Genomic DNA, 57,671 nt, shown 5'->3' with positions numbered 1-57,671 from the left:
CTTGGCCGACCTCGTCATTGAAGACGACCTTATCAAACTCAGGCACCATTTGGCCGGGGCCAAAGCTGCCGAGGTCGCCGCCTTGGCGGCTGGAGGGGCAGCTGGAGTGCTCTTTGGCGACTTCAGCAAAGTCGCGGCCGTTTTCGATCTCTTTCTTGAGTGCTAGGCACTGCTCTTCGCTGCTGACTAGAATGTGGCGGGCGCTGGCTTGTGTCATAAGTTGCTCCTGACTAAGTAGGTTCTGAGAATCATTCGGGGCGGTAGTTTATCACGGCTTACCCAGGGCTCCGCTATAACGCAACGCTTCACCGACACTGGCCAAGGCGCGTTCGTGAGCGCTTACCGCCGCTGGCCCGCGTGCACAGCTAACGATCACCCACGGCCCTTGGGTGGTTGTCTCAACGTTGGCACGCTTGGCAATACCGGCATCGCAACTGCGCCGCTGCTGAGTGCCGGTTTTATGGGCAAAGTTTATGCCTTCCCCCAGGCCCGCTTTAAGACGCCGCTTGCCAGAACTGGTTCGCTGCATCACCGCTAACAGCGTTTGCCGCTGCTCGGCGCTTAAGTCATCTGTGCCGCCGTGCAGGCTAGCTAGAAGGTCGCCAAAAGCGCGTAAGGTGCCCACGTTTCCGCCGGTGGCTTCGTAGGCATCAAACGCCTGGTCGTAATCGGGCTGGGTAAAGGATTCTGTGCGAACGCCTAGCGCGCGGGCCAACGCCTGGGCACGCTGGCTTACCGCATGCTGGCGCAGAGCGATAAAATCCATTCCGCCAAGCGCGCGCGCATCCGGGTGGAGCTCGCCGTAAACCCCTTGGCGAACGCCGACCAACGTTGTGATAGGGCCGAGCTCATCGGGGTTGCCACCACTTTCGGCGATCATCGCACGGGCGCGTTCGTTAACCTCCGCCAGCCCCACTCGGTCAATCAGCATATCAGTGGCGGTGTTGTCGCTGACGGTAATCATCTGCTCCAGCAAGTAACGAATAGAGATAGGCGTGCCGGGATCATGCCAGTTGGTGGGGCCCGCGCCATCGACAAAGTCACTTTGGGCAAGCGTTAGCCGCTCATCCAGCGTCAGCGTGCCCGCCTGTCGTTCGGCCAGCACCTGTGCTGCCACCGGTATTTTAATCAGCGAGGCTAAATACCAAGGGGCATCGGCACGCCAAGAAAATACTTCACCACTGAGGAGGTTTTGTACATAAACGCCGAGTTCGCCCTCAAACACACCTTCGATAGCCTTCAAGCGAGAGGTTAAATCACCCTGCCAGGCGCTCTTTTTATCGACTTCATAATACCAATTAGTCTCGTATCCATCGGCATGCACGGGTAGCGCAATCAGCAGCACTACGGCCACTAGCCCGCATTGAATCCAGTGTCGCAAATCGTAAGCTCCAGAAGTATTTATCGCGGTTAACGGTGATTCGCCATCCAGCGGGTCACCCAAATCCACGCCGCGGCGCCAAGTATCAACAGCCCGCCCACGCCCAGTGCCTGTGGATAGCTATACATCCCCTCGCCTTCCCACAAAAAGCGCAGCACCAAGAAGATCATCACAATATGGAAAATAAACGCTTTAAGGGCATCTGAACCGACCATCGTCAGCGGCAAAAGTGCCTTGGCAGCTTTGGCGCCCCCGGCTAACGCTAGGGCTAACAGCACTAGCGCACCGCCTAAGCTAAACAGCATAAACTCAAGCCCTGGCGGATGCTTACCGACATTGTTGGCAACGGCGAGCATCGCCGCGTGCACATCGCCGTTGGCAAAAGCCAACGCGTAAAATCCTGCCACCATTAGCGCGCCCGCCCCTAGCAATGTGAGCACTAAGCGACGGCGAGTGGTCGGCTCAAAATAGCAGCGAAGTAGCGCTTCCCCGATAAGAAGCCCGATTAAAATCATCGGGGCACGGCTAATCTGCCCCCAGGTGTAGTGGTCTTCGTGATCAACCAGCAGCGCTTTCAGAATATCGTTGCCACCAAACGTAAGGCTTTGCAGCCAAATAGTGAGTGCTGTTAACGCACCAATCGTAGCTAGGCGGCTCCACAGCGGCGCCCGCGCCCATAGCGGCAGCATCAGCGGTACCCATAACAGCGCGATAGCGTAGAAACCCAAGATTTCGACCCAAATGGCAAAACGGCCATACAGCAAAGCATCGACGATCTCGCTGGGCGAGTAGAACGGCAGCATCTCAATGACAAGGAGTGCTTTATACCAGAACCACACCTCTACAGCGCGCAGCCATAGCTTTAACCGACGCTTAGGCCAGTCATCGCTTTGAGTGTGGGAAAGAAACGCCACCGCCAGGGCAATGCCAAATACCACAATAAACAGCGAAGAGGAGAATTTAGTCAGCAAATGAATCGGCACCATGCCCCAATCAGGCACATTGCGAATACCCACTAACCCACTGACCGAGTGGCTAATAATCATCAAGCCGATGGCGATACCACGGGCAAGGTCAATCGCTGCTATACGGCCATCAGCCTTGGGCAGTTGGGGCTTTTCTGTCCACTTTAGGGGCGTCCATTTCAGCGGCATTGAGTCATCCTTGTGGGTACCGTAGTCAATGGTTAAGCATAAAGGTGCTTAACACTTTAGCGTGAAATTATATCGTCCGCTTTGGTTGATAGTGTTAACGGCCACACACAAAGATGCCCCGCAGTTGGCGGGGCATCTGTTGGCTCATCCATGAGTCCGAGAAAAGTTAGTCCTTAAAAAGTTGCAATTACCACCCGGAATCATCCTCCTCTTCATCGGTGGCGGGTACTTCTTGCTCCTCTTCCTCTTCTTCATAAGTGAATTCTTGCTCTTCCTCTTCGTACTCAGTACCTACATCCGAACCTTTATCTTGCTCAGTGTCGTAGCTGTTGTAGGTGCCTTGATCATCCTGCGTCGTTTCTTCCTGCGGGGTCGGTTCGTACTCGTCGCTGCTATCCACTTGCGCAAAAGCAAGTGGGCTGGCCATCAGGCCAAATGATACACCTAGGATGCCAAGTTTCTTGAGAGATTCCGTCTTCATCATGATACTGCTCCTATCAAACGTTGCTACTTAAACATCTGTGCGAGCATCGCACTGGGTTTAACATGTAAGAGCGACAGGTCGTCCTTCCTGTTACGCTCTCAACCCATCCACTGCAGCCACCATGCCACCTCATAGCATCAGTAAATAAAAACCATTATTAAACAACTTCTTATATGTTTAAAACAGAAACTAACCTTTTGATTTTATTAATAAAAACTAGCCTTATACTGTTTAAAATAGGCACATGATCCCCGATTGATCAGGCAATCGGGGCAATATAACGACTTACTCATAAGCCATTTCTTCAAGCTCTTTCCCGCACGTCTCTTTGACGAAGTAGATAACAAAGAAGACAGGGGCAATGGCACTGATCGCATAGAAGGCGTAAGCACCAATCGCGCAGCCCAGCAGCATCAACGCCACATTGATACCAGTGCCTGCGCTATCGGAGTTAAAAGAGGCCTATAGGCTACTAAGTCGTTTGATAGCTAAACTGACACGTCATTGAGGTTGCCTGGTCAGAGGCCAGTTCAACTAACCCCTGGGTTAAAGGTGAGACGCTATGGTGGGCATCCACCACATGGCTTACGGGCTCGAAACAGAAAAAATCCGCTTGCTCATGGGGAGAGAAAACCAGATAACGGAACATGGTGGGTACAGTAGTGAGCTCAAGTTCCACACCGCGAGCTGGCCATTCTATTCGTGCTTGGCCTTTCCAACCGGTAAAGAGGTTGTCGATTAAGCGTTCGGGTAGCTCTTTCCCATTACTGAAGTTCCAGGTGGACTCCGGTGTCAGGCGGTGCCATTCACGTGGCAGTTGCGCTTTATCAACCTCCCAAACGCCTTCCGCTAGCGCTGTAATCCGAGTATCGCCAGTGCGGGGAAACCAAGGATGGAGGCCCAAGCCATAAGGTGCAGGTTGGTCGCCTAAATGCGTCACGCTAAGGGCTACTTCCAACCGGCGATCTATCAGGCAATAGCTCAACTCAGCGTGGTAATCAAAAGGAGGCTGTTCATTAGAACGCAGTTCAAGCTGCAGTGTGTGCGCACTTTGTGATACGACCTGCCAAGAACGCTGCCAGCCATCGCCATGAATGGGCAACGGCTCATTCTCAAGGTTTTTCACAAGGGGATAATATTGCCCACGCCACTCAAAGCCACCCTTCGCAATCCGGTTTGACCACGGTATCAATGGGTACATCGCCAGTTGATTCGGATCTCGTTCATCAATGCTACCTGGGCGCATAAGCGCCACGACTCCTGCCTGCGTCAATGCATCAAAACGTACTACTGAGCCTCCCACTTCCGGGTTTACTACTAAGCGCAGCTGGGCATTTTCTAGGGTGATCGTCGTCATTTTTTACTGCTCCTAGACAATACTCTCGCGACTTTGTGGACGCTTTTGTACCACGTCATCAGGCAGCCGCTTTCCAGCGGCATCAAACGCATGGAGCTGGGCCTGCTGGGGAGTGATAAACAGTGTATCGCCATGGCTAAGATCGACATCGCCAGAGAGGCGGACGGTGAGCGGGCCCGTCTGCTCGCTATCCACATAGGCGAAAGCGTCAGCGCCCAGCTTCTCGATGAATCGCACACGCCCTTTCCACTCGCCCTGCTCGCGGCTCACCTCTAGATGCTCGGGCCGAATACCAAGGGTGGTGGCGCCATAGGCCGCCGCTAGCGGCCCTTCGATCAAGTTCATTTTCGGCGAACCAATAAAGCCAGCGACAAACAGTGTTTCAGGGCGCTGGTAAAGCGCCATGGGCTTGCCCATTTGCTCTATCTTCCCGGCGTTCATCACCACAATGCAGTCGGCTAGGGTCATCGCCTCGACCTGATCGTGGGTGACATACACCATGGTGGTTTCGAGCCGTTGATGCAGCTCAGCCAGTTCGACCCGCATGCGATTACGTAACGAGGCATCCAGGTTGGAGAGCGGCTCGTCGAACAGAAACACGCCGGGGCTGCGCACAATGGCACGACCAATGGCTACCCGCTGGCGCTGCCCGCCGGAGAGCTCAGCAGGTTTACGCTCGAGCAGATCCTCAAGGTTGAGCAAGCGCGCGGCCTCGGCCACTTTGGCTTCCCGTTCTTTGCTGGGCACTTTTGCCAGCCGCATGCCGAAGTCGATATTGCGAGCGACCGTCATGTGCGGGTAAAGCGCGTAGGACTGGAAAACCATGGCAATGTCCCGGTCACTTGGCTCGGCAGTGGTAACGTCTTCGCCGCCGATAGTGATCGTGCCCTGAGTCACGGTCTCCAGACCCGCAATCATGCGCAGCAAGGTGGATTTTCCGCAGCCAGAAGGCCCAACCAGCACGGTGAAAGAGCCATCCTCGATATGCAGATTTAAATCAGGGATTACCGTGGTTTTGCCATGAAACGTCTTTTCGATGTCGCGTAGTGTTACTTCAGCCATGAGCTTATCTCGTCTCTTAAAGAGGGGCGCGGCGATAGCAAAACGCCTGGAAATCGGCGGGGGTGCCGCGTCCACTAATGTCGTGGGCGGCCATGCCTAGAAAATTGCCGGTGAAATAGCCGTGGGCACGACCGCTGCCTTCGTCGGAAAGCAGGCCAGCATCTAAGGCAGGCCCAATCGATTGCCAGGGCTGATCTCCCTGGGCATAGCGAAAGCACAGCTCGCGGGCATGGATATCCAGCCCAAGTCGAATCGTGGCATCAGGCTCAATGCGGATGCCTTCCTCGGCGATACTCAAGTTGCCGTTTGGCCAATCATCCAGGCAACTGATAATGCTGAGCACCTTGTCGCCTGCATCGTTCAAGGTCACCGCTAAATAGTGGAACTTGAAGCGGTTGTAGTAGGCAATAAGCCCGGCAAACTGCTGAATATCCTCGGGTTCAAAGGTGAGTGTCGTTTCGGCACTGCAGTGGATGCTGTCCTGGCGGCGCGCCACTAACGCCTGCTCAAACCAGGAACCTACCGATTCGCGACCAAAAAGACGTAAGTAGCCGGGCCGTTCGGTGAGCGAAAATAGCCGTTCCGGATAGGGGGTACGCAGCCACTGAAACGCACCGGGCAGCGTGTCTGTTTCAAAATCGTAGTGCTCCTCCTGCGCAGGGGGCTTTTGTGTAACGCCACTCACGGCGACCTTTAACGCCGGGGTATTGCCTCCATTGGCGAGCCGTAGCCAGCCATCTTCACCCCACTCCACGCGCTGAATAGCGGTCTCGCGCCCCATCGGCGATAGCCGGGTGCCTGGCAGGGGCCTGCTGCATAAATGCACCAAGTAAGTGTCACCTTCAGGGGAGTCGACCAGATCTGCATGGCCAGACCGCTGTAGCGGGTTTTCAGGATCATCTCGACTCGTCAGCAGGGGATTGTTGGGATGTACCTCGTAAGGGCCTGTCAGCGTTTTTGAACGCGCCATGGTCACCGCATGCTGGTAACCCGTGCCGCCCTCGGCCACCAAGAGGTGGTACCAACCATCACGCCAATAGAGATGCGATCCTTCTGTGAGCTTCAGTTCGGTACCGGCGAAAATATTGGTGATGTCCCCCACCAAGCGGCATTGCTCAGGATCATACTGTTGCAGCACTATTCCGCCGAAACGATCCCGCCCTTCGCGCTGGCGATAATCCCACTGCAGGTTGATCAACCACTTTCGACCATCGGTATCGTGAAACAGTGAAGGGTCAAAACCACTTGAATTCAGGTAGACCGGATCGCTCCAGGGCCCCTCGATACGCGGCGCTGTCACCACGTAATTATGTCCATCCTTGAAGTTCCCCTCATAACGCTTCATGTCGGTATAGACCAGCCAGAACAGCCCGTCAGCATAGCTCAAACAGGGCGCCCAGATGCCGCATGAGTCTGGATTGCCGCGCATATCCAGCTGGCTGGCACGGTTCAAAGGCCGCGTCACCAGCTCCCAGTTAGCCAAATCGCGGGAGTGATGAATCTGAACGCCTGGGTACCACTCAAAGGTCGACGTGGCCAAGTAGTAGTCGTCGCCTACCCGACAAATAGAGGGGTCAGGATTGAACCCGGCCAGAATCGGGTTATGAATAACATCGCTCATTATGGATCCTCCTTTATCCCTTAACCGAGCCGCCGGTCAGGCCAGCCACGATGTACTTCTGGGCGGCGAGAAAGAAAATAACCGCCGGAATGATGGTCAAGGTCACGAAGGCTAGAATCATGTTCCACTGGGTAAGGTACTCCCCTTGAAACTGCATCATGCCCAGTGGCCAGGTATAGATAGAGCGGTCGTTGAGCACCACTAACGGCAGTAGGAAGTTGTTCCAGCTCTGCACAAACACAAACACGCCCACGGTGGCCAGAATGGGGGTCGAGAGCGGCAGCGTGAACGACCAGAAGAAGCGTAAATAGCTACACCCATCCACATAGGCCGCTTCAAACAGCTCTTTGGGCAGTTGGTCGAAGAAAGCCTTAAACAGCAGGATGGCTAGCGACAAACCAAACGCTGTCTGGGGCAAGATCACCGCCCAATAGGTATCCAGCAGGCCCAAATCCCGCACCTTGATAAACAGCGGCAGAATGGCCGCCGCAAAGGGAAACATCAGGCCGAGCAGCAGATAGGAGAGGATCATCTTGGCGCCGAAGAAGCGGATCTGCGAAAACACATAAGCCGCTGCGGCCCCCACCACGAGGGTTAAAAACACCGTCATTAACGAGATGAAGAAAGAGTTACCCAAATAGCGCCAGAAATTGCCGTCCAGCAGGATGCCGATGTAATTGCCGGCATCCCAGCTGTCAGGCAGCCACAGCGGATTGGTACGCAGCTCTGAATTGCCCTTGAAGCCCCCGAAAAAAGCCGCTAACAGCGGGCCAATAACAATACTTGCCACCACAATCAGGATGATCACGCGCAGCGTGTTACGGGTAGTGATACTTTTCATGCCTTACTCCCCTTGCCGGTGGTGCGTTGGTAGAAGAAGGCAATGCCGATAGCGAGCACAAACAGCACTACCGCGGCAGCGCTACCAAAGCCAATATTGAGCCGCGAGAGACCGAAGCTGTACAGGTAGGTAACGATGGTATGAGTCGAGTTAGACGGGCCACCGTTGGTCATCGGGATGATAATGTCGAAGATCTGTAGCGAACCGATAATGGCAAAGAAACCACTCACTACGATGGCATGTTTAATCAACGGGATTTGTACAAAGAGCGCCACTTGGCGGGGTTTAGCCCCTTCAAGCTTGGCGGCTTCAACCAGATCCTTGGGCACGCCCTGCAGGGCGGCAATGTAGATCATCATATGGAAGCCAAAGTACTTCCAAACGATCACGGTCATAATCGCCGGAAACGCCCACTGGTGATCGGCCAGTACATACACCGACTCCTGGCCCATGGCATGCAATAGCGAACTGGTAATGCCGTAGTCGCCGTCAAAAACAAAGCTCCAGATGAGCCCCGCGGCCACTTCCGCCAGTATATAGGGCAGGAAAAATACCAGCCTAAACAGGGTATTGGTGGGCGTTTTACGGTATACCAACAGTGCTAACCCCAGTGCCAGGGGCATCTGGATCAGTAACGATACCAGGATCAGTTTGGCGGTATTCCACAGCGCGGTATGAAACACCGAGTGATCGAGCAGGCGCTGATAATTTTGCGCGCCGACAAAGTCACTGGGCGCACCGTAGCCATTCCAGGAAAAGCCGCTGTAATAGACGGCATCCGCGAGCGGCAGAATGACGAACAGCGAAAAAAGGATTAACGCCGGTGGAAGCAGAATCAGCAGCGCGGTGAATTTACCGCTCACCAAGCCTTTCTTCACCCGGTCAGCATTCCCTCTCCGCGGCACGGCGGTTCGGTCAAGCGTGGTCATGGCAAACTCCGAGGCAGAGCGTGGATGAGCACGGGCGGTAACGCGCGTGCTCTTTTAGCGGGTGGATCATCTAAACTGCCAGGCCTCTTCAACCCGAGCGGCGGCCTCTTCGGGCGTCACGACGCCTTGCGCCAAATCGCCGCTGATATCATTAATCGTCGCGCCTACAGACGTACCCAGCGCTTGGTCCAGAAACACCTGATGAAACTCGGACTCATCAAGAATTTCTGCAACCCGGCGGGCATAGGGTGTTTCAAGCGCTTCGGCGGAGCCCTCGGCAACCGGCACAAAGATCCCTGTCGCGGCGGCTTTACGCTGGTTGTCGGCATTGAGCAGAAAACGCAGAAAGTCGACCGCTTCATCGGGCGCATCACGGGTGACAGCAAAACCGTTCATCCCGCCAAAACTCTGTGCGTTGCCCTCACCACCTTCGACCTCTGGAAAAGGGATAAATAGCAAGTCGTCATCCGGGACACCCTCGCCACTGACTGAGCGCTGCTTGGAAGGAAGATAATCCCAGTCACCCATCACGTGGAAAGCGGCCTCACCATCGCCAAACATCCCGCTGGCGCGCTCGTAGGAAGTGGCCATAAAGCCGGGCTGAAAAGGGTCGAGCTCAACCAACGACTGCAGCATTTCACCCGCGCGTACAAACGGTTCGCCGTTAAAGCCGCCGTTATCACCGCTTTTGGCCGCTTCAATGCCGTCGCCACCAGCGAGGCGGGTGACTAAAGAGCCCCAATAGAAGTGCAGCGGCCAACCATCCTGGCCACCGACCACCAGCGGCGTTATGCCCTCTTCTCGCAGCGCTACCACGGCGTTTTCAAAATCCGCCCAGGTCTTAATCGCTTGCGCATCAACTCCCGCCTGTTCTGTCAGGGCAGTGTTCGTCCAGATACCCACCACCGTGGCGTAGAGCGGCGCGCCATAGACGCGATCATCAAGAGTGAAGGCGCGTACCGCGGACTTAGGGTAGATATCCTGCCAACCATCGCGCATCGGCTCGCTCAGGTCGCGGACAAATCCCGCGTCGACCTGATCGCGCAACCCCTCACCGCCCCAGGTGTAATAGATATCCGGGCGCTGGCTGGACTGCAGCATGGTGGGCAGGCGCGTTTTGTACGCCTCGTTGGCAAGGTATTCGAATTCGACATCAACGTCAGGGTGCTCCGCTTCATAGGCGGCAACCACTTCCTCGTAGTAGCGCTTTTCGGCGCTGCTGCTCTCAATCCTTAGCACCGTCACCGTGGTATCGGCGGCTGCGGTGACTGACCCCAAAGCAGCAACAGCGGCAACAACCAGCGCCAAGTGACGAGGGCGTGAACAGGGCACGTTGTATTTGTTAGTTAAGTGCATGAAATTCTCCTAATGTTATTTTAAAGCTTGTTGTTGAGTCATTCCTCAAGCCCAGCCCGCGTCCACCGCCAACTCCTGGCCGGTGATGGCCTGGCTTTCGGCACTGGCTAAGAACAGCACCGCAGGGGCAACATGCTGGGGTTCAAGGCGCATTTTTAGGCACTGGCGTTGTTGGATGGCGACTTCGTCGCCGGGGCTAATCCATTTTTCAAGCTGGCGTTCGGTTATTACCGAGCCAGGCACCACGGTATTAACGCGGATATTGTGCTCACCCAGCTCCCGGGCCAGGCTGCGGGTCAGGCCGTGCGCCGCCGCTTTGGCGGTGACATAAGCGGGTAATCCACCCAGCGCCATCTGCACGCTGACCGAGCCAAAATTAATAATCGAGCCACCGCCCGCCTCAATCATCTGTTCAGCTGCCGCCTGGGCGGCAAAAAACATCGGCCGCAGGTTGAGCGACATTCGCTCATCCCAATAGGCCACATCCACCTCCCGCCAGTCGTGGCGGTCGTCGCTGGCGGCATTGTTGACCAGCGTATGAATAGGCCCGACGTTTTGGCCGGTCTCGGCAATAACCCGCTGCAGGCTAGCCACGTCGCGAATATCGCAGTGGTAATACAACGGCGCCTCGCCGGTATCGGCGCGAAGCTCATCGACCAGCGCCTCGCTGGCGGCGTCGTTAATATCGACAAACACCACCCGTGCGCCCTGATGATGAAAGGCACGGGTAAGCGCGGCGCCGATGCCGCTCCCACCGCCGGTAATAAAGACCACACGCTGTTCAAGGCTTACATAGCGCGCTGAGTGCTGATTCATATCTTTTCTCACCTCTTTCTTCTTTATAAGCGTGTTTTAACCGTGTATTAGATATCCACCCACTTGCTTACCGGCTGCGGACGAAGCTGGCACGCGTGCACTTCGCCCGCTTACCGGTCGAGAACAAAGTCGAATAACACTTGGGTTACACCAAACGAGCAGCAAAGTTTGCGCGCGGATAACAGCATAGGACCACCTGATAATGTCTGTTGTTATTGGGCTAGGGGTCTTATTAACATCGATTGCTTTAGGGTAATGCTTGATTTACTTTAACCCTTAAAATAAATACCTGCATATGCAACTTAGGTCGCATTTTGTGTTTTTCTCAACTCGAAATATAACGGCATTTTTTTATGGCTCTTCCGTCGACTGATACCAGCCGCCATGACAACACTCTGGCGGTCATTCGGACCCTGCGAGACCAAGGTCCGGTTGCGCGTGTTGACCTGGGTGCGCTGAATGGCATCAGCTCAGCAACGGTGACCTCCATCAGCGCTGAGCTGCTCCAGCAGGGCCTGATCACTGAACGCCCACCCGAAATACCCCGCCCCTCCGGGCGGGGGCGGCCCAAAACGCTGGTTGAGCTCAACCCGCAAGCAGCCTGCGTGGTATGCATCAAGCTATCGATTAATGAAATCCAACTGGTGGTGGGCGATTTTTCAGGCCAGGTACGCCATAGCGAGCACCACGCGGTGCCCACCCTGACGCTGAGCGCCGACGACCTGGAAGCACTGCTGGAAGAGAAGATCAGCGCTATTTGCGCGCAACAGCTAAAGGGATTTCAACGCTTGGCGGGGATATGTTTGGCAGTGCAGGGGGTAGTCTCGTCGCAAAGCGGTACGATTATCTGGTCCCCCGCTTTAAGCTTTCGTAATGCGCCAATATCGGCACGTATTGCCGAGCGGTTTCACTGCAGCGTGCTGCTGGAAAACGATGCCAACTGCATCGCCAGCGTACTGGCGGCACAGCCTGCCTACGCAGACTGCCCCAACCTGGTGGTCATTATGCTGGGCTACGGCATCGGGATGTCGGTGCTGATTAACGGCGTGCCTTATCTGGGTGCCAATGGCTCAGCGGCGGAGTTTGGACATAGCAAATACCAACCGGATGGCGCCTTGTGCGCCTGCGGCCGACGAGGCTGCATTGAAGCTTATGCCAGCGACTACGCGCTCTACCGCGCTGCCGCCGACCATTTAAACCTCCCCTCTGGCGACAGCGCCCACCCCTCCGAACAGCAGATGCAGGCGCTGACCCAGCTGGCGTTGAACGGCGACCCTGCGGCGCAACGCATCTATGCCGAAGCAGGCCGGGCGCTGGGTATCGGTATCGCCAATGTACTGGCACTGTTTAACCCCGATCTAGTGCTGATTACCGGCTCCGGCGTGCGCGGCTTTGACGCTATGCAGGCCACCATGCATCACGCCATTGATGAAGCACTGGTGACCGAGCTGAGAGGCTCTACCCGCATCGAAAGCTGCGCCTGGGATCGCGACATGACCTGCATGGGCGGCATCGCCATGGCGCTACACGCTACCGATGCCCAGACGCTATCGGAGAGTCAGGCCAGCGCCGTCAGTTAATGCGAATGACGCGGTACATCAGACCCGCGGCACCCCACCAGGAAGTCGAAGTCGCAGCCTTCATCCGCCTGCAGCACATGTTCGATATACAGCTGACGATAACCGCCCTGGCTGGCAATCAACGTCGAGGCGGCGGTGGGGTCGCTCTCGGCCAGGCGCGAGGCCAGCTCTTCGTCACTGACCTCTAGATGCAGTCGGCCGCTTTCGCAGTCGAGCTCGATCCAGTCGCCGTTACGTACCGCGGCCAGCGGGCCGCCGGAGGCGGCTTCGGGTGCCACGTGCAAGACCACGGTGCCGTAGGCGGTGCCGCTCATGCGGGCATCCGAAATACGCACCATATCGGTAATACCCTGGGCGAGGATCTTGGGCGGCAGGCCCATATTGCCCACCTCCGCCATGCCGTGATAGCCCCGCGGGCCGCAGTGTTTCATGACCAGAATGTCGTTGGCTTCCACGTCCAGGTCTGGGTCGTTGATGCGCGCCTTGTAGTCATCAAAGTCTTCGAACACTACCGCGCGACCGCGATGCTGCATGAGTTCGGCGGTGGCCGCCGAGGGCTTGAGCACCGCACCATTGGGGGCCAGATTACCGCGCACCACGCAGATGCCGCCGTCCGCGGTGAGCGGGTTATCCAACTTGCGGATCACTTCGTCGTTATACAGCGGGGCGTCCTGAACGTTCTCCCAAATCGTTTTGCCGTTGACGGTTAAGGCGTCCTTGAACGGCAGTCGGTCAGCTTCACCCAGGCGCTTGAGCACCGCTGGCAGGCCACCGGCGTAGTAGAACTCCTCCATCAGAAAGCGTCCGGAAGGTTGCAGATCGACCACCGTGGGGGTGCCGCGGCCCACTCGACTCCAGTCGTCCAGGGTCAAATCCACACCAATACGCCCAGCAATCGCCTTGAGGTGAATCACCGCGTTGGTGGAACCGCCAATGGCGGCGTTGGTGCGAATGGCGTTGTCGAAGGCTTGTTTGGTGAGAATTTTAGACAGCCGTAGGTCTTCATTGACCATCTCGACAATCCGGTTGCCGGAAAGATGGGCAAGCACGTAGCGGCGTGAGTCCACCGCGGGGATCGCCGCGTTATGGGGCAGCGAAGTACCCAATGCTTCGGCCATGCAGGCCATGGTGGAGGCAGTGCCCATGGTGTTACAGGTACCGGCGGAGCGGGACATGCCCGCTTCGGCGGCCATAAAGTCGTGGAGTGATATTTCACCGGCCTTGACCTGCTCGGAGAGCTTCCACACCACGGTGCCGGAGCCAATGTCCTTGCCCTTGTGCTTGCCGTTGAGCATTGGCCCGCCAGTGACCACGATGGTGGGGATATCGCAACTTGCCGCGCCCATCAGCAGCGCCGGGGTGGTTTTGTCGCAGCCCACCAGTAGTACCACGCCATCCATGGGGTTGCCGCGAATGGCTTCTTCCACGTCCATGCTGGCCAGGTTACGGGTGAACATCGCCGTGGGGCGCAGGTTGGATTCGCCGTTGGAAAACACCGGGAACTCTACCGGGTAGCCGCCCGCCTCAAGGATGCCCTGTTTGACGTGCTCCGCCAGCTTGCGGAAGTGGGCGTTGCAAGGCGTCAACTCCGACCAGGTATTGCAGATGCCGATAATCGGCTTGCCCTGAAACTCATGGTCGGGAATGCCCTGGTTTTTCATCCAACTGCGGTACATAAAGCCGTTTTTATCAGCCGTACCAAACCATTCAGCGCTGCGTAGTGGACGTTGACGTTGGCCCATGAAGTTAACTCCTTGTTTTAGTTCGGTGACAGCTGACGGCCTAGTGGTATGTGTCGATGGCTGTTTTGAATTTGCACGACACTAAACCACCTTCACAAGATAGTCGACCATACAAAAGTATATGTTGAACAATTGCTCTTAATGTTCAACATTACTCCTTCCATATGGGTCGCTGACCCCGTTCACCTCCACTTTCTCCACAACAAGAATCTTGAGGAATAGTGCCATGCTCACATCGAAATACAGTTTGCTACTCACTGGCTCAGCGCTGCTGCTCGGCCTTTCAACGGCTCAGGCGGCCGAGTACGAGTGGAAATTTCAGGCGTCAGAAACCTCGGGCGAGCCCAGCTTTAAGATTAAGCAGGAGTGGGCTGATAAGATCACGGCAATGACCGATGGCCGTGTTGAGATTGAGGTAATGCCGATTAACGCCGTGGTTGGCCCCACCGAAACGCTCTCGGCGGTCAGTGCCGGTATCCTGCAGGGTCATATGACCGACCCCAGTTACTTCTCTGGCCAGGATCCCGCGTTCGGCATGCTCGGCAACCTTGTTGGCGCTTGGCAGAATCCCTACGACTTCTTGGAGTACATGAAGTACGGCGGCGGCGAAGAGCTGTACAACGAACTAGTCGAACCTTATGGCGCGCATTTGATCAGCGCAGCGACCTTTCCGCTGGAGTCAGTACCCTCCACGGTACCTATCGAATCCATCGCTGATTTTGAAGGGCTAAAAATCCGCGCTCCACAAGGGATGGTCTACAACATCTTCGAGCGCATTGGCGCCACGCCCGTCAATCTGCCGGGCTCTGAGGTGTATACCGGCTTGGAAAAAGGTGTGATCGACGCCGCGGACTCCACGGTGCTCTCCAATAACGACGCCATGGGCCTGCACGCCTTCGCCCCTTACCCGCTTTACCCTGGCTTTCACTCAATGCCGATGATCGCTGTCTCGATTAACAAGGACATCTGGGATGGTCTGTCCGAGGAGCTACAAACGACTCTAAATACTGCCTTTGATGGCATGGCGTATGACCTGATTGCGCGCCTCAAAGAGCAGGATATTGAGACCCTGCAGCGGCTTCAGGATGACCCAGACGTTCATCCCTTCAACTTGCCTGAAGAAGAGCGTCAGAAATTCCGCACGGCAGCTGAGCAAGAGTGGAAAGAGTGGGCGGGTGAAAATGAGATGACCCAGAAAGTCTATGACTCGGCGACCGCCTTTTTGCGCTCGCGCAATCTGCTCTAACGCCCTGTTCTCAATTCTCTGCTCTCAACTCTGCCTCATTAACCTAACCAACGCATCGCTCGGGAAACATCCCGAGCGATGCGCGTAGAGTCGCGCCATGTCTCAAAAAACGCCTGACAATCAATCTTCTTCGCCGGACACACAGGATCTCCCCGGGATCCTCGAAGCGGTGGAGAAGGCATCTCCTGAACGTAATGCGCTTGATCGATTGATCGCACGTGGCGGCCACGCTGTTTCCTGGTTGGTGCTGGTGGCAATGGGTATCAGCGTCGTCGAAGTCTTTATGCGTTACGGCTTTAACAACCCGACCTCGTGGGTGCACGAAACCGTGGTGTTTCTAATCGCCGTCATCTTTGTGCTGGGCGGACCAGCGGCCATGGCGCGCAATAGTCATATCCGCGTCAAAGTGCTCTACGACAGCGCCGGGCCACGCTTGAAATGCTGGATGGACCGCTTCAACGACCTGCTCACCCTGATTTTCTGCCTGTCAATGAGCTACGCCGCTTTTCATATGTTCTGGGGAGCGTCGCATAACCCGCTTGGCGAATGGTCGCTGGAGCGTTCTGGCACCTCTTGGAATCCGCCCTTTCCCGCCATGGTGAAGGGCATGATTCTATTTGCCCTGGCATTGATGACCCTCCAGGCCACCCTGCACCTGTGGCAATCGCTTAAGGCGAAGCCCGACACCACTGAGGAGCCTCGCTGATGGATATCTCAACCGCAACGATCCTCATGGTAGGGGCAATTTTCGCGCTGCTGATCACCGGTCTGCCGCTGGCGTTCATTACCGGCTTGGTGGCGATGGCGTTCACCTTCGGCTGGTTCGGCGAAGCGGCGCTGCCGCTAGTTACCAGCCGCGTCTATGGTTTTATCACCGAGTATTCGCTGGTAGCGGTGCCCATGTTCGTGTTGATGGCATCGCTGCTGGATCGATCCGGCATCGCTAAAGATCTGTTCAACGCCATGCGCGTTTTCGCTGGCCGCTTGCCGGGCGGCGTTGCTGTGCAAACCATCGTCGTGGCGTTTTTCCTGGCTGCACTCTCGGGCATTATCGGCGGTGAAATCGTACTGCTAGGTATTTTGGCGTTGCCGCAAATGCTGCGTCTCGGCTATGACAAGCATCTCTCCATCGGGGTAGTGTGTGCCGGTGGCGCCCTGGGCACCATGATGCCGCCCTCAATCGTACTGATTATCTACGGCCTGATCGCCAGCGTATCGATTGCCGACCTGTTCGCCGCGGCCGTGACGCCAGCGGTGATTCTGATGGGCTCTTATATTGCCTATGTACTGGTGCGCTGCTTAAAAAATCCAGCCCTAGGGCCGCCGTTGGATAAAAATGCTCAAGATAACCCCTTCGCCACCAAGCTGGATGCGGCGAAAGCCATTTTGCTGCCTGGGCTGATTGCCTTTTTGGTGCTAGGCACTATCTACGGCGGGGTCGCCTCGGTCACCGAAGCAGCGGCCATGGGCGTCTTCGGCGTATTGCTTGCCACCATTATTCGCGGCGAATTCACCCCAGGCATGCTGCATCACAGCCTCGGCCAAACCATGAATACCTGCGGCATGATCATCTGGATCGGCATCGGTGCCGCCGCTCTGGTGGGGGTCTATAACCTGATGGGGGGCAACCGCTTTGTCTCAAGCTTGATTCTGGGGCTTGATGTAGCGCCGATTGTGATTATCCTGGTAATGATGGCGATTATGCTGGTGCTAGGGCTATTCCTCGATTGGATCGGGATTGCCATGCTGGCCCTGCCAATCTTTCTCCCCATCGTTATTCAGCTCGGTTTCGACCCGATCTGGTTTGGCATTCTGTTCGCCGTCAATATGCAGGTGTCGTTCTTGTCACCGCCCTTCGGGCCCGCCGCTTTCTACCTTAAAAGCGTGGCACCCCCGGATATCAGCCTGAAGGATATTTACCTATCCGTACTGCCCTTTATGGCTATTCAGCTGTGTGTACTCGCGGCGCTATTGATGTGGCCGCAACTCGCCATCTGGCCGCTTTGATAACGACTACAATAGGTTTCATAAGGAGATCACTATGCGACTGATTCAGTGTGACTACCAAGGCCAGGTTCGCGCCGCGCTGGTAGAGAGTGAACAGCAAGTTAGGCTGCTCGACTGCGACACCTATACGCTCGCCAATCGAGCTATTAACGCGGGTCAGTCACTTAGTGACTCAGTGACCGCCGCGCTGACCGACACGCGTTTGGATTACCAAGCGTTAGTAGACGATAAGCACCTGCTGCCGCCATTGACCCATTCCGATCCAGCGCACTGTTTGGTGACCGGCACTGGCCTCACCCACCTGGGCAGTGCCGACACCCGCTCGGCAATGCACGCAAAAGCCCAAGCCGCGGAAGAAGACCTAACCGACTCCATGCGTATGTTTAAGCTAGGAGTGGAAGGCGGCAAACCCAACGCGGGCGAGATCGGCGCGCAACCGGAGTGGTTCTACAAAGGTGATGGCCAGTGTGTGGTAGCACCGGAAGCAGCGATCCCGTCGCCAGCGTTCGCTCAGGATGCAGGCGAGGAACCCGAACTGGCCGGCCTTTACGTTATTGGCAAGGACGGTCTACCCTGGAGAGTCGGGTACGCGCTGGGCAACGAGTTTTCTGACCATGTCACCGAGCGCTTCAATTATTTATGGCTGGCTCACTCCAAGCTACGCGCCTGCAGCTTTGGGCCCGAGCTATTGATTGGCGAGCTGCCAGCCCATTTAGAAGGCTCTAGCTCGATTCAACGCAACGGCGAGTCCGTATGGGAAAAGCCTTTTTTGACCGGCGAGGCCAACATGGCTCACAGCCTGGCCAACCTTGAATACCATCACTTTAAGTACCCAGGTTTCCGGCGCCCTGGCGATATCCACGTACATTTTTTCGGCACTGCTACGCTAAGCTTTGCTGACAACATCAACGTACGCGAAGGCGACCGCTTTGAGATCCATATTAACGAGTTTGGCCGGGCTCTGCGCAATCCGCTTCAGGTAGAGGCAGACGCACCGGCGGTGACCGTTCAATCGCTTTAACTCAGTCTTTGTAACACAGTCTTTTTAACACAACCGCTTTAATACCATTTTTTAGCACCAGCAGGAGGTTATATGAATTTGGAAGGCAAACTACTGATTGGTCAGCAGGCCGTTAGCGGCCAACAGGCTGACATTCAAGCCGTTAATCCAGCCACCGGTGAAACGCTAAGCCCCGCCTACCCCGGCGGCAGCAAAGCCGAAGTCGAACAGGCCTGTGCATTAGCCGAGGCAGCATTTGATAGCTATCGCGAAACCGGCCTAGAGGCGCGGGCAACGTTTCTTGAGACGATTGCCGCTGAAATCGAAGGGATCGGTGATGAGCTGGTTGAGCGCGCCATGGCCGAAACCGGCCTGCCCCGCCCGCGTATAGAAGGCGAACGTGGCCGTACCTGTGGCCAGCTTCGTCTGTTCGCCTCGGTAGTACGCGCCGGAGAGTGGCTGGATGTGCGTATCGATCCGGCCATGCCCGCCCGTGAGCCGCTGCCCCGCGCCGACTTGCGTCAGCGCCATATAGGGCTAGGCCCGGTGGCGGTGTTTGGCGCCAGCAACTTCCCGCTCGCCTTCAGTGTGGCCGGTGGCGATACCGCCTCTGCGCTGGCGGCTGGCTGCCCGGTCGTGGTCAAAGGTCACTCTGCCCACCCCGGCACTTCCGAGCTGGTAGGCCGCGCCATTCAGCGCGCCGTGGCCAAATGCGAACTCCCTGAGGGCGTTTTCTCGCTGCTGTTTGGCTCGGGCCGCGAGATCGGTCAGGCACTGGTCGCTGACCCGCGTATTCAAGCCGTTGGCTTTACCGGTTCACGCAGCGGTGGCACGGCATTGATGGCCACCGCCCAAGCGCGGCCACAGCCGATCCCGGTCTACGCTGAAATGAGTTCGATCAACCCGGTGTTTCTGCTGCCGGAAGCGCTCAAGGCGCGCGGTAAAGCGATTGCCGAAGGGTTTGTCGGCTCGCTCAACATGGGCGCTGGGCAGTTCTGCACCAACCCTGGGCTGGTCATTGCGGTGGAAGGCCCTGAGCTGGATGCCTTTGTTGCGGCGGCCGGTGAAGCTGTTAAGGGTAGTGCAGGCCAAACCATGCTGACGCCGGGTATTCATGATGCTTATCAGCAGGGCGTTAGTCGGCTCGACAGCCATGACAAGGTCACCGAGGTGGCGCGTGGTCAGGCCGGTGAGACAGCGCACCCCTGCCAAGCGGGCCTATTCGTTACCCAGGCGGAGGCGTTCCTGAGTGACCCGGCGTTACAAGAAGAGGTGTTCGGCTCCACATCGCTGGTCATCGCCTGTGCCGATGCTCAGGAAGTGGCCCGTGTGGCGGCTCAGCTGGAAGGCCAGCTCACCATTACGCTGCAGATGGATGACGGTGACTTGGCGACTGCCAAGCAACTGCTGCCGACGCTAGAGCGCAAGGCGGGACGCATTCTGGCCAACGGCTGGCCGACGGGCGTAGAAGTATGCCACGCCATGGTACACGGCGGCCCTTATCCGGCGACGTCAGATTCACGCACCACCTCGGTGGGCAGCGCGGCGATCTTCCGCTTCCTGCGCCCGGTGTGCTACCAGGCGCTGCCGGAAGGCCTGCTGCCTGAGGCGATTCGTGATGGTAACCCGGCTGGCGTATCACGCTTGGTCGATGGTAAGCGTGAATAAACCAGCGTCACTCAAGACGTTACTCAATGAAGGCGTCGGTGGTTTCTCGATGACCGTATAGAAACGCATCGGCGACTTGGCGCAGCGGGGCAACATCCACCTCGCTGCGCCTGCTTGTGATTAGCTCAGCAAAACGTGCGTAGAGGCCTTGGTACTCGCGCTCTTCGGCTTCCACCACGAGCTCGCCGTCAATCATCAAGCAGCAGCCGCCTTGGGTAAGACTCAAGCGACTGCCATCACTACTCTCGACATGCATATCCCAGGTGGGCGGACCGCTCTGACGAAAGTCAAAGGCTGCCGCAATGGCTGCGCCTTCAGGGTCTGTAAAGGAGAGCTCCGCCGCAATCGGCGTTTGCGCATTGCTCGGCACTAGCAGCCGCGCTTGTTGCAGAAAAAACGGTTGAGGTAGGATTTCGGTCGCAATCGACAGCGCGTTAATACCGGGATCAAACACGCCCATGCCACCAGGCTGCCAGATCCATGCCTGACCCGGATGCCACACCCGCACATCCTCCTTCCACTCGATCTCAACCCGCTGCACCTGACGGTCGGCTAACCACTGCTGTGCGTGCGCTACGCCGGGCGCAAAGCGCGAATGCCAAGCTGCGAACAGGCTGACGCCTTGTTGCTTAGCGCAGGCAATTAAGTCCTCTACTTCACTTAACGTCGCCCCTGGCGGTTTTTCCAGCAGTACATGTTTACCGCGCATCAACGCTGCTCGCGCCTGTGAATAGCGCAGGTGCGTTGGTGTACAAATGGCGACGGCGGTAACGTCAGGATGTGCGTCAAGCATCGCCTCCAGGCCTTGATAAGCGGGTAGATCCGGCAGTGAGGCGTGGGGGTCTGCCGTGGCAACAAGGTGGCAGTTTGGAGTAGCGGCGATTGCCGGTAGGTGTTGGTCGCGAACAATCTTGCCCACGCCCACCAGGCCGAGCTTAAAGCCAGAGCTGAAGTCAGACATACGCTTGCCTTTGTTTTAAGGGAAAAATCGTTTTAAAGGAAGAATCGCTTTAAAGGAAGAAACGAACCCAAAATCGCTTAACTGAAAGTGGCTAAGAGGGGTCAGGGGTCAATGCGTGTTATGAGGCAACTCGACACTGCGGCCCAGTGAGCTGGCGCTGTGCTCTAAGCCCAACGCAGCGGCGGTGCCCGCCAATACAGCCTGAGCCGCTAAAAATGCTTCGCGGGGGCGGCGCAGGCGAATGCTCTCCATCAGCTGACGATGACGCTCCAGGCTTTCATCGGGGTCAACGGCATTCTCGTTGGACATGGATACCAGCATAAAGATAGAGGGCCGCAGGATATGCGATAGCTGCGCCCAGACAATATTGTGGGTCGCTTTGAAGATCGCCTCATGGAAGGCAACATCGCACTCGCTATGCAGCCGCCGCTCCTCTTCGCAGGTAGCGTTGCGCAGGTTCTGCCCTAACCCTTCAAAGGCTTCTTCGATGGCAACCAGATCCCGCGCCTTGGCGCGCTTGGCGGCGGTCATCGCCACATAGGGTTCTACATCCAAACGAAAGGCGAGGATTTCGCGCTGTATTTCCGGATTGGGGGCGGCGTAGCGGGTCAGCCAGTCGGTCACCTGAGCGTCGAGAATATGCCACTCTGAATACTCGCGCACTTTGGAGCCGTGCCCAGAGATACGCTCGATAATGCCCGCCTCCACCAGTTGGCGCAGGTCGCTGCGCACCGCCGAGCGATTGATCGCAAAGCGTTCGCATAGATCCATTTCACGCGGCACAAGGTCGCCGGGGTGATAGCGCCCGCCGAAGATCTCCTCGGCGAGGTATTCGGCGATACTGGGGCGAGCAGCTGGCTTGCTGAGAGATGACGTCACTACGTTAAGACCCTATTTCGATTCCTGCCCATCATAACGTACTTGACCGATCTACTGTTATCGGTGAAGCGGGTTCAAATCCAGCGCGCATTCTTAGTTCAAGCCGCCGTTCATAAAGGCCCTTCGCACTCAGTGTGCCCAGAACTAGAACGCCACCGACCATAGCGATCGGCGCGGGTTGTTCACCTATAATCCACCAGGCTAATAGCGTCCCCACCACCACTTCAAGCAATAGCAGTAGGCCAACTTCCGCAGAGGGTAGATAGAGCGGCCCGCGCTGCAGCAGCGTCACCCCGCAGGGCACGATAATCAGACATAGCAGGATCACGACGGCGAGCTGGTTGCTACTAGGCAGTGTGATTGATTCGCTCCCTGTCAGCCAAAAAATTCCCGCAACGCTACCGACGACAAGTCCGTTAAATACCAGCATCGGACTCATATCGACGCCCGGTCGCGTGCGGCAAAGCGTGAAATTAATCGCCAGGGTGGTCGCTGCCATCAAGGCAAACGCGTTCCCCACCCACGAGCCTGCGCCCGCATCATCCAGCGCGATCATCGCAATACCGACCATGCAGAGACAAATCGCCAGCCAAGTACGCCTGGGCAGACGCTCCTTGAGAATAATCCAGGAGAGAACGGCGGCGATAATCGGCGAACTGGCCAATATCATCAGCACGTTGCCTGCCTTGGTGTACTGGTTGCCCAGCACGAAACCACAGGTGGTCAGGCTGAATAGCAGCGCCACGGCGATGCCGGTCCAACCACAGCGACGGTAGGCTGCCAGCGTGCCTCGGCCATAGCGCGCCAAGGCAATCAGCAGAAAACCCAGCCCGGAGAGAAAACCGCGCCACATCAGTATTTCCGCATCGGGTAGGTCAGCTACCTTGATCAGCAAGGCATCCGGCGCCATGATTATCGCGCCGCCGCCGGTCAACAGCAGCCCCTGCTGACGATGCGAAAAGGTACTCCAACGACTCATGTGTGGTAACTATTCCTTTAGTGATTGTCTCTAGGCGGATGCCGACGCGCGACATCGCGATACTTGGTGGCGGGTTCCAGGGTCATCCCGCGATCCAGCGGCTCGACCATACTGCGTTGGATTTCCTGCCAAGGAGTCTGGTGGCCGGGGTAGCGGTAGCCACCCTGCTGAGCTAAGCGCTCGCGGCGAGCTTCCAGCTCACTGGCTTCAATCAAAAGCTGTACCTCACCACGCTTGAGATCAACCCGCAGCCGGTCGCCGCTCTCAAGCAGCGCCAACCCACCACCCGTAGCAGCTTCTGGGGAGGCATTAAGAATCGACGGCGAACCAGAGGTTCCCGACTGACGACCATCGCCCAGGCACGGTAGCGATTCGATGCCCTGTTTGATCAGCGCCTCTGGCGGCTGCATATTGACGACCTCGGCACCGCCGGGGTGGCCAACCGGGCCTGCACCGCGCATCACCAGAATGGTACGAGCATCAATGTTCAGCGCCGGGTCATCAATGCGGGCGTGGTAATCCTCCGAGCCGTCAAATACCACCACCTTGCCTTCAAAGGCTTCCGGGTCGTTGGGATCATTCAGGAAGCGCTCGCGGAAATCTCGGGAGATCACGCTGGTTTTCATCAACGCCGAGTCGAACAGATTGCCCTTGAGATTGAGGAAGCCTGCATGATTCACCAGTGGATCGTTATAACGGCAAATCACGTCGATATCCTGGGTTTCGCGACCCTGTAGGTTATCGCCTATCGAGCGGCCATTCACCGTCAGCGCATCGCTGTGCAGCTTACCCGCCGTTTGTAACTCGTGGAGAATCGCGGGAACGCCGCCAGCGCGATAGAACTCTTCGCATAGGAAAGCGCCAGCAGGCATAACATTGGCCAGCAACGGGATTTCATGACCCAGGCGCTGCCAGTCATCATTATTAATCTCAATACCCGCATGGCGGGCAATTGCATTGATGTGTACCGGTGCGTTTGAAGAGCCGCCCAGTGCGGAACACGCCACAATAGCGTTCTCGAATGCTTCGCGTGTCAGGATATCCAGCGGGCGCAGATCCTCCCATACCATATCGACGATCCGCGTACCGGTGTCGTAGGCGACCATCGCGCGCTCTTTATAAGGCGCGGGAATCACCGCCGAGCCCGGCAGGCTCATGCCCAGCACTTCCGCCATGGAGTTCATGGTGGAGGCGGTGCCCATGGTATTGCAGTGGCCAATGGAAGGTGCCGAATCGCTGGCGCGGGAAAGGAACTCTGCGTAGTCGATATCACCCGCTGCCAAGCGCTTGCGTAACTCCCAGATAATCGTGCCGGAACCCACCCGCTCGGCCCCGCGCCAGCCGTTGAGCATCGGCCCGCCGGAAAGCACAATGGCTGGAATATTCACCGTTGCCGCTGCCATAAGGGCCGCTGGAGTGGTTTTATCGCAGCCGGTGGTCAATACCACGCCGTCTAACGGGTAGCCGTGCAGCACTTCGACGATGCCCAAATAGGCGAGGTTACGGTCCAGCGCCGCAGTGGGCCGCCGAACATTCTCATGAATCGGGTGCATGGGGAACTCAAACGGCACGCCGCCTGCGGCGCGGATACCGTCTTTAACCCGCTTGACCAAATCAATATGGTGGCGGTTACACGGGGTTAAATCCGAGCCTGACTGGCAAATACCAATAATCGGTTTACCGCTGGTCAACTCATCCAGCGTGATGCCGTAATTGAGATAGCGCTCAATGCACAGCGCCGTCGTACCGGGGTGATCAGGGTTATCGAACCAGTAGCGTGAACGCAGCTGCTCAGGCGTTATGCGTTGAAAATTGGCCATGGGGACACTCCACGCCTAAAGTAAAGGTTGTAAGAACGGTCGTAAGAACGGTTTTTACAAACCGTTCTTATAAACAAAAGAAAGATTGCCACGAAGGTACGCTTTCTTTACTGCGACGTCGATACATACAAAAGTATATGTTGAACATATACGAAAAACGTTACACATTCACCTAAGGATTGCGGTGCTGACGCCTTAAAGCCAGCGCCGCTGCCAGACAACAACAACAGCCACCACGCTGTAGCTCGCTTAGAAGACTCCCTTAGTAAAGCGGCCTACAGCACGCCAGGAGAATGACGATTATGCATCATCTTTGGAAGCGCACTCTGTTAGTGACCGGCGCTACGCTGCTCAGCTCAGGCATGGTTTACGCGCAAACACCCGATTTATCCGACCCGCCGGAGATTGAGGGTGACACCGTAGGTGACCACGGTAGCGTCACATTACGCATGGGGCTTGGGTTGGCTGAAAGTTCGCCACAGTATATTTCCAGCCAGTACTTTGCGGATATTCTTGACGAGCGCAGTGAAGGGCGGATTACCGTCAATATTTTCCCTAATAGCCAGCTTGGCGATGACGTGCAGATGATGGAAATGCTGCAGACCGGCACGCTGGATATGACCTATCCTTCATCTTCTCCCGCCACGGGCTATGTGGAAGAACTGGCGGTTTTCGACCTACCGTTCTTGCTGCCCACCCGTGAAGCGGCCGTTAAGGCCATGCGCAGCGATGCTGCCCAGGAGATGCTCGACGCGTTCGATGGCACCGGCTTGAAAGCGCTGGCGTTCTCTGAAAATGGTTTCCGCCAGCTCTCCAATAGCGCCCGGGAAGTCACTTCGCCAGAAGATGTGGCGGGTCTAGATGTTCGCGGCTTATCAATTCGTACTATGGAAAACCCGGTGCACTTAGCCATTTGGGAAGCGCTGGGCGCCAACCCCACCCCCATGGCTTTTGGTGAACTGTTCTCTGCCATGGAGCAGGGCGTAGTGGATGGCCAGGAAAACCCCTGGAGCACCATTCTGACGTCCAATTTCCATGAAGTGCAGGATTATGGCTCCGAAACCCGCCACGTCTACACGCCCTTCATTAAAATGATCTCTCAGCGTACTTGGGACGAACTCGACCCTGAATATCAGGAACTGGTTCAGGAAGCCGCGCTGCAGGCTGCCGATTACGAAATCCAACTTTCCAGCGAGTACGACGACTGGGCGCGCGAGCAGCTTGAAGAACGTGGCATGCAAATTACCCGTCTTAATGACGAACAGATTGCCGCTTTCCAGGAAGCCGTGCAGCCTGTTTACGAAGAGTGGGCACCGCGTATTGGCGAAGATCTCGTAGCTGAATTCCAAGAGATTGCTGAATCGACAATGACTGAGTGATGGCATCCCTGCCGCCGAATAAAAAAGGCGGCAGGACTATTTATATGGCTTATCAAGCATTAAGAAGCGTCCGAGAGGCGCTTTTTTAGTTGCATATAAGTGCCGTAATGGCGATCAAGGTGGCGCTGCATGGCCGCCTCGGCCGCGTCCGGGTCGCGGGACTCAATGGCAGCAATGATTTCGGTGTGGGCGGCGGTCGCGGCTTTATCCTCATCTTTTTGCTGCAACACCAGCGCACGGCGATCATCCAGCCACTCGGAAAGCGCCACGTGGATGGCATCGAAAATGGGGTTACGGCCAATACTGGCCAACACGCCATGGAAGTCGTTATCAGAGCGTTTGAAGCGAGCCTCGTCGCCAATCGCATCGCGATTATCCGCCAACGCAGCATGAAGCCTAGCAAGGTCCTCCTCGCTGGCGTGGCGGGCCGCGTAGCGCGCCAACGAGATTTCAAACATGGCCCGCGCTTCCTGAAAATACTGCTGGCCATCGGGCTTGGAAAGCAGTTGCCGGGTAACGCCGGAAAGCCTCGCCATCACCGCCTCGGCAGTGGGACGAATCACCCTAGCGCGCGTGCCGCTATTAATGGCGATAAGCCCAAGCTGCTGCAGGTGGAAAAGCGCCTCGCGCACAGCAGGCCTGCCAACGCCAAACTGCTCCATCAATTCCCGTTCTGACGGCAATTGATCATTTTCACTTAGCCGCCCTTCGAGAATCTCCGCCTCGAGCTGTTCAGCGACCTGTTCGGACAGCGTTTTACGCTCGATCCGGTATCTGCTCATAGGCAGTCACCCTTGGTTAACCTGGAATTCGTCGCCATTTTACTGCATTTCTCGTCATTATCCTTCAAACCAGCTGAGAGAGCGGCGTTATTTGGTACTGCTCGGCGATCTCGGCATAGGCTATTTGATTGGCAGAATCGAGCGGAATGCCTTCGGCGTCGCGCAGGGCCTGGCAGCGCCATTCTCGATCCCCAGGCGCCATCACCTGGGCGTTGGGTGCAGCAGGCTGGGCACGCAGGTCGGCCAAATACTCGGCCATTCCGCTGGCAAAGGTGCCAGCATCCACGAAGGCATCCGGTTGCATGACCAGAAAAAAGTGGCCGACGCCGCGCGGTGTCGACATATCAGGCCCGCCCATCGGCAGCAGCCGAAAGCCGTGCTGCATACCCGACAGCATTGAACTCAGAACCTCCACCATGCCACCCAGCCCCGCACCCTTGAAGCCGAAGCCGCTGCCGCCCAGCGGCAACAGTGCCGCCACTTCACTAGGAACGCGACTTACCTGCCCGGCAGCATCCGCCGCGACTTGATCCGGCAGTTCACGGCCAATCGCATCGAACTGCTGCACGCGATTCCAGGGCACCGAGCTAGTCGCCATATCCAGCAGGTAAGGCGACTCGCCCGCCACCGGTGCTGCAAAGGCGATTGGGTTGGTGCCATGGAACGGCTTGGCGCCCTCATGCAGCAGCACAAAAGGGTCTGAATTGCAGAACGCCATGCCGAGATAACCGCGCTCGGCCGCTGCCAACGCATAGCACCCCGCTGCCCCAAAGTGCGATGAGTTACCCACCGCGACGGCACCCATGCCCACCTTTTCTGCCATTGCCATGGCATGCTCCATGGCGGTATACCCCGCGAGGTGCCCTAACCCGTCGTCAGCGTCCAGAAAACCGGTCGCTGCCAAGCGCTGGTGGAACTGCATGTCGGGTGCGCCGTTGATCCGCCCGCCCTTGAGCACCTGCAGATAGTGAGGCAGCAGACGCAGGCCATGGCTGTCGGTTCCCATACGTGAGGCGGTAATCAGCGCGTGAGTGACCGCGTTCGCCGATGCCTGATCAGCACCTGCCGCCTTCAGAGCGGCTTGCATGAAGCGGGCAAGGTCTTCACGAGCGACGCGAAAATTTGACGATGTATCTCTCATTAATCAATAGCTCCTGGCTTCAGTCGGGCTATTGGCTGACCAGTGGTCAGCCCCGGTAATGCTTAACGGTAAATTAGCGTCGGTAGCCACAGCGAGATGGCCGGAATAAAGGTCACTAACAGCAAGGCGATGACCAGCGGCACCAGGAACGGCAGCGTGCCACGCATGCACTTTTCAAAAGAGATGCCGGACACTCGCGACAGTACATACAGCACCATACCGACCGGCGGCGTTAACAAGCCGATCATCAGGTTGAGCACCATGATTACGCCGAAGTGCACCGGATCGACACCGGCGGTAACGGCCACCGGCAACAGTACCGGCACCAGGATGGTGATCGCCGCAATGGTCTCCATAAAGCAGCCCACTACGATCAGCACCAAGTTGATAATGATCAGCGTGGCGATGGGATTGTCGGCAAATGGACCAAGCAGAGTAACCACATGCTGAGTGACCTGGTTGCTGGTCAATATCCAGGCAAATATCGAGGCACCAGCGACGATCAACAGGATCACGGCAGTGGTTTCGATCGTTTCCATGCTCACCTTGAGCAAGCGGCGCCAGGTCAGGTTACGATAAACCACGCCCCCCAGCACCAAGGCGTAGACCACCGCAGCAATCGCCGCTTCGGTAGGCGTGAAGGCCCCCGTCATGATGCCGCCGACGATGATGACCGGCGTTAATAATGATAAAAAGGCACGCTTGAACGTATGACCAAGCACCGGAAGTGAGAACACCGCATCGCGGGTATAACCGCGGCGCCGAGAGATAATCGTGATCATGGCCATGAGCACCAGCCCCATCAACAGGCCCGGCACCAGACCGGCGACGAACAGCTGGCCGACCGACACTGAAGCCATTACGCCATAGATAACCATTGGCAGACTCGGCGGAATAATCGGGCCGATGGTCGAAGACGCCGCGGTGATCCCCACCGAGAACCCCTCGTCGTAACCGGCATCTTTCATGGCCTTGATTTCAATGGTACCCAGCCCCCCAGCATCGGCGACTGCGGCGCCGGACATGCCGGAAAAGACGATGCTGGCGCCTACATTGACGTGACCCAGGCCGCCCCGCATCCAGCCCATCAACGCCTTGGCAAAATCAAATATCCGCACGGTAATGCCGCCGTTATTCATCAGATTACCGGCGAGTATAAAAAACGGAATCGCCAACAGGGGAAAGCTGTCGACGCCGTTGATCATGCGGTGCATCACCACCACATCGGGCACTCTGCCGGTCAGCAGCACATACAGCAGGCACGAGCCAGCAAGACTAATAGCGATCGGCACCCCCATCACCAGCAGAGTGAAGAGCGCCGCAAACAGGAACAGTAAATAGTGCTGAGTGGCGGCCAGGGCGATACAGCCGAGTATCGCGACAGCCGCAACCAATGGCGGCACTATCGCACCGCCGCGCCTCACAGCCAGAATGTTGGGCATTGGGGTGATCTCCGAGAGAGTAGCGTGTTGGCGTATTGTTATTGGGTATTGAGCAGTTCACTGGTGCCCGAGCGCCAGTGACGAATAGCCACCTGCACCCCTCTCACCAGCATGAGGATAAAGCCCACCATCACTAGGTAGTAAAGCCAGCTTTTAGGGATGTCCACCGAGGCCATCATGGCACTGGTGCGATTAGCCAGTTTGAAGGTGATCCAGGCCATGCTGGCGAAGAAAGCAATATTGATCAGGTCTACCAGTGTCGACATTACGCGACCCAGCCACCCCGGCATGTAGCGATAGAAAAATTCCACAGCGATATGCGACCCTTTTCGCACCGCCATGGTGCTACCCATAAAGCCCACCATGACCAATAGATAGCGCGCCATCTCCTCCGTCCAGGCGATGGAATTACCCAGCACATAGCGGCTGAAAAACTGCATAAAGACATCCAGTGCCAGCAGCCAGAAGATCCCAAGCGTCAGGAAATCCTCCAGGGCATAGTCATGGATGTTGAAGGAATCATCGTCGAGACCTGCGAGGCTGGTCTCGTCAGTGGGCTCAGTTTGGCTCATGGAAGGCTCCCGCTTCGCCCCACCCAAGGCTTGGGCGGGGCGAGTCTTGGTCTACGAAAAAAACGATCCCGGAAACGTATGGCTTCTGGAAAAACCAGGCCTCACGGCATTACTGGCCGATCGCCTGAAGACGATCGTAGGTTTCCTGATCCCATGTCGCCGCTTCACCGTTATGGGCCGGAATCGTAGCTTCGCGGAAGGGTTCGATATCCACCTCATTGACGGTCACACCCTGCTCTTCGAACCAAGCCACCAGCTCTTCCTCGGATTGAAGAATGTCCTGGGTGATGCGCTGACCCGCTTCGGTGTAGACCTCACGGAAAATCTCGCGGTCTTCCTCGGAAAGACGGTTCCACAGCGGGCCACCGGCAATGGTAATCAGCGAGTCGGTAATATGTCCGGTCAGGTTGATGTAGTCCTGTACCTCATGAAACGCTTTGGCGCGAATGGTCGGCAGCGGATTCTCTTGGGCATCCACGACGCCCTGCTGGAGCGCCAAATAGACTTCAGCGAAAGCGATAGGGGTTGGGTTAGCGCCCACCGCTTCGGGGAACATCATGTACATGGGGGCATTGGGCGTACGTATTTTTAGGCCTTCCATGTCTTCAGGCGTATTGATCGGTTCGTTGGACGTTACATGACGGCGGCCGTAGTAATTCATGGCTAACGGTACGTTACCAGTTTCATCCTGGTAGCCCTGGGCGATTTCATCGAACAAATCGCTATCGGCGTAAGCCTGCCAATGCTCAAAATCGCGGAACATATAGGGTGCGCCAGCAATGCCTACCGGGCCATAGAAGCGCCCTGCAAACTGGTTGCCGGTGTAGATCAGATCGACGGTACCCAGCTGTAGACCTTCGTTGATATCCGATTCCTTACCAAGCGACGACGCTGCATGCACATTGATTGCATAACGGCCGTCAGTGCGTTCCTCGATTTCATCCGCTGCCCAAAGCGCCCACTCGTGGTAGGGCTCGGATGTCTCGTAGACGTGAGCGAAGTTGAGTTCTTCCTGCGCATGCACAGCGCCGGTCACTGATAGCCCCCCGGCGATTAGCGTGGCCGTTAGCAGGCGGGCCATTTTCAGCGAGTGTTGGCGTTTGTGGCTCATCGTGTACTCCTCATAACCATTGGATTTATTGTTGGCTATTGTGATCTGTAGTTAATTATTAGGTGAGCAGTGGTATACGACGTAACCGACCATAGAGCTGTATACGTGTCATACCACCCATTTCAAACCTAGTTGGTCGCCTACCATTGCGCAACCTTCTCACTCAGGATTTTCATCGTGCCGATGACGATTTAGGCGAAGACTGAACTGATCATGTAAGCGCACGAGCAGCTGTGGATCGCCAAAGCCACCCGCTTTGGTCATCACACGGCGCCGGGGGTCGCCATCGATATAGCCGAGCGCCACGCCAGGTGAACACTCGGCTTCAACGCCAATATGGCTCACGCCTAGCCGAGACAGCACGGCCATGGCGATATCTCCACCGGTTAAAAACAGCAGGCTCTCCTCATCCTGCTGCCAGTGCGAGGTGATCGACGCCACCTGGGCGGCCATCGCCCCGGACACTTCACCGGCCGTACGCTGGGTGCCGGATTCTGGCACCACCACGCAGGCATTTGAAGCACGGGTAGCGAACTTATCAGCGCTCACTTCAATAACGCTCAAATGGGAGAAGTGCTGGCGCAGCTGCATCAGTTGCTCCGCAGCGCGAGCGCTTCTCGACCCCACGGCATAAAGCACTTTATTGACGTTGTGGAGCGTTCGACACGGCGACTCAGGTGCTCCAAAGCAGCGTTGAGCCATCGCCGTTGCCAATCCCGCCGCACCCGCCATGGCATGGTGACTGTCGGTATCCATAAGGTTATAAACTGCTGCAAGCTCCTCATCGCTCTCGGCATCAGCGATATAATCTTCGCTGGGGAGCGATGTTGCCTGCCCCGGGCGATAGCGCTGCAGGGGCAAGCCACCGGCGGCAAAAGCGACATCGATGGGGCCTGCCAGCGGCGCTGAGCGGGCATCCTGCTGGTAGTCTGTTTCTGCCAGTGGCAGACCATCCACCCATACTTCTGCGTCGCGAACGGTCCTACCCTGGGCGGGCACCGCAGGCGCCAGCAGCAGGGGCAAACCAAGCGCTTCTCGCAGCGCTTTACACTCAGCCACTACTTGGCCACGCAGGGTCGAATCGACTTTCTTGAACCACTGCTGAGGCGCTACTCGCCTGAGTAAACACACTGCTTCACTTACCCGAAGCGCCGACTCCTCGGCCTTTAAATGACGGGATTCGGTATTCACGGCGATAACCGCTGGCCACTGCCCTTGCCACGCCTCAAGCGTTGTTGCTAATGCCTCCAGGCTGATCACCACGCGGGCATCTGCGCCCCGCGCGGCAAACGGAGCGGCAGTATCCAGCGCGCCCGAAAGATCGTCGGCAATAATCGCCAATCGGCAGCTACTCATGCTTTGGCGCCACTGGCTAACCGCCGGGCATAGGCAATCGCAGACCCCATATTGGTGGCATCGGCTTTGCCCTGCCAGGCAATATCAAAGGCGGTGCCGTGATCCACCGAGGTGCGCTGAAGCGGTAAGCCGAGGCTGACATTCACCGTAGTATCAAAAGCAATCAGTTTGACGGGGATATGGCCCTGGTCGTGATACTGGGCGATAACCAAATCGAACTCGCCTTTTGAGGCGCGGTAAAACACCGTATCTGCCGAGATAGGCCCGCTCACATCAAAACCACGCTCGCGCAAGCGCTCCACCGCTGGGGCGATACAGCGGCTATCTTCATCGCCAAAAATACCGCCTTCGCCGCAATGCGGGTTAAGGCCTGCCACGGCAATGCGCGGCGCCTTCATACCCAACGCTAGCAAGTGCGCATGCCCCGCCTCAACGGTGGCAATGATGCGTTCGGGGGTGACTCGATCGATCGCATCGCGCAGCGAAACGTGGGTGGAAACATGCAGTGTTGAGAGCGTTTCAGATGCCAGCAGCATGAACGATGAGGGCGCGCCGGTCAGCGACGCCAGCATCCCGGTGTGGCCATCATAGTGGTGCCCGGCTTCATGCAGCGCCGCCTTGTTCAGCGGCGCGGTGACGATCACCTGGGCCTGCCCCGACTGCACCAATTCCACGGCTTTGTGAACGCAGCGAAACGCCATATCCCCCGCCCCGGCGCTGATTTGGCCATCGGGAATCTCAGCACCTTCTGGCATCTCGACCATACCAACCGCTACATGGTCCTTACCGCTTTCTGCCTGCTCTAGTGGCACGAATTCAAGCGCGGCGCCAATACTTGCCGCTGCCCGGCGATAAATCGCTGGGTCACCGATGACCATCGTTGTGGCGCGCTCAGCAGCGGACATAGCACTCAAGGCGCGGCAAATGATTTCGGGGCCGATACCGGCAGGATCGCCCATGGTGATCGCGATTTCATAACAGCGTGGAGAGCTATTCATGGCATTAGCTGCCCGCCGTTGACCTCGATGATCTGACCGGTGACATAACCACTCAGCGTTTCTGTTCCGAGGAAAACATAAGCCCCGACACACTCTTCCGACGTGCCTAACCGGCCCATGGGGATCGATGCCCGCGCTGCGTTGAGATGCGCCTCGCTTGAGTGACGATCATGAAAATCGGTAGCAATCGTGCCAGGGGCAACGGCATTAACGCGAATATTATCTCCCGCCAGTTCCTTGGCCATATTACGCGTGATCGTACTCACAAAGCCTTTTGCTGAGGCGTACAGGCCAGCGCCACCCCCGCCGCCATTGCGTGCGGCAATCGAGGTGGTGTGAATGATATTTCCGCCGCCTGCGCGGCGAAAATGCGGCAGCGCTGCGCGGCTGGCCATCACAACCGAGCGAACATTGAGATCCATGACCCGGTCATATTGATCATCATCCATTTCCTCTAAACCAACACGGCCCAGCATGTCGCCAGCGTTATTGATCAACAGGTCTAAACCGCCCAGACGTTCGGCGGCATCGTCGACGAGTTTTTGGGTCTCGCGAGTGTGGCTGACGTCTGCTTTCAGGGTAAAAGCGTCCCCACCCGCATCGCGAATCGCCTGAGCCACTGTTTCAGCGGGGGCTTCACTGCTGTGATAGTGCACCGCTACGTGGGCTCCTAATGCCCCCAGCTGTTTCGCAACCGCCGCGCCAATGCCACGGCTGGCACCGGTGATCAATACTCGCTTACCTTTCCACTCGTCTAACATGAAATTCTCCTTAACACTTTTTGTTTTATGGTGAGCGCTGTGCTTAGCGCCACCGTCTTTATCCAGATAGATTTAACTATCGACCCGAAATGGAACGGTGCGCTAAAGTAAGCCATGAACTGGCATACCTGTCATACAACACGACATCTATAACATGATAGGCGATGGCTTGTTTAGCGCCAGTCGCCTACCACTGCTAACGATTAAAACTAATTCTAAGAACGAATGGAGAAGCACATGAAGCCACTTTCATCGACGGATACACTTCCCGCCGACCTGGGTAACGCGCTGCTGGTTGGCCGCGTTTGGCTGGAAGGCAGCCATCCCGGCCCCGCGCTAGTCACTGTCAACAACGGCCAGGTGATCGACATTACCGCCTTTGGCCCCACCATGGCTGACCTGCTGGAACGCGACGACCTACAAGCGGTAGTGCAGCAGGCGGAAGGTCCCCATCTGTGCAGTGTTGAGGCACTGCTGGAAAACTCTCAGCTACCCCAGCCACAAGCGCCCTACCTGCTTGCGCCTTGTGATGTGCAGGCCGTTAAAGCGTGCGGCGTCACCTTTGCCGTTAGCCTTTTGGAGCGAGTGATCGAAGAGCAAGCGGGCGGCGACCCGGCGCGGGCAGTTGCACTGCGTGAGGATCTTCAAGCACTGATCGGCACAGATCTTTCCAAGATGGTGCCGGGTTCTGAAGAGGCGATGTCGCTGAAAAAGGCGCTTCAGGCACGCGGAGGGTGGTCACAATACATGGAAGTCGGCATCGGCCCCGATGCGGAGGTGTTCACCAAATCCCAGCCGCTCTCATCGGTGGGTTTTGGCACGCCTGTAGGCTTACACCCCTCTTCTCAATGGAACAATCCTGAACCCGAAATCGTGCTGGCCGTCGATAGCCGTGGGAAAGTTCGCGGTGCCACTCTGGGCAACGACGTCAACCTGCGTGATGTCGAGGGGCGTAGCGCCTTGTTGCTGGGTAAGGCGAAAGATAACAACGCCTCCTGCTCACTCGGCCCGTTCATTCGCCTGTTTGACGATCACTTCGATATCGACAGCGTGCGCAACTGCCAGGTATCGCTACGTATCGAGGGCGAAGACGACGACTTCCTGCTCCAGGGCGAAAGCGATATGCGCGAGATCAGCCGCGACCCGTTGGACTTGGTTAGCCAAACCATCGGCGCCCACCACCAATACCCGGACGGTTTTATGCTGTTCCTGGGCACTATGTTCTCGCCGATTCAGGACCGCGACGGCCAAGGCCAGGGCTTTACCCATCACCTGGGTGATCGCGTCACCATTGCCACCCCAGCGCTGGGCGCACTGGTCAACCGGGTAGGCAGAAGCGATCAGCTACCGCCCTGGACCTACGGCATTCGCGAACTGATGCGCCACCTAGCGCGCCGTTAAATTTCACCCCCACCACGCCAAGGAGAGCACAATGACAACGATTACTCGCGTCGAGATTCAAGACATTCGCTTCCCCACCTCGCGCTCGCTGGATGGCTCGGATGCCATGAATGCCGCGCCGGACTACTCCGCCGCCTACGTCATCCTACACACCGATGACGGCAGCCCCGAAGGGCACGGTCTGACCTTCACGATTGGTCGCGGTAACGAGATTGTCGTCACGGCACTGCAGTCGCTGGCGCCGCTGATTGAAGGGAAAACACTTTCCTCGATAACCGACAATATGGGCACCTTCTGGCGGGAAATCACCGGCGACAGCCAGCTACGCTGGATTGGGCCCGATAAAGGCGCGATTCACTTGGCGACCGCCGCCATCGTCAACGCCGTGTGGGATATGTGGGCGAAGAAAGAAGGCAAGCCGGTATGGAAACTGCTGGTGGATATGACGCCCGAACAGCTGGTGCACTGTCTCGACTTCCGATTTGTGACGGATGCATTAACGCCAGAAGAAGCGATCTGCCTGCTACGCCGCCAGTCATCCGGCAAAGCGGCACGGGAAGCAGAAATGCGCAGTGACGGCTACCCCGGCTACACCACATCAGCGGGCTGGCTGGGTTACAGCGACGAGAAAGTGCGCGGCCTGGCGCGTGAAGCGCTGGCCGAAGGCTGGACGCACTTCAAACAGAAAATTGGCGGCGACATCGAAGAAGATGCCCGCCGTGCAGCGCTGCTGCGCGATGAGATCGGTTGGGACAACGTGCTAATGATGGACGCCAACCAGGTGTGGGAAGTCGACGAGACGATCACCAAAATGCGCCGCCTGGCCGAGTTTGACCCGCTATGGATCGAAGAGCCCACCAGCCCTGACGACATTCTCGGCCACGCCGAGATCCGCCACCGCGTGGCGCCGATTGGTGTCGCCACCGGCGAACACTGCCACAACAAGGTAATGTTCAAACAGTTCTTTCAGGCGGATGCCATCGACTACTGTCAGCTCGATGCGGCGCGCCTGGGCGGGCTCAACGAAGTCATTCTGGTGGTGCTGATGGCCGCTAAATTCGGCGTACCGATTTGCCCTCATGGCGGCGGCGTTGGGCTCTGCGAATACACCCAACATATCTCGCTATTCGACTACATCGCGGTATCCGGTAGCCTTGAAGGCCGCGTGCTGGAGTACGTAGACCACCTTCACGAGCACTTTATCGACCCGGTAGTCATCAACCGTGGCCGCTACCAAGTGCCTGAGGCGCCGGGTTACAGCATTGCCATGCACGCAGAATCCCAAGCACAGCACCGCTTCCCCGAAGGCGCAGCCTGGCAGGAAGAGCGTTAATGACCGACACCACCACCTTTTTAAATGAGTTAACCAGCCTGCTCGGCGAGCGCGGTTTACTGCGCGAACCGCACGCCATGGCGCGCTACGTTAGCGACTGGGCAGGCGATACGCTGGGCATGCCGTTGGCCGTGGCTCGCCCAGCTAATACCGCTGAAGTCGCCGAGGTTGCAAAGCGCTGCTATCAACAAGGGATCGCGATGACGCCTCAGGGCGGCCATAGCGGCCTGGTGGCAGGCGCCTTGCCTGCCGCCAGTGGTCAGGAGCTGGTGATCAGCTTGGAACGCCTAAACAATGTGCGGGCCATTGATCCGGTCAACTTCACTATCACGGTAGACGCGGGCTGTATCCTTGAAAACGTTAAGCTGGCCGCCTTTGATCATGATTGTGACTTTCCCCTCTCGTTAGGGGCTCAAGGCAGTTGTCAGATTGGCGGCAATATCGCCACCAACGCGGGCGGGCTTAACGTGTTGCGCTACGGCATGATGCGCGAGCTGGTGCTGGGCCTTGAAGTAGTGCTCCCCGACGGGCGTATCTGGGAGAGCCTAAGTGCGCTGCATAAGGACAATCGCGGCTACGACCTTCAACAGCTGTTTCTGGGTAGTGAAGGTACCTTGGGTATCGTCACTGGCGCGGTGTTAAAACTATCACCGCGCCCAACCCAAAACCGGACGGCGCTGCTGGGACTGCCCTCCGTTCAGGCAGTCATTGACCTTTACGGTTTGGCTCGCCGAGAGTGCTGCGATCTGCTAACGGCTTTTGAGCTGATTCCTCGCCGCTGCATCGAGCTGGCAATTGAAGCGACGCCCGAGCTACGCGATCCGCTGGATAGCGCCTACCCCTGGTACGTGCTGATGGAAGTCGCCGCCACAGGCCCCGTGGACCTTACCGCCTTGCTGGAAGCGCTGCTGGAAACCGGCATGGAGCGCGAGCTGGTGCTGGATGGTGCGCTAGCCTCTAGCGACACCCAGTCCGCCCAGCTGTGGCAGTTCCGTGAAAGTATGCTGGAAGGTCAACGGCGGCGCGGCGAGCATCTGCGCACCGATATCTCGGTACCCATTTCGGCGATTCCGGACTTCGTTAGCCGGGCAAGCGAGGTGGTGATGGCGGCGTCCCCCGAGTGCGACATTATTGCCTACGGCCATGTGGGCGACGGCAATCTGCACTTCAATATCCTACCGCCCACGGCAATGGCGGATAGCGATAAGAAAGCCCATCTGCACGAGCTTGAAGAGCGTCTTTTTGAGGTGCTGGATGACTTCCAGGGCAGCATCAGCGCTGAACATGGCATTGGCCGCACCAAGCAAGCACCTTATTTGGCGCGGCTATCGCCGATTGAGCGGGAGATGGTCAGCGGCGTTAAAGCGCTATTCGACCCCAAAGGATTGATGAACCCAGGAAGGATTTTGCCTGCTGCTGGGGAGTAATCCCCAGCATGGTTCACCACTATTTGGTTCATTCGTGCTTGAACCGCTCCGCTAGACCTCGCAGCGCATTGGCGTAAAGCAGCGTATCAATCCCGACACCAACGAAGGTACAGCCCGCGGCGAGATAGCCGCGGGCTGCCTGCTCATCCACCGTGACGATACCCGCTGCCTTCCCCGCAGCGCGTATCTTGTTAATGGCGTCACTAATCGCTTCTGTCACTTCAGGGTGGTTGGCATTGCCGAGATGCCCCATAGACGCCGACAAATCCGCCGGGCCAATAAACACCCCATCGACACCGTCTACTGCAGCGATAGCCTCCAGGTTAGCAAGCGCCTGGGGGCTCTCCACCTGCAGCATGAGGCAGATTTCGTCATCAGCGCGGGAGAGGTAATCTTCTGCCTGCCCCCAACGCGAGGCGCGTGCCAGCACATGACCAACGCCGCGAATACCCTGGGGTGGGTAACGCGTAGCCGCCACTAACTCAGCCGCTTGCTCGGCGGTCTCGACCATGGGGATGAGCAGGTTCTGCACGCCAATATCCAGGTAACGCTTGATCAATACCGCATCGCCGGTGGGCGGGCGAACCACCGGGTGGCTTTGATAGGGGGCCAGCGCCTGCAGCTGAGCAAGCAGGCTGGCGAGATCATTAGGCGTATGTTCTGCGTCAATCAACAGCCAGTCGAAGCCCGCCGTGGCGGCAATCTCAGCGGTATAAGCACTGGTCAAGCCAAGCCAAATGCCCGTTTGGGGTTGGCCCGCCAGTAGCAGTTGCTTAAACGCGTTGTGCGGCATTTTCATACGGGCTCCTTCTGAATTAGTACCCCATGATATCTGGCAGCCAAGTGGCCAATCCAGGCACGGCGATCAACAGCAAAATGGTCGCAATGATCGGCAGCAAGAACGGCAGTATCGCGGTCACCACTTGGCCATAACGCAGCCGGGTAATGCCCACCATTAAAAACAGCACCGTGCCAAATGGCGGCGTAATGACCCCCACCGATAGCGTGATCACCATCACGATACCGAAGTGAACAGGGTCTAATCCGGCGCTTAGCGCTGCGGGCACCACAATGGGGGTAAAAATCAGGATGCTTTCGATCACTGACATAAAGCAACCGATCAATAGGAAGAACAGCGCAAAACAGAGTAGCAGCGCAAACATCGGCATATCGATGCTGGCGACCTGACCCGCTAACGCCTGAGGAATGCCCATGCGCACCAGTATCCAGCCATAAAAGCTGGAGACCGCAATAATCAGCAGGATAACTGCACTGAACATCAGCGTGCGACTGAAGGCGTTAAACAGATCCTTCCAATTCAAATCGCGGTAGATCAGTCCACCTAGAATGATCGCGTAGAGCGAGGCAATAGCGCCCGCTTCGGTGGGCGTGAAGAAACCGCCCCAAATACCGCCGACGATAATCGCTGGCATCATCAAAGGCAAAATAGCGCGTTTACCGGTGCGGACAACTTCGCAGGCGTCAAAAGGCGTGGGTTTAGGCATCACCACCCTACCGCTGGCAGACAGCAGCACGGTCATTCCCATCAGCAGCAGTGCCATCAAGATACCCGGCAGTAGCCCCGCCATAAACAGCCCACCAATACTCACATTGGCCAGCCAGCCATAAACGACGAGCGCGATACTGGGCGGCAGAATTGGCCCGATGACGCTAGAGGCGGCAGTGATGCCGGTTGAGTAACCCAACTCGTAGCCACGCTCTTTCATCGCCTTGATTTCGATACTACCCAGCCCGGCAGCATCGGCCACCGCGGTGCCCGACATCGTGGCGAAAATGGAGCTGGCCACCACGTTGGCGTGACCCAGGCCACCCTTGGTAAAACCTACTAAGGCAGTCGCAAAATCAAAAATCCGCGTGGTGGTGGAGCCAATATTCATGATGTTGGCGGCCAGAATAAACAGCGGAATCGCCAGCAGGGTAAAGTTATTGAGGGTTTGCACCATGCGCAGCGGGAGTAACTCGACGGGTAGCCCGCCGGTACCGGTCGCTACCAAGGCGATAAAGGAGGTCACGCCAATGGCGACCACCACGGGCAAGCCAATGGCCATCAGAACTAACAAGCCACCGACGAAAATCAGTAGTTCGGTCATGGTTGAGAGACCTCCTCTTCATGGGACGTTTCCAACCACGCCACCGGGCCGCGCAACGTTTGCCAAAAGGCAATCAGCGCCATGCCCACAAAGCTGAAAAAGATGCCGTAATAGAGGTAGCTGAAACTGATACTTAACGAGACAGTTTTATTGTTGGCGCTCATGTCCGACATGATCCAAGCCCCCCAGGCGGCCAGTGCAAAAAAGCCGCAGGAGATCAGCGCAGTGAGCCGGTACTGGATATTCTTACCCAGCCCGGAAAGCTTATGGCTGAACAAATCGACCACCAGATGCTCGCTGCGTACCCAGGCGGATAGCGACCCGAAGCCAATCGCGTAAATCGCCAGCATAGACGCCACCTCTTCGGTCCAGGGCATCCCCAGCCCCAGCAGGTCACGGGCAATCACGGCCGCCACGATCAGCAGCAGAATGGCTGCCATCAGCGCCACGCCCACCCCATCGCACAGGCGTGTAACGCCGCGCAGCGTATAGAAAGCAATTCGATCTGGCCCCTTACTGGGCGCTACCGCGTCTTCCACTGGAGAACTCCTTACCCTGACTGCTTTTTAGTCTTACATGAAAACTTATTTATAATGAAGAAAAGCGACGGCCCGATGGGCCGCCGCAATTTCTGTCCAGCGCGTTTTACTCGCTGTCGTTACCCAGCGCATCTTCACGAACGCCCTCGGCCATGTCAGCCATGACACGATCGATAGCCGGTAACGCTGCCTCGCGGAAAGGCGCAACATCCGGCTCAATGACGGTCATGCCTTCATCCTGCAGGGCTTCCAGATAGAACTCATCGAGATCGCGTTCTTGCTCTGACCCGTACTGGCGTGCCACCTCAATGGCTTCTTCGATCAGCGCTTGATCTTCCTCTTCTAGACCATCCCACCAACGAGAACTAGCTACCCAGCTCCACGGAAACTGCACGTGACTGGTCATGATCAGGTAGTCCTGCACTTCCCATAGACGACGGGTATAAGGCGAGGAGAGCGAGTTCTCGTGGCCATCGACCTGGCCGGTCTGCATGGCGAGATAAATCTCTGGCGCCGGTACGTTGACTACCTGAGCCCCAATCTCTTCCCACACTTCCAACCATACCGGCAACGAAGGCAGGCGCAGGCGGAAGCCATCCAGATCATCTGGGGAGTGGATCTCTTTATTGGCGGTCATGTGGCGGGGCCCGCGGTGCTGCAGACCAAAGTACTTCAGACCGCCCTGACTTTCTGCTTTCTCGACCAGTGCTTGGCCGGAAGGACTCTCCATATAGGCGTCGACTTCATCCCAAGTAGTGAACACAAAGGGAACCGTAATGGCGTCGTATTCAGGCGCATACTGTTGACGCCAGTTACCACCGGTCAGGGAGAGCTGGGTTTGGCCCAGGTTTAGCAGTTCCAACACTGCATTTTCACCGCCAAGAGAGCCCGCCAAAAAGGGACGCACTTCAAAGCGGCCTGGCGCCTGCTCTTCTAGATACTCAGCAAAGCGTTCCACCGCGGCGCTTTCCGAGCCGCCTTCGCTCATGGTGTTGTTGACTTGAATTTCGATGGGGTTAGCTAAAACGAACGGGGCCGTCGTTAGCATGCCTAGGGTAGCCAGCGTGGCAAGCAATTGTTTCCGCATGGGATCACTCTCTACGGTTGTCGTTATTGGGTGTGCTACTCGTTCGATCTTGAAACAACCCGCCGAGGGGCTCAAATCGACGTTCAAGAAGGCTGGCTTCGTAAAATACGATGGCTAGAAACGCCGGTATGACGCGCTTTTTAACCGAGGCGCTTGCGGCCATACGACCAAAGATGAATACCTGACCGCCTTCGCTGCTCTTTCAAAAGCCCTCTCGATAGGCTGTGAAGGCATACTTCAGCGCCACCGCTCAAGGCATTTTGCCATCACAAAATATTTGCCAGCTTTCACAAAATACGAAGCCATTTGCAGATTCTGCAGCTAGCTCTCAACTGCTTTCTGGGTGAGGTGATCGACCAGATGCCGCGCCGTCACATGCAACGAGGCGTAGCGGCGCATGCCAATCACCAGCTCACGCTGGGCCCAGGGATCGCTAAGGGGGATGCTTTTGAGCTGCAAATCACCCAGATCACGATAGATGGTCTGCTCGGGGAGTACGCCAACGCCCATACCGTGGTGAATCATCCGGCAAATAGCGTCAAAGCTACGTACCTGAATGCGCATACGCAGCGCTTTGCCTGCTAGGTTAGCTTGTTCATTCAACAGTGATTGCAGCGAGGCGTCCTGCTGTAAGCCAATAAAATCGAAGGCCAGCGCTTCGTTAAAAGCGATGCTTTCACGCTCAGCCAAGGGGTGATCCATGGGCGTCATTAACATGAGACGGTCATGTCGATAAGAGAGCTGCTGAAGGTCTGGCGCTGGCACATGCCCGGCGAAAATGCCTATATCCGTCAGGCCATCGCGCACGGCGGCAATGATTTCACTGCTAACCCGCTCCTGCAGATCAATCTTGATTTCAGGATAGAGGCGGGTAAAGGCACTGAGATCCTGAGGGAGAAAAGCAATGATCGCCGAGGTATTGGAGTGGATACGCACATGGCCGCGCACGCCTTCTCCGTACTCGCTGAGTTCCGCATGTAGGCGCTCGATGTTATCCATAATGCGCCGAGCATGGTGCAAAAACGCCTGGCCCGCAGGAGTGAGCTCCACACCCCGCGGGCGGCGATACAGCAGCGACGTGCCGACCAGCGCTTCCAGATCGCTTATTCGCTTGCTCACTGCAGCGAGTGCTAAGTGTTCTCGCTCGGCTGCAGCGGTCAGGCGGCCTTCGTCCGCTACGGAAATAAACAGCTTGAGGGTGACAAAATCGAAGCGGCGCATGACACATGACTCCCAAAGGACAGGCGGATTATGCTAACGCACCCCTTCGCTAACCACGAACCCTTTGTTACCGATTGCCTAATTGTCGCTCTGGATCGGCTCACGCATGCTGACAATGAATGATGATAACGATAAATAGAGGAAAGCCTTAATGAATGCTCCCGAAGCCCGCCAGCTTCCGCTCCAAGGCTTGAAAGTGCTTGAGCTTGGGCAACTGATTGCGGGGCCTTTCGCCACCAAACTACTGGGTGAATTCGGTGCCGATGTGATTAAAATCGAACCACCCGGCACCGGCGACCCACTTCGCAAATGGCGAATGATAGAGGATGGCACCTCGCTCTGGTGGCACGTCCAGACCCGCAACAAGCGCTCGGTGGCGCTGGACTTGCGCAGTGAAGAGGGCCAACAGCTGGTGCGACAGCTCGCCGCCGAGGCTGACGTGGTGGTGGAGAACTTCCGCCCCGGCACGCTAGACAACTGGGGGTTGGGCTGGAAAGCACTCTCCCAACTCAACCCACGGCTGATCATGGTGCATATTTCCGGCTACGGGCAAACGGGTCCCTACCGCGACAAGCCCGGGTTTGGCGTCATAGGCGAAGCCATGGGCGGACTGCGTTACCTCACCGGTCAGCCGGGCGAGCCTTCGGTGCGCGTAGGAGTCAGCATTGGTGACTCGCTTTCCGCGCTCTACGCCGTGATTGGTACCCTGCTGGCACTCCAGGAGCGCAACCGCAGTAACCTGGGTCAAGAGATCGACGTCGCGCTGTATGAGTCGGTGTTTGCGATGATGGAGAGCCTGCTGCCGGAATTCGATGCCAGCGGCCAGAATCGCGAACCCAGCGGCAGCGCCCTGCCCGGCATCACCCCTTCCAACGCCTACCGCTGCCAAGGCGGCGATTACGTACTAATCGCCGGTAACGGCGATAGTATTTTCAAGCGCTTAATGGGCGTTATTGGCCGTGATGATCTCGCCAACGACTCGGCCCTGGCCCACAACGATGGACGCAGCCAGCAAGCCGAGATGATTGATACCGCCATTCAAGCATGGACGGCAGAGCGCCCACGGGATGCCATTTTACAGGCGCTGGATGAAGCCCGTGTGCCCGCAGGCTACCCCTACACGGCGGAAGATATCGCCTTTGATCCCCACTATTTGGCGCGGGAGATGATTCAAACCTTCACTCGCCCCAACGGTAAACCGCTAAAAGTACCCGGCGTATTGCCAAAGCTTAGCGCTACGCCAGGGCGAATCGGCGACGGCGGCCCCACCCTTGGCCAGCATACCGACGACGTGTTGGATGAGCTGGGTATTGATCACGAAACCCGCGCCAAGCTGCGCCAAGCGGGCATTATTTAGGGAGTGTTTTTATGAAGTTGGTAACACCTTGCCCCACCAAAATCGAGATCAACGAAGTTGCCCCCCGGGACGGCCTGCAGATTGAGGCTCGGTTTGTGCCCACGGAAGAGAAGATCCGCTGGATTGACGCGCTTTCTACCACTGGTCTGCGCCGCATTGAGGCAACCTCGTTTACGTCGCCTAAAGCGATCCCCAACCTGCGTGATGCCGCTGAGGTGGTGACCGGCATTCAACGCCAGGAGGGCGTCGATCTCACCGTACTGGTACCCAACGTAAAAGGCACCGAACGGGCGCTGGGCTGCCAAGTGGATGAGATTAATCTGGTGATGTCTGCCAGCAATAGCCATGGCTTAGCTAACCTGCGCATGGCGCCGGAACAATCTCTTGAACAGTTCGCAGCTATTTTGGAACTGACACAGGGTAGCGGCGTTTTTATCAATGCATCGCTTTCCACGACCTTCGGTTGCCCCTTCGAAGGCGAAGTGCCCGAAGCGCGGGTACTTGAGCTCATTGAACAACTTATCGACCTTGGCATTCAGGGAGTTACACTCTGTGACACCACCGGTATGGCTAACCCTGCGCAGGTCAAACGCCTGTGTGAAGCCGTGCTTAAGCGCTGGCCAGAAACGCCGTTCACGCTGCACTTCCACAACACCCGCGGCATGGGCTTAGCCAATGCACTGGCGGCGTGGCAGGCGGGCATCAACCGCTTTGATGCTTCATTAGGTGGGCTAGGCGGCTGCCCCTTCGCCCCCGGCGCTAGCGGTAATGTATGCACCGAAGATCTGGTGCATATGTTTGAAGCCATGGGCGTCGATACCGGTGTCGATCTGGATGCACTGCTTGAAGTCGCCGCCACCCTCCCCAACCTTATCGGCCACGATGTGCCGGGGCAGGTGGTCAAAGCCGGGAAATCGACCCGGCGTTATGCGATGCCATAAGTTCATGCCTAATGCTCAAACCTGAGGTTAGGCAGGCCCAATCACATGCTTCACTTCCAGATAAGCACTCAACCCCCAAGGGCCAAGTTCACGCCCAATGCCGCTACGCTTAAAGCCGCCCCAGGCGGTTTCAGGTAGCACGAGTTGCTCGCTGTTGTACCAGATGCTACCGGCTTTCAACTGACGGCCAATGCGCTTGGCACGCTCTGGGTCACCGCTGATGACAGTTGCCGCTAGGCCAAAAGCACTGTCGTTGGCGAGTCGAATCGCTTCGGCTTCACTTGTCACGCTGCGGGCGCAGAGCACCGGGCCGAAAATCTCCTCTTTCCACAGGCGGCTCTCAAGCGGTACATCGCGATAAAGCGTGGGGGCCAGGAAGTAGCCCTGGGTCGGCAACGTGCGGTGCGTCGCATCGCGCACGACTGTCAGTCCTTCCTGTTCGGCCAGATCCAAATAGCGTTGCACGGCGTCGCGCTGTTTGGCGCTGGTCAGCGGGCCTAAGTCGATGCCTTCGGCTAGCGGGTCGCCTAGCGTTAGCGCATCCATTCGCTCTCCAAGCGCGGCATAGAGTGCTTCCGCTACGTCTTCGTGTACCAACAGGCGCGAAGTTGCTGAGCAGATTTGTCCGGCATTGAAGTAAATGCCCGCCATTACCCAGTCAGCGGCTTGCGCCGGGTCGGCATCTTCCATCACTAAAATGGGGGATTTGCCGCCTAGTTCCAGCGACACGCTCGCGGTGCGGGCACTAGCCGACTGCATGACCGCTTCACCCACGCGATTACTTCCGGTAAAGGAGATTTTATCCACGCCTGGGTGGCTGGTGAGCGGTGCGCCGATACCCTCACCGTCGCCGTTAAGCAAGTTGAGCACACCCGCGGGCAGGCCAATCTCCAGGGCGATTTCTGCCAGCACTAACTCAGGGAGCGGTGTCACTTCGGATGGTTTAAGCACAGCGGTACAACCGGCTGCCAAAGCAGGCGCTAGCTTCCAGGCGCTGGTGACGAGTGGGAAATTCCACGGCGCAATCAGCCCCACCACGCCCACAGGGTCATGATAGGTACGCGCTTCAACACCCCCCATTTCCACACTGACTAACTCACCCTGACGGGCATCCAACGCTTTAGCCTGCTTGGCATAGTAGCGGTAGCAGGCAATAGCATCTTCCAGGTCGATCCCCGCCTCCGCTAATGGCTTGCCATTGTTGGTCGCCGACAGCGTGATAATCGAGTCACGGCGGGCTTCCAGTGCATCGGCGAACCCTTCCAAATACTCTGCACGTGCGGCACCACCCAACGCCTGCCAATCAGGCTGCGCCTGCTGGGCCGCTGTTACGGCGGCGGCTACATCCGCGGCATCTCCCGCAGTAACCTGAGCAATGCGTTCTTCGCGGTAAGGGTTCATCACATCGAGGAGTCGAGTGCCCGCTGAAGCGACCCACTGGTTATTGATAAATTGCTTATCAAGTATAGAAGCGTGTTCTATTTTAGATGTCGTAGACACGATTAAGGCTCCTTAAAGCTCGTGTTGGCGAAGCCAATCATCGATGAGCGTTGTGAGATGCTGGCCGCTAAAGCTGGGGAAATGGCCGCCGTGCACGGTGCGGACGGGCAGCGTGCGCAGCCGCCGCATGCTGGCAGCGTAGTCGGTAAGATCGCTGTGCCAGAGGTCTTCAATGAGCGGGCCATCGTAAATCAGATCGCCCGAAATCAGCGTCTGGGTGGCCGCCTCCCACAGGGCGATGCCGCCGGGGGAGTGACCAGGGGTATGGATCACCTCCCACTGACGGTTCCCCAGGTCCAGTATTTCGCCATCCGCCAGCGGGCACACCTGCTGCGGTGCCGTGATGCGGTAGCGGCTGTGCGAATAAGGCTTGGCAGGGAGCGCCTCAAACATGTCATCGCTGAGAAACTGGTCAGCCAGGGTGCGCGTGTTGTCAGGTGAGGCCAGGATGTCCTCCTCGGCGGCATGCACATGGCAACAGCCAAACTCGTGGGCAGCGCCGATATGGTCAAAGTGCGTGTGGCTGGCCACCGCCAATAGGTCACGCTCGGCAAGCTGCGCCACGTGCTGGCGTAGCGGCACCGCGCCCAAGCCAAAGTCCACGACCATGCCCCGCTTGCTGCCCTGGACATGCCAGATATTGCAGCGATAAAACGGCTTGATCCACGGTTCGTCGATCAGGGTGATACCGTCCGCCTTGCTGTCGGTACGGTACCACTGCTGTGCATTGATGCGCTCAAGGCTCATGCGGGCACCCGCTTGGCGAGCGCAACCTTGCTGATCACAAAATAGAGCGCGCCGGTGATCACGAAAACCGGCAGCGACGCGCCAAAATCAAGCGGTGCGACCCAGTTCCAGTAGTAAGCCAGTAACGCGCCGACCGCGTAGCTGCCCAGCGCCAGCCAGTTGAAGGCGGGAAGGCTATGTTCAGCCTGGATCAATTGTGCCGAGGTATAGCGTTGGCGACCCAGCAGGTAGTAATCCACGATCATCAGGGAAAAGGCCGGTATAAAGACGCTGCCGATAATCAATAGGAAGGTCTGGAACTGGTCAAGAATGCCGGGGATCAGCGCGCCTACCACTGACACCACGCCAATGATCAACGCCGGTTTCCAGAACGGCACCTTGGGACGCACGCTCATAAACGAAAGCGTCGCGCTGTAAACACACATCACGTTGGTGGTGAGTACCGAGAAGAAAATCACCAGCGCCGCTGGCAGCCCAAACCCGAAACCACTCAGCAGGGCCGTGGGATCGTAGGTCTGCTCCATGCCTTCCGCGATGGATAGCGCCGAGACCGTGGCACCCAACCCCATGGCAATCAAGGTGGCCGTCACATAGCCGCCCCAGGTGCCGACGACCGCCGCCTTCAGTGTGCGGCAGTGGCGATTGTAGTCCGCCGCCAGCGGTATCCAGGAAAAAGCAGTGGCCACGACGATATCGAAGATCACGCCGCCACCCAGTACACCTTCCGGCTCTAACTGGGTAATACTCGGCAGGTCGTAATGGCGATTGAGCGCAAAAAGCACCACCGCCGATAGCCCCACCATTAACAGCGCCGCGATTTTCTCGACCTTTTCAATGCCCAAGTGTCCGCGAAGCGCGATCAGCACCACCAACGATTCGCACAGCACCGTAAACAGCGCCACGTTGGAGTAACCGGTCAGGCTTTCCACGGCGTAGTCCAGACTCATGCCGGCGAGTAGCGCCTGAATCCAGCTCCAGGCGATCAGCGCCAATAGATTCACCCAGGCGGGGAAATTAGCGCCTTTTCTGCCAAAAGTCCCTCGCGCCAGCACCATGGTGGTCATGCCGGTTTGCTGGCCCATCACCCCGATCAATACCAGCGGGATAATGCCGATCGCCGAACCAATCAATATCAGCAGCATCGCATGCTGAAAGGTCAGATCAGGGACTAAAAACATGCCGGTCAGGATGGTGGTGACCACCACATTGGCACCGAGCCACAGCGCAAAGGTTCCCGGCAGCCCAAGGCTGTGTTCAACATCGTCGGCAGATAGGGTGTCTTGGCCGAGCACATGATTATTCTTCATTGTTATCTCCTGTTGATATCAGGCTTTTCTGCCAAGCAGCGGCGTCAATTTCGATCAGTAAAGGCCCGCTCGTTTCGCGATTGGCGAGCGCCTCGGCAAACTCGGCGGGGCTTTCTACCAGTATGCCGGGGCAACCAAAGCCTTCGGCCAGGGTGAGAAAGTTGGGTGCCTGAATATCCACGCCTAAGCGGGCCACACCGTTGGCGTCCATATAACGACGGATCTCTTCGTAGCCGGCGTTGTGCCACAGCACAATCACCACCGGCAGGCGCGCTTCTACGGCGGTTGCCATTTCCGAGAGGGTAAACATCACCCCACCATCACCAACGAGAGCCACCACGGGCAGCTCAGGCCGTGCCAGCTGGGCACCCAACGCCGCCGGTAGCCCATAGCCCAAGGTGCCGTAACCCGTTGAGGCATTGAAGTAGCGCCTGGGCGCCGGCTGGCTGACCAAGTGATTACCGGCATATACCGGTGCGGTGGAATCGCCCACCAGGATCGCCTCGGGGAGATAATCAGCCAACGTTTTATAAAGCGGCACAAAGTCAGTAAAGGCAGGGTCGTTGACCAAATTAAGCGCGCCCAACGCTGCGGCGGTTCGCTCCATGCCTTGACGCTTCAGCGGCTCAGGACAGTGACCAAGCAGAAGCGCCAAGCTGCGCCCGGCATCGCCCACCAGTCCCAGCGTTGTACGCTGATTGCGTACCAACTGCTCGGGATCAAGGTCGATACGAATCAGCGTGCCGTTGAGGTGGAAGCCATCGTCAAAAACGACGTCATAGTCAGTCTCACCCAGCTCGGTACCTATCGCCAGAATGACATCCGCCTTGGCAGCTAGCTCACGAACGGCGGGCAGCGCGGCATTGGCGCCTAAGTCCAGAGGGTGATCACGGCCAAGCAGCCCCTTGGCGTTGATGGTTGTTACCGTGGGGGCATCCAGTTGCTCAACTAATGCTCTTGCGGCTTCCGGCGCTGAAGCGCAGCCCCCGCCCAATAGCACCAGAGGCTGCTTCGCCGCTTTTAGCAAGCGTGCAGCCTCGGCCAAGCCTTCTGGATCAGGCGCCGCGCGGTAAAGTGTGGGCGCTTGCCAACTGGCCGGCACATCCACTGGGGCATTAAACAGATCGATAGGGATTTCGATATGCACCGGGCCTGGACGCGCCCCGTTAAAAATGGCAAAGGCGCGGGCCAACACGTCGGGCAGTGTGTTGGCGTCCAGCAGCGTGTGGCTAAACCGCGCCACGCCGCTGATCATCTGCTGTTGGCTGGGCAGCTCGTGCAGCCGCCCTTGGCCTAAGCCCAGCGTATCGCGACGGTTGACGCTGGAGATCACCAGCATGGGGATGGAGTCCGCCAGGGCTTGGCCCATAGCGGTAGCAATGTTGGTCATGCCCGGGCCGGTGATAATCAGGCACACTCCCGGTTGGCCGCTGGCACGGGCATAGCCGTCGGCCATAAACCCCGCGCCCTGCTCATGGCGCGGCGTTATATGCTGAACATCGCTGCCTTCCAGCCCGCGATAAAGCTCTACCGTATGCACGCCGGGGATGCCGAACAGAACGCTCACCCCGTAAGTCTCCCGTAGCAGCCGAATGAGTAGCTCAGCACAGGTCACTGTGGATCGTTTACGTGCTTCTTCAACGCTCATTAAAGTCCCCTTAGAAGAAAAACGTATGGGCCATAAAGGCGATGATTGGCAGCGTAATCGCGGTACGCAGTAGAAAGATTGCCACCAGTTCCCAGAATTTGATGGGGATTTTCGACTTGAGCAGCAGCGCGCCTATTTCAGACATGTAAATCAGCTGGGTTAGGGAGAGACAGGCAATCACAAAGCGAGTGAGTTCGCTTTCAATATTGGTCGCTAATACCGCCGGTAGGAACATATCGGCAAAGCCTACCAGCGTTGCGGGCGCTGCCGCTTCTGCCTCTGGGATACGCAGCAGCTCCAGCACCGGCACCATCGGGTAAGAGAGCCAGGTAAACAGCGGGGTAAACTCCGCCAGAATGAGCGCCACCGTGCCAATGGCAAACACCAATGGTAGTAAACCTAGGAAAATATCCATCACGTTGAGCAGCGCCAAACGTGCTAGCTCGCGAGGCCCGGGAGCGCCAGCGGCGCGATTGGTGGCTTGAATCAAGCTATAACGGAACAGGCCGACTTTTTCGGTACGTTCTTCGTTTAACTGACAGCCGACCGGCTCATAGTAATCATTGGACTTGCGCGATAGCGGTGGGATTCGCGGCACAATGACCGCAGCGATTAACCCTGCTACCACGACCGTCGTGTAAAACTGTACAAACAGATGGTTAATATCGACGAAGCTGGTCACTAACAGCGCAAAGGCAATGGAGACCACAGAGAAATTGGTAGCAATGACGGAGGCTTCGCGACCATTGTAATAGCCCTGCTCATACTGCTGCGTGGTAATGAGCACCCCAACGGTACCAGACCCCATCCATGAGGCAGTGGCATCAATGGCGCTGCGTCCCGGCAGATTAAAAATTATCCGGAACGGCTTGCGTACCATGCTGCCGATAAACTCCATAAAGCCAAACTCGACCAGAAACGGTAGCAACAGCGCGGCAAAGAAGAAGAAGGTTAAGAGCACCGGCGCAAGGTCATTGAGCATGACGCCACCGGTAAAGGAGGCAGTGACGAACTCAGGCCCAAACTGGAAATAAGTCATCACAGCAAACAGTGCGCCTAAAGCGCGCATTGCCAACCACAGCGGCCCAACATGAAACATCTCATGCAACATGCCTTTTTTGGCCCAGCCAGGGTCAGCTAGCTTGGCGTAAACAGTGGCTACCACTGAAAGACAAAGCACGACTACCGCGATAGCAGGCAGCGCTGAGCCTAATAGCGTTTGCAACCCCTCCGCCATGAGGCCCATACCAATATTGATAGTATCGCCAAATTTAAAAGGGACGAGAAACAGCAAAACCCCAATTAAAGAGGGCACTATAAACTTCAGTAAATGCGCCTGGGGGATCGGCCCCGACGAGGTCGGCGCTGCGGTCTTAACGTTACTATTCGACATAGGGTTCACCTATTGGAAGTGATTATTGGAGGTGGGCTGGCGGCGTCGTGGCAGGAAGCAGTGCTTCCTGCCATATGTCTTTTTTATTAGCGCCTTATCAGGTCGGCTCTTTTTAAATCAAAACTGTCTTAAGAGCGGCTTAGTCGCCACGCTTCACGCCCGGCAGGACGCAGAGCATTTCATACAGCAGCGTGGCACCCATCAGCGCGGTGTTGCCGCTGGGGTCGTAAGGCGGGGATACTTCCACCAGATCACAGCCGACAATATTCAGGCCCAAAGCGCCACGGACAATTTCCAATCCCTGAGTAGACGTTAGGCCACCCATCTCGACCGTGCCGGTGCCGGGAGCAACGGAGGGGTCCAAACCATCAATATCGAAACTGATGTACACCGGAATATCGCCCATCTGTTCACGCACTTCGGCCATCAGCGGCGCTAGCGAGCGGTACCAGCACTCCTCGGCGGGCACCACACGGAAACCTTGATCGCGGCACCAGTCGAAATCCTCAGCAGCGTAACCAGTACCACGCAGGCCGATTTGTACGACCTTGCCGTGGGCCAACAAGCCCTCTTCCTGAGCACGTCGAAATGGCGTGCCATGAGCAATCGGCTCGCCGAACATGTGCTCGTTCACGTCGGCATGGGCATCGATGTGAATCAATCCCACCGGGCCATGCTTTTTGGCAATGGCGCGTAGAATCGGCAGCGTCAACGTGTGCTCGCCGCCCAGCGTCATCGGAATGCAGTCATGCTTCAGCACGTCGTCGTAAAAAGCGGTGATGATGTCGACGCTTTTCGGCAGGTGGAAGGTGTTGATGGGTACGTCGCCGATATCGGCTACCTGGAGGCTTTCAAACGGCGCGGCGCGGGTTGCCATATTGTAGGGGCGCAGCATGCGCGACTCATCGCGGATCTGGCGGGGCCCAAGACGGGTGCCGGGGCGGTTCGAGGTACCAATATCCATGGGAATGCCGATAAACGCCGCATCTAAACCTTCAGCGGTGTCTTGGGTAGGCAGGCGCATCATGGTGGCGGGGCCTGCAAAGCGCGGCATGGTGTTGCCGCCCAACGGCTGGTTGAACTCCGACATACACATCTCCTTGGATTTGTTGTGACGCTTTAGCCTGTGTAGCTTTCCTAACTTGCGGCCTTAGCTATCTCCTATAGGCGTTGCACAGATCATGCCAAGTCGTAGATCCCTATAAAGTGGTGGGATTACCGGCCAAACGATGCAAAAATGAATCAATCTGATGTTTAAATAATTCATTTTTGAATCAAAAATTCAAAAATGAATTATTTAAAGGGAGTCGATGGCAGTGAGTGAAATAGACAGACGTGTACTGCAAACCATTGTAGAGACCGCTAACGATCACTTCTTTATCGTCAGTGGCGATGGGCAAATAGTCGACATTAGCCCAGGGGCCGAAGCGGTTTACGGGGTATCACGAGAAGAGCTGCTCTCCAGCAATGTGCAGCAGCTGCAAGCGGCCGGGGTGCTCAAGCCCTCCATCACCATGGAAGTGATGCGCACCCGCCGACCAGCGCAGCTTATGCAGGTCACCGGAACAGGCCGCAGGGTCATTGCTGAAGCCTACCCCGTGTTTGTCGACGACAAGCTAGAGCGGATTATCAGTCGTTCCAGAGACTTAACCGATCTTCAACTGCTGCAAGACGAATACGCGCTGCTACAAAAACGCTTTAGCGAGCACTTAAAACGCAGCCAGGCCGCCCCGGATGCGGAAGAGCAGGCGCTGGATGATGCCCTGGATAATCTGCAGGTGCGCAGCAGCGTCATGCGTGAAATTGCGCTACTGCTCAAGCGGGTCGCCCCTTCAGATGCCAATGTGCTGATGCTGGGTGAATCGGGCGTGGGTAAAACCGCCTTTGCCAAACAGCTACACCGCTGGAGCCAGCGCTGTGACGGGCCGTTTATTGACGTTAACTGCGCGGCGATTCCTGAGAATCTGTTTGAGTCCGAGATGTTTGGCTATCAGCCCGGCGCTTTTAGCGGCGCGGCGCGGCAAGGTAAGGCGGGACTGCTGGAGCAGGCCGAGGGCGGCACGCTGTTCTTGGATGAAATAGGCGAGCTGCCGCTACTAATGCAAACCAAACTGTTAAAGGTCATTCAAGATGGCAGCCTGACTCGGTTGGGTGACACTCGCTCCCGCAAGGTCAACTTCCGCTTGGTTGTGGCCACTAACCAAGACTTGGCTAAACAGGTTGAGGCTGGGCGGTTTCGTTTAGACCTTTACTACCGTCTCAATGTGATCCCGGTCACCCTGCCCCCCCTTCGCGACCGCCGGGAGGATATTCCCGACCTTGTCGAAGCCTGTTTAAACCGGTTAAACCAGCGCTATGGGCGGCAAAAAATTCTCGACACCCGCGTTTGGTCAACCCTGATGGGCAGTGAATGGCTGGGCAACGTTCGTGAGCTGGAAAACTGGCTGGAACGTGCTTGGCTTTCCAGCCCCACCGATCAAATCGAGGTGCCTGCCGCTCAACCATATACCGATCAACACCATGCAAGCCTGCCGAGCTCGTCACCAGCAACGTCGATACCCGCACTAGAACCTCATGAAACACTGAAGCAGTACATGGCCCGTTTAGAGCGGGAAACGCTTGAGGCGCTGTGCACCACTCACCCCAGTACCTATGCCATTGCCGAGCGGCTGGGCATCAGCCAATCCAGCGTGGTGCGCAGGCTTCAGCGCTATGGCATTAAGGTGACCAAGTAAATTTTCGCTTGACACAGCGGCTGTCATAAACGATCCAAGTGTCATGAAACAGCAACACCTTCAACACAAGCTGAATCAACTGCCGGTGATGTGTGCTATGTCAAACCAATCGCGTATCCGCCTGGAACGCGTTACCAAACGTTGGGACGCGTCCGCTGCCGTCGATAATATCTCTTTCGACGTCACGCCTGGGCAATTTGTCATTCTGCTAGGCCCTTCGGGCTGCGGCAAATCAACCACGCTGCGTATGATCGCAGGCTTGGAAGAAGCCAGCGGCGGGCATATCTATATTGGTGAGCGCGACGATTGAGTCATTGCTCATCAGGCCTTGAGTATTACTGAGTACTTTTTATCGGCATTCATATTAGGAAATTGGTCAATTTCCCTATGGAAGCTTTGGTAATAAACTCTCTTATAACTTAACGCCATAACACGCTATACTGAACGTTGGAATAGAATTCTAGCTGTGATAACAGTGAGCAATAAGACCAATAAAATAATTGCAGCTTAATGTTGGTTGTGACTACATGTGAGTAAATCACGGAATAGTCCCCTTCTAGTGTTCATCATACTCAACACCAGAGACCACATAGGCGAAAAGTGGGAGCTAAAATTGCCTATATCAATGCAGCGCCAGACTAGAGCTCAAAGAATCGCATCTGACATAGCAAGCCAAATCACTGAAGGCATTTTACGTAAAGGAGATAAGCTTCCTTCCCTACGTGAACACATGCGTTTGCACTGCGATTCCAAGAACACCGTCATTACGGCCTACGATTACTTAGCAGCACAAGGCTTGGTGGAAGCACGCCAAGGGCGCGGTTTTTTTGTTATGGCAATGCCTACACAAACAAATTGCGAGACACAACCGCTCCCTTACACTCGCGCACTCGACACTACTTGGATGATGCGCCAACAACTTGTACGCGAACCAGGGCATTCCCATCTGGGTGAAGGGTTCCCACCAGTCAACTGGCTTATGGATATGCGCCTGGATAAATTTCATCGCCAAGTTGTCCGCGGTGGCATTACCTCCCTATTCCGCTATGGCAACCGCTTCGGTAACGCCAGCTTACGAGAGCAATTGAGCAAAAAAATAGCTAGCTATGGCATTAACGCATTACCACAGCAGATTTTAACCACCTATGGTGCAAACCATGGAATGGATTTGATTATTCGGCGCTTTACCCAACCCGGTTCGACTGTACTAGTAGAAACTCCAGGCTATTACCCACTTTTTGGGAAGTTACAGCTCAGCGGTGTGCGCATGCTGCCCGTACGTCGCGAGGTGGATGGCCCAAATATAGATGATTTAAACAGTTTACTGATTAAGGAGCGGCCGACGCTGTTTTTCATGCAGTCTGTGTGTCACAACCCGACTGGAACTGACATTTCTGAGCATAAAGCACGCCAGATATTAGCCCTAGCAGAACGCCACGATTTAATCGTAGTTGAAAACGACGCAATGGCTGACTTCAAACTTAGCTCAGCATCCAAGCTATCAGCGCTTGATCAGCTTGGCAGGACGCTATATTTGGGAAGCTTCTCCAAGTCGGTATCAGCGGCTTTGCGGGTTGGTTTTATCGCCGGTAGCGAAAAACTAATCTCCGAGTTGGCAGATATAAAAATGTTACTCCATATCGCTGGGGCAGAATATGCTGAACGTACAGTAGATGTCATATTACGTGAAGGGAACTATCTTCGTCATCTTTCCAAGTTACAGGCTCGGCTACGCACAGCTACCGCTGTCGCGCTAAAAATTCTAGAAGAACTCGGGGCGGAAGTCTTCTGCAAGCCAGAACAAAGTTTATACCTTTGGGCTCGATTTCCTGGTATAGAAGATGCTAACGAACTTACGCGCCACTGCATGAAACAGGGAGTTATGCTAGCACCCGGTGCTATTTTTTCGGTAGACCGGAATAATGTAGTTCCTTGGACGCGGTTAAATGTAGCCTATGTGGATGACCCAGCATTTCGTGCGAGCTTAAAATTCTGAACCAGGTTTTATATTAATCATGTTTTAAAAGTTATCAACCATCATCAAACCAAAATTTTAAAAGCAATATACCTTTTCTTCAAACAGAAAAGACCAATAAGACACCGGCCATATAAAATACTCAAGATAAGAGCCACTGCCTATTCAGACAGCAGCTCTCAACACCAACATAAACTTATAAAAAATGCTTTCAGGGAGGACTCACGAGTTTTAAATAATGACAAGCCTTATGTTGATAAATCATCCTAACTTCTCAGGTAAGAAAAGTATTATCTCTGGAAAGCTCATCAAAAGAATTAGCACTAGTACGTCCATTACAAGAAACCAGAAAACACCTTTAAAGATCGCACCAGTAGTTACTAAGTTCCCCACCACGCTTTTTATCCTGAATTCAACTAATAAGTGCAGCACCTGCGGTTTCTAGCGCTCCTGAGTATTCACCTAAGAACACCTGGGCTGGGGTTCGGTATCCCAGCCGCTTTCTTGGTCTATCGTTTAGCTTA

General features: G+C 56.7%; 50 protein-coding genes and 2 pseudogenes (1 of these 52 running past the window's edge). 15 read left to right on the top strand and 37 right to left on the bottom strand.

The window, feature by feature from the left end; translation table 11 throughout:
• From HZS80_RS18785 to HZS80_RS18730, 12 genes and pseudogenes are all read right to left on the bottom strand, one after another.
• Positions 1-220: pseudogene (locus tag HZS80_RS18785) on the bottom strand (peptidylprolyl isomerase); its annotated part reaches 62 nt to the left of the window's first position; the annotation flags it as partial.
• Between the two features lie 48 nt (positions 221-268).
• The gene (locus HZS80_RS18780; RefSeq protein WP_179916946.1) at positions 269-1,354 is read right to left on the bottom strand and encodes a serine hydrolase; all 1,086 of its coding nucleotides are present in this window, start codon (positions 1,352-1,354) and stop codon (positions 269-271) included.
• Between the two features lie 56 nt (positions 1,355-1,410).
• The gene (locus HZS80_RS18775) at positions 1,411-2,535 is read right to left on the bottom strand and encodes an acyltransferase family protein (RefSeq protein WP_179916937.1); all 1,125 of its coding nucleotides are present in this window, start codon (positions 2,533-2,535) and stop codon (positions 1,411-1,413) included.
• Positions 2,536-2,722: 187 nt separating this feature from the next.
• Positions 2,723-3,019 carry a hypothetical protein gene (locus tag HZS80_RS18770; protein ID WP_374694456.1) on the bottom strand — a complete coding sequence of 99 codons (297 nt, stop codon included), beginning with the start codon at positions 3,017-3,019 and terminating at the stop codon, positions 2,723-2,725.
• Positions 3,020-3,304: 285 nt separating this feature from the next.
• Positions 3,305-3,442, bottom strand: coding sequence for a hypothetical protein (locus HZS80_RS18765; protein ID WP_179916936.1), 138 nt, complete (start codon positions 3,440-3,442; stop codon positions 3,305-3,307).
• 49 nt (positions 3,443-3,491) lie between these two features.
• Positions 3,492-4,376: an aldose 1-epimerase gene (locus HZS80_RS18760; protein WP_179916935.1), complete on the bottom strand. Its 885-nt coding sequence runs from the start codon at positions 4,374-4,376 to the stop codon at positions 3,492-3,494.
• 12 nt (positions 4,377-4,388) lie between these two features.
• A complete protein-coding gene (locus tag HZS80_RS18755; protein ID WP_179916934.1) occupies positions 4,389-5,438 on the bottom strand; it encodes an ABC transporter ATP-binding protein in 1,050 nt (349 codons plus the stop codon).
• Between the two features lie 16 nt (positions 5,439-5,454).
• Entirely contained in the window at positions 5,455-7,059 is a 1,605-nt protein-coding gene (locus tag HZS80_RS18750; protein WP_179916933.1) for a glycoside hydrolase family 43 protein, read from the bottom strand.
• 13 nt (positions 7,060-7,072) lie between these two features.
• The gene (locus tag HZS80_RS18745; RefSeq protein WP_179916932.1) at positions 7,073-7,900 is read right to left on the bottom strand and encodes a carbohydrate ABC transporter permease; all 828 of its coding nucleotides are present in this window, start codon (positions 7,898-7,900) and stop codon (positions 7,073-7,075) included.
• Positions 7,897-8,829, bottom strand: a complete 933-nt coding sequence (locus HZS80_RS18740; protein ID WP_022521947.1) for a carbohydrate ABC transporter permease — start codon at positions 8,827-8,829, stop codon at positions 7,897-7,899. The genes HZS80_RS18745 and HZS80_RS18740 overlap by 4 nt, the downstream gene beginning before the upstream one ends.
• A 66-nt stretch (positions 8,830-8,895) precedes the next feature.
• Positions 8,896-10,185: an ABC transporter substrate-binding protein gene (locus HZS80_RS18735; RefSeq protein ID WP_179916931.1), complete on the bottom strand. Its 1,290-nt coding sequence runs from the start codon at positions 10,183-10,185 to the stop codon at positions 8,896-8,898.
• A 45-nt stretch (positions 10,186-10,230) separates the two neighbouring features.
• Complete coding sequence (locus HZS80_RS18730) at positions 10,231-11,001, bottom strand: SDR family NAD(P)-dependent oxidoreductase (RefSeq protein ID WP_179916930.1); 771 nt, start codon at positions 10,999-11,001, stop codon at positions 10,231-10,233.
• Between the two features lie 353 nt (positions 11,002-11,354).
• Between HZS80_RS18730 and HZS80_RS18725 the strand changes: the two genes are divergently transcribed.
• Positions 11,355-12,581 carry an ROK family transcriptional regulator gene (locus HZS80_RS18725; protein ID WP_179916929.1) on the top strand — a complete coding sequence of 409 codons (1,227 nt, stop codon included), beginning with the start codon at positions 11,355-11,357 and terminating at the stop codon, positions 12,579-12,581.
• Here HZS80_RS18725 and HZS80_RS18720 read toward each other — a convergent pair.
• Positions 12,578-14,323 (bottom strand): IlvD/Edd family dehydratase, encoded by a 1,746-nt coding sequence (locus tag HZS80_RS18720; RefSeq protein WP_179916928.1) that lies wholly within the window; start codon positions 14,321-14,323, stop codon positions 12,578-12,580. The genes HZS80_RS18725 and HZS80_RS18720 overlap by 4 nt on opposite strands.
• Positions 14,324-14,549: 226 nt before the next feature.
• Between HZS80_RS18720 and HZS80_RS18715 the strand changes: the two genes are divergently transcribed.
• The 5 genes from HZS80_RS18715 to HZS80_RS18695 all read left to right on the top strand — a co-directional run bounded on the left by HZS80_RS18715 (position 14,550) and on the right by HZS80_RS18695 (position 20,244).
• Positions 14,550-15,569 (top strand): TRAP transporter substrate-binding protein, encoded by a 1,020-nt coding sequence (locus HZS80_RS18715; RefSeq protein ID WP_179916927.1) that lies wholly within the window; start codon positions 14,550-14,552, stop codon positions 15,567-15,569.
• Positions 15,570-15,666: 97 nt separating this feature from the next.
• A complete protein-coding gene (locus HZS80_RS18710) occupies positions 15,667-16,275 on the top strand; it encodes a TRAP transporter small permease subunit (protein WP_179916926.1) in 609 nt (202 codons plus the stop codon).
• Entirely contained in the window at positions 16,275-17,576 is a 1,302-nt protein-coding gene (locus HZS80_RS18705) for a TRAP transporter large permease (protein ID WP_179916925.1), read from the top strand. The genes HZS80_RS18710 and HZS80_RS18705 overlap by 1 nt, the downstream gene beginning before the upstream one ends.
• Positions 17,577-17,610: 34 nt before the next feature.
• Entirely contained in the window at positions 17,611-18,597 is a 987-nt protein-coding gene (gene araD1 / locus HZS80_RS18700; RefSeq protein WP_179916924.1) for an AraD1 family protein, read from the top strand.
• A gap of 72 nt (positions 18,598-18,669) precedes the next feature.
• Positions 18,670-20,244 carry an aldehyde dehydrogenase (NADP(+)) gene (locus HZS80_RS18695; RefSeq protein WP_179916923.1) on the top strand — a complete coding sequence of 525 codons (1,575 nt, stop codon included), beginning with the start codon at positions 18,670-18,672 and terminating at the stop codon, positions 20,242-20,244.
• 19 nt (positions 20,245-20,263) lie between these two features.
• Here the strand turns inward: HZS80_RS18695 and HZS80_RS18690 are convergent, their stop codons facing one another.
• The 4 genes from HZS80_RS18690 to HZS80_RS18675 form a co-directional block, all read right to left on the bottom strand.
• Positions 20,264-21,205 carry a Gfo/Idh/MocA family protein gene (locus HZS80_RS18690; protein ID WP_179916922.1) on the bottom strand — a complete coding sequence of 314 codons (942 nt, stop codon included), beginning with the start codon at positions 21,203-21,205 and terminating at the stop codon, positions 20,264-20,266.
• Positions 21,206-21,313: 108 nt separating this feature from the next.
• On the bottom strand, positions 21,314-22,084 hold the full coding sequence (locus HZS80_RS18685) for a FadR/GntR family transcriptional regulator (protein ID WP_008959424.1): 771 nt from the start codon (positions 22,082-22,084) through the stop codon (positions 21,314-21,316).
• A gap of 31 nt (positions 22,085-22,115) precedes the next feature.
• Positions 22,116-23,063, bottom strand: a complete 948-nt coding sequence (locus HZS80_RS18680) for a DMT family transporter (protein ID WP_179916921.1) — start codon at positions 23,061-23,063, stop codon at positions 22,116-22,118.
• A 17-nt stretch (positions 23,064-23,080) separates the two neighbouring features.
• The gene (locus HZS80_RS18675) at positions 23,081-24,883 is read right to left on the bottom strand and encodes an IlvD/Edd family dehydratase (RefSeq protein ID WP_179916920.1); all 1,803 of its coding nucleotides are present in this window, start codon (positions 24,881-24,883) and stop codon (positions 23,081-23,083) included.
• Between the two features lie 302 nt (positions 24,884-25,185).
• On the opposite strand from HZS80_RS18675, the gene HZS80_RS18670 reads away from it, so the two are divergent.
• Positions 25,186-26,262: a TRAP transporter substrate-binding protein gene (locus HZS80_RS18670; RefSeq protein WP_179916919.1), complete on the top strand. Its 1,077-nt coding sequence runs from the start codon at positions 25,186-25,188 to the stop codon at positions 26,260-26,262.
• 59 nt (positions 26,263-26,321) lie between these two features.
• Here HZS80_RS18670 and nanR read toward each other — a convergent pair whose 3' ends face one another.
• The 8 genes from nanR to HZS80_RS18630 all read right to left on the bottom strand — a co-directional run bounded on the left by nanR (position 26,322) and on the right by HZS80_RS18630 (position 34,425).
• Complete coding sequence (gene nanR / locus HZS80_RS18665; protein ID WP_035561380.1) at positions 26,322-27,044, bottom strand: transcriptional regulator NanR; 723 nt, start codon at positions 27,042-27,044, stop codon at positions 26,322-26,324.
• A gap of 64 nt (positions 27,045-27,108) precedes the next feature.
• The gene (locus HZS80_RS18660; RefSeq protein ID WP_179916918.1) at positions 27,109-28,185 is read right to left on the bottom strand and encodes an Ldh family oxidoreductase; all 1,077 of its coding nucleotides are present in this window, start codon (positions 28,183-28,185) and stop codon (positions 27,109-27,111) included.
• A gap of 62 nt (positions 28,186-28,247) precedes the next feature.
• Positions 28,248-29,627 carry a TRAP transporter large permease gene (locus tag HZS80_RS18655; protein ID WP_035561374.1) on the bottom strand — a complete coding sequence of 460 codons (1,380 nt, stop codon included), beginning with the start codon at positions 29,625-29,627 and terminating at the stop codon, positions 28,248-28,250.
• A gap of 38 nt (positions 29,628-29,665) precedes the next feature.
• Positions 29,666-30,199: a TRAP transporter small permease gene (locus HZS80_RS18650; protein ID WP_035561371.1), complete on the bottom strand. Its 534-nt coding sequence runs from the start codon at positions 30,197-30,199 to the stop codon at positions 29,666-29,668.
• 109 nt (positions 30,200-30,308) lie between these two features.
• Positions 30,309-31,310, bottom strand: coding sequence for a sialic acid TRAP transporter substrate-binding protein SiaP (locus tag HZS80_RS18645; protein ID WP_035561368.1), 1,002 nt, complete (start codon positions 31,308-31,310; stop codon positions 30,309-30,311).
• 159 nt (positions 31,311-31,469) lie between these two features.
• Positions 31,470-32,666: a four-carbon acid sugar kinase family protein gene (locus HZS80_RS18640; RefSeq protein WP_179916917.1), complete on the bottom strand. Its 1,197-nt coding sequence runs from the start codon at positions 32,664-32,666 to the stop codon at positions 31,470-31,472.
• Complete coding sequence (gene pdxA / locus HZS80_RS18635) at positions 32,663-33,664, bottom strand: 4-hydroxythreonine-4-phosphate dehydrogenase PdxA (RefSeq protein ID WP_179916916.1); 1,002 nt, start codon at positions 33,662-33,664, stop codon at positions 32,663-32,665. Before pdxA ends, HZS80_RS18640 begins: the two co-directional genes overlap by 4 nt.
• Positions 33,661-34,425 carry an SDR family NAD(P)-dependent oxidoreductase gene (locus HZS80_RS18630; protein ID WP_179916915.1) on the bottom strand — a complete coding sequence of 255 codons (765 nt, stop codon included), beginning with the start codon at positions 34,423-34,425 and terminating at the stop codon, positions 33,661-33,663. Before HZS80_RS18630 ends, pdxA begins: the two co-directional genes overlap by 4 nt.
• Before the next feature lie 237 nt (positions 34,426-34,662).
• Between HZS80_RS18630 and HZS80_RS18625 the strand changes: the two genes are divergently transcribed.
• The 3 genes from HZS80_RS18625 to HZS80_RS18615 are packed head-to-tail and all read left to right on the top strand — an operon-like array spanning position 34,663 to position 38,586.
• Entirely contained in the window at positions 34,663-35,826 is a 1,164-nt protein-coding gene (locus HZS80_RS18625; protein WP_035561357.1) for a fumarylacetoacetate hydrolase family protein, read from the top strand.
• 31 nt (positions 35,827-35,857) lie between these two features.
• A complete protein-coding gene (locus HZS80_RS18620) occupies positions 35,858-37,159 on the top strand; it encodes an L-fuconate dehydratase (RefSeq protein WP_035561354.1) in 1,302 nt (433 codons plus the stop codon).
• Complete coding sequence (locus tag HZS80_RS18615) at positions 37,159-38,586, top strand: FAD-binding oxidoreductase (protein ID WP_035561351.1); 1,428 nt, start codon at positions 37,159-37,161, stop codon at positions 38,584-38,586. Before HZS80_RS18620 ends, HZS80_RS18615 begins: the two co-directional genes overlap by 1 nt.
• Before the next feature lie 28 nt (positions 38,587-38,614).
• Here HZS80_RS18615 and hpaI read toward each other — a convergent pair whose 3' ends face one another.
• The 5 genes from hpaI to HZS80_RS18590 all read right to left on the bottom strand — a co-directional run bounded on the left by hpaI (position 38,615) and on the right by HZS80_RS18590 (position 43,544).
• Positions 38,615-39,385 (bottom strand): 4-hydroxy-2-oxoheptanedioate aldolase, encoded by a 771-nt coding sequence (gene hpaI / locus HZS80_RS18610; protein WP_179916914.1) that lies wholly within the window; start codon positions 39,383-39,385, stop codon positions 38,615-38,617.
• Between the two features lie 16 nt (positions 39,386-39,401).
• The gene (locus HZS80_RS18605) at positions 39,402-40,697 is read right to left on the bottom strand and encodes a TRAP transporter large permease (RefSeq protein ID WP_179916913.1); all 1,296 of its coding nucleotides are present in this window, start codon (positions 40,695-40,697) and stop codon (positions 39,402-39,404) included.
• Complete coding sequence (locus HZS80_RS18600) at positions 40,694-41,236, bottom strand: TRAP transporter small permease (RefSeq protein ID WP_035561340.1); 543 nt, start codon at positions 41,234-41,236, stop codon at positions 40,694-40,696. Before HZS80_RS18600 ends, HZS80_RS18605 begins: the two co-directional genes overlap by 4 nt.
• A gap of 106 nt (positions 41,237-41,342) precedes the next feature.
• Positions 41,343-42,323, bottom strand: coding sequence for a TRAP transporter substrate-binding protein (locus HZS80_RS18595; protein WP_179916912.1), 981 nt, complete (start codon positions 42,321-42,323; stop codon positions 41,343-41,345).
• Between the two features lie 321 nt (positions 42,324-42,644).
• Positions 42,645-43,544, bottom strand: a complete 900-nt coding sequence (locus HZS80_RS18590) for a LysR family transcriptional regulator (RefSeq protein WP_035561333.1) — start codon at positions 43,542-43,544, stop codon at positions 42,645-42,647.
• Positions 43,545-43,695: 151 nt separating this feature from the next.
• Between HZS80_RS18590 and HZS80_RS18585 the strand changes: the two genes are divergently transcribed.
• Both HZS80_RS18585 and HZS80_RS18580 read left to right on the top strand, forming a co-directional pair.
• Positions 43,696-44,901, top strand: a complete 1,206-nt coding sequence (locus HZS80_RS18585) for a CaiB/BaiF CoA transferase family protein (RefSeq protein WP_179916911.1) — start codon at positions 43,696-43,698, stop codon at positions 44,899-44,901.
• Positions 44,902-44,912: 11 nt separating this feature from the next.
• The gene (locus tag HZS80_RS18580) at positions 44,913-45,842 is read left to right on the top strand and encodes a hydroxymethylglutaryl-CoA lyase (RefSeq protein ID WP_035561328.1); all 930 of its coding nucleotides are present in this window, start codon (positions 44,913-44,915) and stop codon (positions 45,840-45,842) included.
• A 27-nt stretch (positions 45,843-45,869) separates the two neighbouring features.
• On the opposite strand, the gene HZS80_RS18575 is transcribed toward HZS80_RS18580, so the two are convergent.
• The 6 genes from HZS80_RS18575 to speB form a co-directional block, all read right to left on the bottom strand.
• Positions 45,870-47,342: an aldehyde dehydrogenase family protein gene (locus HZS80_RS18575; RefSeq protein WP_179916910.1), complete on the bottom strand. Its 1,473-nt coding sequence runs from the start codon at positions 47,340-47,342 to the stop codon at positions 45,870-45,872.
• 12 nt (positions 47,343-47,354) lie between these two features.
• Positions 47,355-48,089, bottom strand: a complete 735-nt coding sequence (locus HZS80_RS18570; protein WP_035561326.1) for an MBL fold metallo-hydrolase — start codon at positions 48,087-48,089, stop codon at positions 47,355-47,357.
• The gene (locus tag HZS80_RS18565; protein WP_035561323.1) at positions 48,086-49,396 is read right to left on the bottom strand and encodes a purine-cytosine permease family protein; all 1,311 of its coding nucleotides are present in this window, start codon (positions 49,394-49,396) and stop codon (positions 48,086-48,088) included. The genes HZS80_RS18570 and HZS80_RS18565 overlap by 4 nt, the downstream gene beginning before the upstream one ends.
• Complete coding sequence (locus tag HZS80_RS18560) at positions 49,386-51,044, bottom strand: 5-guanidino-2-oxopentanoate decarboxylase (protein WP_035561320.1); 1,659 nt, start codon at positions 51,042-51,044, stop codon at positions 49,386-49,388. The genes HZS80_RS18565 and HZS80_RS18560 overlap by 11 nt, the downstream gene beginning before the upstream one ends.
• A 10-nt stretch (positions 51,045-51,054) precedes the next feature.
• Positions 51,055-52,437 carry a YjiH family protein gene (locus HZS80_RS18555; protein WP_035561317.1) on the bottom strand — a complete coding sequence of 461 codons (1,383 nt, stop codon included), beginning with the start codon at positions 52,435-52,437 and terminating at the stop codon, positions 51,055-51,057.
• Between the two features lie 139 nt (positions 52,438-52,576).
• The gene (gene speB, locus HZS80_RS18550; RefSeq protein WP_035561314.1) at positions 52,577-53,527 is read right to left on the bottom strand and encodes an agmatinase; all 951 of its coding nucleotides are present in this window, start codon (positions 53,525-53,527) and stop codon (positions 52,577-52,579) included.
• A 220-nt stretch (positions 53,528-53,747) separates the two neighbouring features.
• Between speB and HZS80_RS18545 the strand changes: the two genes are divergently transcribed.
• The 3 genes from HZS80_RS18545 (at position 53,748) to HZS80_RS18535 (ending at position 57,168) form a co-directional block, all read left to right on the top strand.
• Complete coding sequence (locus HZS80_RS18545; protein WP_035561311.1) at positions 53,748-55,172, top strand: sigma-54 interaction domain-containing protein; 1,425 nt, start codon at positions 53,748-53,750, stop codon at positions 55,170-55,172.
• Positions 55,173-55,215: 43 nt separating this feature from the next.
• Complete coding sequence (locus HZS80_RS18540; protein WP_281372612.1) at positions 55,216-55,482, top strand: ATP-binding cassette domain-containing protein; 267 nt, start codon at positions 55,216-55,218, stop codon at positions 55,480-55,482.
• A gap of 303 nt (positions 55,483-55,785) precedes the next feature.
• The gene (locus HZS80_RS18535) at positions 55,786-57,168 is read left to right on the top strand and encodes an aminotransferase-like domain-containing protein (protein WP_246362284.1); all 1,383 of its coding nucleotides are present in this window, start codon (positions 55,786-55,788) and stop codon (positions 57,166-57,168) included.
• 391 nt (positions 57,169-57,559) lie between these two features.
• Here HZS80_RS18535 and HZS80_RS23630 read toward each other — a convergent pair.
• Positions 57,560-57,671: pseudogene (locus HZS80_RS23630) on the bottom strand (IS30 family transposase); the annotation flags it as partial.

Source organism: Vreelandella glaciei, assembly GCF_013415125.1.
In the GTDB taxonomy this organism is placed as follows: domain Bacteria; phylum Pseudomonadota; class Gammaproteobacteria; order Pseudomonadales; family Halomonadaceae; genus Vreelandella; species Vreelandella glaciei.
This window is presented reverse-complemented; position numbering and strand designations above follow the sequence as displayed.

Excerpts from the sequence above, each read along its gene's own strand:
- HZS80_RS18770 (WP_374694456.1), bottom strand. The coding sequence starts at position 3,019 with ATGATGAAGACGGAATCTCTCAAGAAACTTGGCATCCTAGGTGTATCA.
- speB (WP_035561314.1), bottom strand. The coding sequence starts at position 53,527 with ATGTCGGAGTTCAACCAGCCGTTGGGCGGCAACACCATGCCGCGCTTT.
- HZS80_RS18670 (WP_179916919.1), top strand. The coding sequence starts at position 25,186 with ATGCATCATCTTTGGAAGCGCACTCTGTTAGTGACCGGCGCTACGCTG.
- HZS80_RS18725 (WP_179916929.1), top strand. The coding sequence starts at position 11,355 with ATGGCTCTTCCGTCGACTGATACCAGCCGCCATGACAACACTCTGGCG.
- HZS80_RS18580 (WP_035561328.1), top strand. The coding sequence starts at position 44,913 with ATGAAGTTGGTAACACCTTGCCCCACCAAAATCGAGATCAACGAAGTT.
- HZS80_RS18570 (WP_035561326.1), bottom strand. The coding sequence starts at position 48,089 with ATGAGCCTTGAGCGCATCAATGCACAGCAGTGGTACCGTACCGACAGC.
- HZS80_RS18620 (WP_035561354.1), top strand. The coding sequence starts at position 35,858 with ATGACAACGATTACTCGCGTCGAGATTCAAGACATTCGCTTCCCCACC.
- HZS80_RS18705 (WP_179916925.1), top strand. The coding sequence starts at position 16,275 with ATGGATATCTCAACCGCAACGATCCTCATGGTAGGGGCAATTTTCGCG.
- araD1 (WP_179916924.1), top strand. The coding sequence starts at position 17,611 with ATGCGACTGATTCAGTGTGACTACCAAGGCCAGGTTCGCGCCGCGCTG.
- HZS80_RS18730 (WP_179916930.1), bottom strand. The coding sequence starts at position 11,001 with ATGAATCAGCACTCAGCGCGCTATGTAAGCCTTGAACAGCGTGTGGTC.
- HZS80_RS18680 (WP_179916921.1), bottom strand. The coding sequence starts at position 23,063 with ATGAGTCGTTGGAGTACCTTTTCGCATCGTCAGCAGGGGCTGCTGTTG.
- HZS80_RS18590 (WP_035561333.1), bottom strand. The coding sequence starts at position 43,544 with ATGCGCCGCTTCGATTTTGTCACCCTCAAGCTGTTTATTTCCGTAGCG.
- HZS80_RS18640 (WP_179916917.1), bottom strand. The coding sequence starts at position 32,666 with ATGAGTAGCTGCCGATTGGCGATTATTGCCGACGATCTTTCGGGCGCG.
- HZS80_RS18655 (WP_035561374.1), bottom strand. The coding sequence starts at position 29,627 with ATGCCCAACATTCTGGCTGTGAGGCGCGGCGGTGCGATAGTGCCGCCA.
- HZS80_RS18710 (WP_179916926.1), top strand. The coding sequence starts at position 15,667 with ATGTCTCAAAAAACGCCTGACAATCAATCTTCTTCGCCGGACACACAG.
- HZS80_RS18560 (WP_035561320.1), bottom strand. The coding sequence starts at position 51,044 with ATGAGCGTTGAAGAAGCACGTAAACGATCCACAGTGACCTGTGCTGAG.
- HZS80_RS18750 (WP_179916933.1), bottom strand. The coding sequence starts at position 7,059 with ATGAGCGATGTTATTCATAACCCGATTCTGGCCGGGTTCAATCCTGAC.
- HZS80_RS18740 (WP_022521947.1), bottom strand. The coding sequence starts at position 8,829 with ATGACCACGCTTGACCGAACCGCCGTGCCGCGGAGAGGGAATGCTGAC.
- HZS80_RS18695 (WP_179916923.1), top strand. The coding sequence starts at position 18,670 with ATGAATTTGGAAGGCAAACTACTGATTGGTCAGCAGGCCGTTAGCGGC.
- HZS80_RS18715 (WP_179916927.1), top strand. The coding sequence starts at position 14,550 with ATGCTCACATCGAAATACAGTTTGCTACTCACTGGCTCAGCGCTGCTG.
- HZS80_RS18690 (WP_179916922.1), bottom strand. The coding sequence starts at position 21,205 with ATGTCTGACTTCAGCTCTGGCTTTAAGCTCGGCCTGGTGGGCGTGGGC.
- HZS80_RS18735 (WP_179916931.1), bottom strand. The coding sequence starts at position 10,185 with ATGCACTTAACTAACAAATACAACGTGCCCTGTTCACGCCCTCGTCAC.
- HZS80_RS18660 (WP_179916918.1), bottom strand. The coding sequence starts at position 28,185 with ATGAGAGATACATCGTCAAATTTTCGCGTCGCTCGTGAAGACCTTGCC.
- HZS80_RS18545 (WP_035561311.1), top strand. The coding sequence starts at position 53,748 with ATGGCAGTGAGTGAAATAGACAGACGTGTACTGCAAACCATTGTAGAG.
- HZS80_RS18615 (WP_035561351.1), top strand. The coding sequence starts at position 37,159 with ATGACCGACACCACCACCTTTTTAAATGAGTTAACCAGCCTGCTCGGC.
- HZS80_RS18675 (WP_179916920.1), bottom strand. The coding sequence starts at position 24,883 with ATGGCCAATTTTCAACGCATAACGCCTGAGCAGCTGCGTTCACGCTAC.
- HZS80_RS18555 (WP_035561317.1), bottom strand. The coding sequence starts at position 52,437 with ATGTCGAATAGTAACGTTAAGACCGCAGCGCCGACCTCGTCGGGGCCG.
- HZS80_RS18645 (WP_035561368.1), bottom strand. The coding sequence starts at position 31,310 with ATGAGCCACAAACGCCAACACTCGCTGAAAATGGCCCGCCTGCTAACG.
- nanR (WP_035561380.1), bottom strand. The coding sequence starts at position 27,044 with ATGAGCAGATACCGGATCGAGCGTAAAACGCTGTCCGAACAGGTCGCT.
- hpaI (WP_179916914.1), bottom strand. The coding sequence starts at position 39,385 with ATGAAAATGCCGCACAACGCGTTTAAGCAACTGCTACTGGCGGGCCAA.
- HZS80_RS18775 (WP_179916937.1), bottom strand. The coding sequence starts at position 2,535 with ATGCCGCTGAAATGGACGCCCCTAAAGTGGACAGAAAAGCCCCAACTG.
- HZS80_RS18630 (WP_179916915.1), bottom strand. The coding sequence starts at position 34,425 with ATGTTAGACGAGTGGAAAGGTAAGCGAGTATTGATCACCGGTGCCAGC.
- HZS80_RS18720 (WP_179916928.1), bottom strand. The coding sequence starts at position 14,323 with ATGGGCCAACGTCAACGTCCACTACGCAGCGCTGAATGGTTTGGTACG.
- HZS80_RS18650 (WP_035561371.1), bottom strand. The coding sequence starts at position 30,199 with ATGAGCCAAACTGAGCCCACTGACGAGACCAGCCTCGCAGGTCTCGAC.
- HZS80_RS18565 (WP_035561323.1), bottom strand. The coding sequence starts at position 49,396 with ATGAAGAATAATCATGTGCTCGGCCAAGACACCCTATCTGCCGACGAT.
- HZS80_RS18605 (WP_179916913.1), bottom strand. The coding sequence starts at position 40,697 with ATGACCGAACTACTGATTTTCGTCGGTGGCTTGTTAGTTCTGATGGCC.
- HZS80_RS18760 (WP_179916935.1), bottom strand. The coding sequence starts at position 4,376 with ATGACGACGATCACCCTAGAAAATGCCCAGCTGCGCTTAGTAGTAAAC.
- pdxA (WP_179916916.1), bottom strand. The coding sequence starts at position 33,664 with ATGAATAGCTCTCCACGCTGTTATGAAATCGCGATCACCATGGGCGAT.
- HZS80_RS18540 (WP_281372612.1), top strand. The coding sequence starts at position 55,216 with ATGAAACAGCAACACCTTCAACACAAGCTGAATCAACTGCCGGTGATG.
- HZS80_RS18595 (WP_179916912.1), bottom strand. The coding sequence starts at position 42,323 with ATGCGGAAACAATTGCTTGCCACGCTGGCTACCCTAGGCATGCTAACG.
- HZS80_RS18625 (WP_035561357.1), top strand. The coding sequence starts at position 34,663 with ATGAAGCCACTTTCATCGACGGATACACTTCCCGCCGACCTGGGTAAC.
- HZS80_RS18585 (WP_179916911.1), top strand. The coding sequence starts at position 43,696 with ATGAATGCTCCCGAAGCCCGCCAGCTTCCGCTCCAAGGCTTGAAAGTG.
- HZS80_RS18745 (WP_179916932.1), bottom strand. The coding sequence starts at position 7,900 with ATGAAAAGTATCACTACCCGTAACACGCTGCGCGTGATCATCCTGATT.
- HZS80_RS18755 (WP_179916934.1), bottom strand. The coding sequence starts at position 5,438 with ATGGCTGAAGTAACACTACGCGACATCGAAAAGACGTTTCATGGCAAA.